The sequence below is a fragment of the Bacillus sp. 005/A4HT-01/001 genome (genome assembly GCF_004634445.1).
Lineage (GTDB): Bacteria > Bacillota > Bacilli > Bacillales > Bacillaceae > Bacillus > Bacillus altitudinis.
Genome location: NZ_SEIZ01000009.1, coordinates 1 through 57,671, shown reverse-complemented (window position 1 = coordinate 57,671; position 57,671 = coordinate 1). Strand labels below are relative to the sequence as shown.

Sequence of the window (57,671 nt, the reverse complement as noted above, 5' to 3'; positions counted from 1 at the left end):
GTAGCACACCACTGGTTTGACAAAGTGATGCTTCTTGGTGGAGATGCTGATGTAACGTACGGAAAAGGAACAATGGTCAAACCTTATCAAGTTGTGTTTGCTGGAAAAGGGGCATACGCATACGGTGATGAGCCGATTCCTCTTAAAAAGATTCTTTTCGATGCAGCCAAAGATGTGTTATCAGAGGTGACGACCGGATTTGATGCTGACGAACATCTCGTCATTGACTGCCGGATTGTTGATCATCAAGGGGCAGGGCGTAAAAATTCTAGATATCGTCCGATGGTTGAAACAGATATGATCGAGATTGGTGATCCAAAGCTTGTTTCAAATGACTGTAATTTACTGCATGCTCATGCCCCGTTAAGCCGTCTTGAGAAGCTAGTTCTCTATACAGAGCGTTATGTGAATGGACCAGAATTTAAAAAGGTGAACCCAGATACCGGCTGGGATGTGAAAATATTTGGAAGCAGACGTCATGAAGATTTCAAACTCATAGTAAACATGCCTTTTCTAGCAAAAGATATTCATAGTCTTGCGGAATATTTTTCCCGTAAAAAAGAATGTCAGGATCAAATTGCACGCTATATTCATGAAACGTTAGGACTTACCCCTGATCTTATGCTGAACGCAACAGATCGCAATGGTCGCCCGTACTTAACAGCACTTGGTTCTGTAGCAGATACAGGCGATGTAGGTGTTGTTGGAAGAGGAAATCGATTAAATGGATTGATCACCCCAATGCGGTCTATGAGTATTGAAGCACCGGCTGGTAAAAACCCGCTTGATCATACAGGGAAATTGTATGGAGTGCTCGCGCAACGATTGGCAGATCAAATTTTTGAGACCATTCAAAAGCCAACAGAAGTGCATATCTTTACTTCAAAAGAAGCACCGCTCCACAACCCTGATGAAATTGCCGTCCGTATTGAACAGTGGGATGGAAATGAAGTGGATAGAAAGAGAATTGAAGACATTGTCATGAATGCGGTTCATTCGATGGGCGATGTGACAAAAGATTTAATTTTTAAAGGCGTGACAATGTGGTAATAAGGATGAAAGAAAAAGTCATTGATGCCGTTCATGCATGTATTCATACAAAAGAACCAATGGCAGTGACCATTCATCCATATGAAATTGAAAAACACAAACAATTGAATCAACATCATCTTCTATTGATACTAAAGCCTGAATTAACCAGTATCCATAAAGGTGTACAGCTTGATCGAATACTAGATGAACTTCTCCTACGCTTAGATAATCATGATGTAGAAATAGGAGCCGTGCGCGTTATATCATCCTTATATTTGAAAGAAAAGAAAATAATAGAAAAACAATATGGGATGCTGAACAAAATCTCTAAAAACGGTCTGAGTGAATTGTCAGATACGGCAAAAAAGATGCTGTTCTTTAAATATCCAGAGTTTAAACAGAAGGAACATTTCATATATGGAGGCCATCAATTTTTACAAAAGTACGAAGAGCTTACGCCATATGGTTTAGAGCTTCTGACACGGAACATGAAGGTGGACAAGCTAGGTGCGGGCACATACGCCATAAAGGCCGAGGTGGATGGAGAACAGATGCTTCTGCTCAATTCATTCCACCCTTGTCAAATTGAGTGGTTCACTGCACCTGCAAAGTCTATTATCGTCATGGAATGTTTTTCAAAGAAGCCTATGAGGATGTTAAGAGAAGATTTTATCGGTGCAACGGACCCTAAAGAGGCAAAAGCAGGTTCTTTTAAACACATGCTGCTGTCGGAGCAAAAACGGTTTGGTTTAACGAACGTGTGTACTCGATTTAATGGCATTCACCTGTCACCAGGACCTGTAGAAGCAATGGCGGGAATGATTCACTATTTTCGTACACCTGACACAAGGCTGACTCCCGCACATACACTTTTTGGCCAGTTGTTAAAGAAAAATGGCTTTTCGGAGGAATCACTAGATCTGTTATGTGAAGATGTGTCCATTCATTCAAGCGAAGTGCCAGTATTTGAATTAACTGAAAACCTCAATTGGGATGAATCATTAGATCTGTTAACAAAGGTGAGAAACGACATTCAAAAGCATGAACGTGTTCTGTAACAGGGGGGAACCACTTGAATAATGAAGGAGCTAGCCAGAGAATATGGATTGTTGGTCCACCTGGATCTGGAAAAACGACCCTTGCCCATCACTTGAAACAGGAATTAATGTTACCTCACTATGAGCTCGATGCCCTATTTTGGCAAGCGAACTGGAAAAAAACAGATAGGAAGTTGTTTATCGATAACGTCCATGAAGTTGTTAAACAAAAGAAATGGGTGATTGATGGTCAATATTCATCTGTTCACCATATCTTGACTGAATATGCTGATACGATCATATGGCTTGATGTGAAGAGAAGGAAGACATTCCCCCGTCTCATGAAAAGGACGTTCAAGCGGCTCATGACAAGGGAGAAACTTTGGAATGGAAATAAGGAGCGAATAGGTAATGCGCTCCAATTTTTCTCATATGCCTTTCATGTGTATCCAGAGGTGCTCCATCAAAACGAGAAGCTTTTTCACAAATTAAAAAAAGAATCACGTGTGAAATGCCTGCGCATAGACAAGCAGGAAGCGGCAGATCTGGTACTTAGGAAAATCAAAAACCTTGAGAAAAAGGGGTGAGGACATGATGAAATCTGATGATGCTGATAATGTCCTGAAATATTGGTTTTCGGAACAGCCAATCCGCTTAACACCTTTAAACGGAAGAAGCCCTAATGAAGGCTGGCTTGTAGAGGATGCTAAAAACCGCTTTGTCTTAAAAAAATGTGCGAGAAATCATGATGCAAAGTGGCTTCAATATTTAGAAGATTTAACAGATGCTTTGCTTGATTATGGTTTCCCGATTCAACCCATGATAGAGGCAGAGAACGGTCGTAAAACCATTTTATTCAAAGAACATTTTTGGCAGTTGCGGCCCTATTTTGAAGGAAGACCATATGAAATGGGAAATCGTTCAGATGAACAAGAAGCCATTCGGGTATTAAGACAACTTCATTCATTAAAGAACTTACCGAAAGGGCCTGTGAACCCAAACTGCGAATTGAAAAACTGGATAACTTCACCGGACGAAACACTGGATAAGACGGCAAGTGTATTAAAGAAAGTCGTTTCTTCTAAAAAGGCTGCTTCTTTGCTCAAAGTGTATGAACAGGAGCTGATGAATGTACTCACGCTGCTAAATCCTAGTCTGTATGAGGCATTACCTCATGCTGTCACACATGGTGATTTTCATTCTGGCAACCTGCTCATCCGTCACAAGAAGCTCGCCATGGTTCTTGATTTCGATACAGCAGGTTATAGACCCCGAATCTATGATGCAGCCATATCTGCTTTTTTGTTAACGAGAATCAAGCGGGGAACATTTCAACTAGATATTGTGAAAACGATTCAATTTTTAAAGGCATATGCCAATGACTTATCTGAAAACGAGTGGCGTTCTATATCTGGTTTTATCAGACTTTTATATATTCCGACAGGGCGGTATTTAACCCTTCTGCATACTTACACACCTCACTTATTGAACTGGTATATTGATTGGTCCTTGGAAGCACTAGAATCTGCATCAAGCCAGCTGAAAGAAGAGTGGTATCTCCAAAAGGAGATGAGGATATGAAGGTTGCTGTTGTCACTGGTGGAAATAGAGGCATTGGAAAAGAAGTGTGCAGACAGCTTGCGCAAGATGGCATGCTTGTCATTTTAACAGCGCGGCAGATTGAAAATGCTGAATTAGCTGCTTCTGATATAAATGAGCAGGTTGTGCCATACCAGCTAGATGTGACAAACGAAGAGTCGGTTGAACGTCTGTCGGCTTTTATAAAGGATTCGTACGGGAGAGTGGATGTGCTGATTAATAATGCGGGAGTCTTTCTTGACAACATAATGGATGACGCCTTTCCATCTTTTTTAGATCTTCCTGTATCGACACTTCAAGAAACGATGAATGTCAATGTATATGGCGCAGCTAGAATGACCAAGGCGGTTTTCCCTTACATGAAAGAGGCTGGATATGGACGAATCGTCAATGTATCTAGCGGCATGGGCAGGCTCTCCGCCATCTCCGCTTCAAACGATGTTAGGCGTGACGGAAAAAGCGGTCCTTACTACAGGATGTCAAAAGCGGCTTTGCACGTTCTGACAAAAGTCACGGCTTTAGAGGGGGCGCCATTTTCTATTCTTGCGAATGCGGTTTGTCCTGGCTGGGTACAAACGGACATGGGGACATCAGAGGCTGTTAAAACTGTACAGGAAGGCGCATCAGGAATCGTATGGGCGGCACAGCTCCCCCGAGATGGACCAACAGGAGAGCTACTAAGAGACGGTAAAAGACTTCAGTGGTAAGAGGAGGCAGCTACATGCGAGGAATGAAAGAAAAGACAGTGATTGTGACAGGCGGGGCGCAGGGGATTGGATATGCGGTCGCAGAACGAGCAGCACAAGAAGGTGCGCAAGTCGTCATTGCTGATCACCATGTAGATTACGGACTAGCAGCAGAAAAACAGCTCAAAGAAAACGGATATGATGTGTTGTTTATAGAAGCTGATATTGCTGATGAGGCAGCCATTGTCTCAATGGTAGAAAGAACAGTCGATCATTTTGGGAAAATTGACATGCTTGTGAATTGTGCAGCCGTTTTTATCATGCGTGGCCTTGAAGCTACTGTTGAAGAATGGCGGCGCATCATGGACTTAAATATTATGGGGCAAGCCCTATGTGTCAAACACACGTCACCTTACATGGAGAAAATAGGAAAAGGATCCATTGTAAATATTGCCTCCATTTCAGGTCATATTGCCCAGCCGAAATATTTAACATACAACGCAACAAAAGCAGCCGTTGTGAATATGACGCGATGCATGGCAATGGATTTGGCGGATGCAGGTATTCGTGTGAATGCAGTGAATCCCGGTACGGTGTGGAACAAAAATAACGAACGATTCCACTTGGAAGAACTTGGGTTGACAAGAGATCAAGCAAATCAGCACCCTGATATTGGAGGGATGCACATGTTAAAACGAACAGCTGATCCAGAAGAGATCGCATCTGCTGTCATCTTTCTTCTCTCTGATGAAGCGAGTTTTATCACAGGAGAAAATTTAATGGTTGACGGCGGCTATACTGCCATGTAGAGGAGTAAACATTTTGATGAAATTTGATCTGCACACACATCATCAGCGCTGTGGTCATGCGGAGGGAAACATCAGAGAATATATCGATGAGGCTGTCAAATTAGGCCTAGAATGTATTGGAATATCGGATCACTCCCCGTTTTTTGGTGAAGAGGCCGATCATTTTAAACCATGGGTAGCGATGGCTAAGAGTGAATTTCAATCATATGTAGAGGAAGTCCTGCAATTGAAAAAGGAATATGAGGGGAAAATTCACGTGCTGTTAGGTGTTGAATCTGACTATTTTCCAGAACACGAAGCCCTCTACCGAGACGTGTATCGACATTATCCATTTGATTATATCATTGGCTCGGTTCATGTCAGTAATGGATACGACCTATTTAACCGGAAACGCTGGGAACGAATCACAGAGAAACAAGCAATCATTGAAAAAGAGACGTATTACCAGTTGATTAAGATGTCTGCTGAGAGTCAAATGTTCGACGTTTTAGGTCATATTGACGCCTTAAAAGGTTTTTATCCAGAAATTGCTCATCTCAAAACAGAAGCTGTCGATGATGCGCTAAAAGTCATTGCGGAGAGTGGTTCTGTGATTGAAGTGAATACCTCTGGCAAAACAAAAGACTGCGGAGGCTGGTATCCATCAATGGATCTATTAGAGCGAGCCAAATTTTATGGTGTGGATGTCACGTTTGGCTCAGATGCTCATCAGCCCGCCCGCGTGGCAGATGATTGGCTGAAAGTGAAACAAACGCTGAAGGAATTAGGTTACCAGGAATGGTGTATTTTTCAATCTCGTCAAAAGCGAAAATTGGCTCTATAAATTCATAAAAAAGGGGTTATGAACATGACAAAAGTTCGTGTAGCAATTGCAGGAGTAGGATCATGTGCGTCAAGTATCGTTCAATTTGTTGAGTTGGCTAAGGAAAAGAAGGATACGCTCTCTGGTGTTATGCATGACGTCATTGGAGGCTATCAGTTATCTGATGTCGAATTTGTTGCAGCTTTTGAAGTAGATCAAAATAAAGTCGGAAAAGACTTATCAGAGGCCATTTTTACTAAACCAACAGCTGCAGTGAAACATATCGATGTTCCGTTTTTCCAAGTAACCGTCGAAGCAGGTCCTTTATGCGATGGACTTGAAGGAGATTTGGCCAACTGCATTCAACCACATGAACATTCACTGAATATGAAAACACATGATGTGACGCAAAGGTTAAAAGATGTTCAGGCAGATGTACTCGTCTGCTTCTTACCAACAGGTTCGTTTGAAGCAGTTCGTGTGTACGCAGAGGCCTGTGCACACGCTCAAACAGCCTTTATTAATGCGACACCTGAACCGGTGGCAAATGATCCTGAGTTTGTCAAAATGTTTGAAGAGTCGGAGACCCCGCTCCTTGGAGACGATTTAAGAAGTCACTTAGGTGCAACCACACTGCATACAGCCTTAATTGAACTATTAAAATCCCGCGGGATTGATATCACCAATACGTACCAACTAAATGTTGGAGGCAATACGGACTTTTTAAACCTAGCCAACCCTATGAGATCAACGAGTAAGCAAAAATCGAAGAGAAAAGCATTGTTCGCTTCAGGTATTGATGCCAGTGAAGTGGCAGCAGGTCCAAATGGTTATGTCAGCTACCTAGGGGATCATAAGGTCTGCTTCCTGCGATTAGAAGGGAATTCGGTTTTAGATTCTGACATTTCACTTGAAATTCGTTTACAAGTAGAAGATAGTCCGAATTCAGCTGGTGTCATTGCGAATGCGATGCGTGTTGCAAAAGCAGCTAAAGATATGAATCATAGCGGTGTCATACATGACGTCTGCCCATTCTTATTTAAGAGTCCACCAGTTGGACAAGTCGATTCAGAATCATTACGTCTGTTCAATGAATATGTGGCAAATGCTGAGCTGAAAAAGGTATAACCAGTGGAAGCGGAACTCAATCTTCGCAAGATCAAATTTGCCGCTTTTGACTTGGATGGAACATTAATTGATGACAGAGGCGAGCTTATTGGTGATGTCCATGGCGCAGTGAACATGCTGCGCCAAAGAGGCATTATACCCATTATTGTGACAGGAAGAACCTATGATTCTTTCTTCTCTCTGGATTTAGATCGATCTCTACTCGCCTTATTTCATCATGATGTTTTGCTGAATGATGGGAATGTCATTTGTCATCATGAAAAGAAAACATTTGAGGTGAAGCAGTATGTAGATGCAGCTTTATGCCAACAGATCATCACATCACTTGATGGAAAAGCTGAATTTGTCATGGAATCTCATGGAAAGCACGTGGCATCAAGTAAAAGCGCTAAGTTGAAATACTGCATGCTATACACCTTTCCACGAGAAAAAATAGAGGTTGGTCACAAGAAAGAATTTAGCTTTGACCATGTAACTAAACTATTTATTTTACCAAAAGAAAAAGTGGATCTTGCTCAACAATTAAAAAATTGTCATTGCGACGTAGCAGATGCCCAGTTTTTAAATGCTCAAGTCATATCTCCAAAAGGGATTTGTAAGGCAGACATGCTTGAGCACCATTTATTCGATTGTTTTGGAGAAAGAGATTTAGATCGTGTGATTGCCTTTGGAAATGGTCATAATGACAGGCTGATGCTGAAGAAGGCCAAGTGGGGGCTAGCCGTTCAAGATAGTCATCCGTCGGCGATTGAGTTAAGTGATGTTCATTTACAGGAGCCTATTTCTGATTATCTATTTAAAGTTTTACAATCATTTGAAACGCCGCACGTTATCAATGAAAAGGGAGGTATTTAGTTGAGGACCCTTCAACTGCCTTTACCAGAAGCATTAGAAGATACAATGATATCGGATTTTATGGAAAGAGTTTCATTTCTATCTGCTCATATTGTGCACGTGGCTCTTAACGAAGAGGAATCTATGATTGAAGTAACCGTAGATAAAATGGGAGACAAAGAGGCAATATCAACTGCGTTTTCGAATCTATCGTCAAATATCGCACAGCTGCGGAGATTTCGTGAAAAAGAAATAAAATCAAATATTTATTTATCTAGTGAGCCTGTTCATTCAAAACTAAGCGAGGAAGATCAGAAAAGAACCTTCTATGATGAAGTTGAATTGGAACTATCAAACTACTTTGATGAATTATTTTTAAATATAGGGATTTCACTTGGAGCGAAAGTAAGGCGATATCCTTCGACGATCAGTAAAGATTTAATGGAAAAATGTAAGTATCATACGAATTTTCCGCAAAATATTTATTCTGTTTTTGAGATCCCTCATGATTATCAAATCATTGATGATATTCGAGAAAAGCATCGTGGTTTTCAGCCTGAACACTTCCAGCAGGCAGGCCGTTTTTTACAGCCGTGTATTTGTTATCACTGCTATGAGGAATGGGAAGGGAAGACGTATACAGACAATCAAATGATGACAGCAACGGGGCAATGTTTTAGACATGAAATCTCTTGGAAAGTGGACCCTCTCAGGAAAATAGAATTTAGTATGCGCGAAATTGTCTTTATTGGTCATCAAGAATTTATCAATGAAACGAGAAAAACACTCCTTGAAAACACATGGGAATGCTTTAATCAACTTGGTCTAAGTGGAAAGGTCACGACCGCAAATGACCCTTTTTTCTTTTATGATGATATGGATAAAGCGAATTATCAATTAATGGCTAATAGCAAATATGAATTAGTCGCTGTGACAGAAAAGAAAGACGTTTCGATCGCTTCTTTTAATGACTGCGGAGAGATGCTTTGCGAAAGGTTCCATATTAGCGGAGAAGATGGTATGCCGCTTTATTCAGGTTGTGCGGCATTTGGGATCGATCGTTGGGTTCAAGTGTTTTTACAAACATACGGTCGAAATCGAAAGGATTGGCCGAAAGACATGCTTCATTTAAAGGAGGAGCGCTATGTTGCAAAGTAATCTGACTCAAGAAGAACATACAGCTCTCACTTTATCCACTCCTTTTTTAAAAGCCAGTCAAATTGAAGAGATGCAGGAGCTTTTGTATAAGCAGCAAGACTGGAATGTCATTCTCGGAATGCTGCATGTTCACCGGACAGCAGGAATTGCGTGGAAGAATATTAAACGTTATGCCATTCATTTAAGAAAAGAGTTTAAAGCGACTTATTTTTTAAAGTCACTAGAGATTATGTATAAGGGTCAATTAGAAACGGCTCGAGACAATATCAAGTTCAATGATCAGTTATTTCAAGCACTTGATCAAAAAGGAATTGAGTATGCCATTGTAAAAGGAAGTGTGATTGGCCAGTGGGCCTACGGTGATGTTGGGCTTCGCTTATTTGGGGACAACGATCTCTTTATCTCACAAGATCAGCTGCAAGAAACTGGACGCGTATTAAACGAATTAGGCTATATTCAAGGTTCTTGGAACTATGAAACGGAGACAGTCACACCTGCCAAACGCAAAGACATCCTTTACCTCATCATGAACTCACATCAAACCTACACCTATATGAAACCTACACCAGATTGCCGCTTTATTGATTGTCATAAAATTGATGTTCAGTTTTCAGTTGATCTCATGACAGGGAACCGAACGGATTCAATCGTCAAAGAAATGCTGTCTAGACGAATTCAAACGTCTGTTGATCAGCACGATGTATGTTCTTTAAAAGAAGAGGATATGCTTCTTTTCCTATGTATTCATTTTTATAAAGAAGCGATTTATTTAAATGAAGTGGAGTCAATGAAAGACTTACTGCTTTATAAACTGCTAGATATATATGGCATGTTTATGAAGGAAGACCTACTCGATGTGGATTTGTTTGTCCGCCAGACGAAAGAGTATGGCTTTGAAAAGATGGTCTATTTTGCTTTTCATTATGTGAATGAGGTCTTTCCTCAAACGATTCCTGAACTTGTCATGAACGCACTTCAGCCTGAATCGCTTACTTATTTATCCGAAGTGCTGGATGCAAATGATGTCGTTCATACTTGGAATCAACCAATTCGCAAACGATTCTTTCATATTAATCGATCTTTAGATATTAACAAGCATTCTGTGCATAAGGAGTAGTGTCATGAAAGATCCGGCATCGCTATTTGATTTTAAGGGAAGAAATGACGTGATTTGGTATGGGAATATGAATCAAGAACAAAGCTGGGATCAAACAAGAGCTTTACCAGTCATGACAGATCATGTTCAAAATGAACTGGTTCTTCAGCAAGAACAACAACTGCTTTTGATTGCATCTAAAGAGCATCATGTCATCTTGCATCATCAGCCTGATAAAGCTTTTTTAGCCTATTTGGAAAATCAAGGTGTCCAGCTTCCGCATATGACTCAACTAGACCAAGCATTTAAATTAAATGGACTGATTGTACCGTATCTTTTAGATGAATCCCTTGAAAAAGAAGCATTGATTGAAAAAAGAACGATATACGGCTCAAATGCTACACTCGTAAAGCGGTTCAATCATAAGATTTCTACTAGAAGATGGGCAGAAGAACATCTGTTTAACGTCACATGCGGCGCTATCTGTCATCATGCTGACGAATTAAAACAGACGTATGAAGAATTAAAGGCGAAGAATTTCTCCAAAATGGTTCTGAAAATACCTTATGGATCATCTGGGAAGGGGCTGCGTATTTTAAAAAGTGACCGAGAATTTATGCAGCTGCTGACCTTTATTGAAAGAAGGAATATCGAAACGGATTTGCTCTTAGAGGGATGGCATCCGATTAAACGGTCCTTAAATGCCCAATTGCTCATTCAAGAGAAGGGGTCACACTTACTCTCCATTACAGAGCAGAAAATTAATGAGGACGGCATTTACTTAGGGACGGATTTTGCGCCTGTGTATGAATTGGACAAAAAACGTGAATACGAAGCAAGCATGCATAGAATCATAGAGCTTCTTTATGATGAAGGGTATCGTGGTGTGGTTGGTGTCGATTCAATTATTGATGAAAATGAACAGCTCATACCGATCATTGAAATAAATGCCCGGTTCACACAGGTCACTTATTTACTCCCACTGATTTGTCGTTTTTTTTCAACCTACGAATATATCGAAAGCCGCTTTAAAAGATTCTCATGCTGCGCTGACCTGCCATTTGAAGATGTCTTAACGGAGGTAACAGAAGCACTTAATCCGGGAGAAGATGGCGGGTTCTTTATTTATACTTTTGGTAAGACGAGATCTGATGATACGTGGCACTATCGATTGTTTATCTTGTTTTACCATATGAAGAAGGACAAGCAGATTCATATGCTGACAATGTTTGATGAGATGGAATTTTCATCAGAAAGGAGGAGGAGATGTGCTGGAAAATGACTTTACGCTCTTAGAGAAAGCGAATCGTTATGGGACGCCGATGTATGTATACGATGGAGATGCATTGAAAGAGCACTATGAGCACATTACATCATGGCTCCATCAAACAGCTGAGGTGTTCTTTTCATTTAAGTCCAATGGAAATGTCTCGATTGCATCATTGTTACGGTCTTTTGGAGCTGGTATAGAAGTGGCTTCTGAAGGAGAGCTTTTCATGGCGATAAAAGCAGGTTATTCACCGCAGCAAATCATTTTTTCTGGACCGGGTAAGCAGAAGGAAGAGATTGATACCGCTGTTCAGCATGAGATCTATTGTATTATCGCCGAATCTAAGGAAGAACTCACCTACATCGCTGAGTCTGCAAAACGTCAAGACAAGCAGGCATCAGTAGGCATTCGGATCAATCCAGAATCAATTGAGTCACGAGCCAAAATAAAAATGGGCGGAGTTCCAAGTCCATTTGGAATAGATGAATCTAAACTGAATGATGTATTTGATCTGTTTCAGAAGTATGATCATTCGCTGCTATTTAAAGGTATCCATATGTATCTGGGAACTCAAGTTCTTGATGAAACATCGCTTTTATCATCGTTTGAATACACACTTAACACAGCTGTTCGAATCAAGAATGAATATGGACGAACATGCCAGATGGTTGATTTAGGTGGCGGTTTTGGCATTCCGTATTTTCAGCATGAAACCCCGCTTCATGCTGAAAGGCTATTTCAACACGTAGCGGATTTGATTAGATCATATGAAACAGAGCTTGAATTTCCGAGATTTATTATAGAAATGGGGAGATTTCTTTTAGCAGAATGTGGTGTTTATTTAACAACCATACAATATGTAAAAGAATCAAAAGGGCAGCCGTTTTTAATAGCAGATGGCGGGATGCATCATCATCAAGCGATGACGTTTAGAGGCAGACTGCTCCGCAATAATTACCCTATGCGGCTCATTAAACATTCCAGCAACACCGCAGACGTAGTGAAACAATCAATTGTTGGTCCGCTTTGTACACCAGAAGACTTAATTGGCAGGCAGGTGGAGCTTCCGCAAGGGGAAGTAGGAGATCTTCTTTGTATTGAGAAATCTGGTGCATATGGACTGAGCTACAGCCCTACCTTATTTTTAGGTCATTCTTCTCCTCTTGAGCTACTGTTGTTTGAGGGGAACGATTATGTTGTGCGAGATAGAGGGACACCGGAAGATCTCTTATTGAAACAAAATAGATCACTCTTTAGACAAAGGAGGGGTGAAGATGAAACTGACAGAGCTTCGACAAGAAACGATTGATCGTCTCATTCACCAATTTTCAGAAAGAGCAGGGCAGCTGGATGCCGAATCTCGGTTCCCGCATCAGAATCTAGACGAGCTGATTGATTGTGGATTACATGTCGCCAATATGCCGAAACAAGACGGAGGTCTTGGATATGGATTTGAAGAAACGATCACCTTGTTGTCACACATATCTAAAGGGTGTGCGTCAACTGGCCTCATTATGGCGATGCATTACTATTCGCTCGGCGCATTTTCTGAAGTGCTGACAAGTGAGCAGCAGGCTTCGGTATTTGACGATATTCGGCATTCAGGAGAGTTCATCGCTTCTGTCAGTGACCCGAATGTGATTTTTATTTATCAGCGAAAGCAAATGGAGGGAATTCCAACCATCACCGCCGAAAAAACAGATGGCGGATATCTTGTGAGTGGAACTAAGTTTACTGTGACAGGTGCACCGCGCATTAAATATTTGCCAATCTATTGTGAGTATGCCCCGTCGTCATGCACATCTCAATATGGAATGACGGCGCTCTTAATGACATTACCGAGTGAAGGTGCTGAGGTGGAGGAATCGTGGAATTATTCGGGAATGAGAGCATCGATGAGTCATCACATTCATTTTGATCAAGTGTTTATACCCGATCATCAGCTCATCGGGCGGGAAGGCTACGCAATAGAAGATACTGAACATTTAATCTATTGGTTTCGTTTAGCTGTTACCGCTGTTTATTACGGGATTGCAAAGGCAGCATATGAACATGCCCTCGGTATGGCATATAAAAGGAATGATCGAATTTCTAAGAAGAAATCAGCCTTTTTACCAGGTCAACAATTTCGTATTGCAGATATGAAAATGAAATTAGATGTTGCACATTCTCAGCTCATGGCCTGTGCCCAGCAAGCAGATCGAGAAAAGCAACAAACTCATTACTCGAGTGAGTTGTATACGAAGACGCTGATTACTAAACACTTTGTGACGCAGGCGGCAGAAGAAATCGTGGAGCTGGCTTCTCAGGTCGAGGGTTTTTCTTCATTACAGCAAGGATCTTTGCTCGAGCGCTTAAGCCGAGATGTGAAAGCGGCAAAATTTCATCCGCCTTCAAAAGATGTATTAAAAGAAGTGATTGCGAAAAAAGAGCTGGGCATTATCCCGTTAAAAAATCGCTGGGTATGATGGCGTAAAAAAGGAGGAGACATATGTGGCTACTGCAGCACCTATTTACCGAAACAATTATTTAAACTGTTCTCAATTAACGATTGCAGCCATGCTTCTTAGAAAAGGAATTCAAATCGACAGGATTTGGAGGCAAGCGGGTCTTGTTTATAGATCTCAAGACCAAGGATTTGTTTTGATCGGTTCCTTTAAACACTTTCGTGAAGATATTCTGCATCATAATGGCATTCATTTAGAAGAAATTTTTTACACCGAAGAGGAATTAGACCTCTATATGAATCGGGTATTTAAACAGCATCCAAAGAGAGGCACTGTGTCTGTTTCTTTAGATATATTTGAATTACCGTACTGTCCATTTTTTGAAAGAGAACACGGATATCATACATTGGAAGTACTTGAGGTGAATGATGATCATGTAGTGATCAGTGACCATGCTTATTCTTATCATGGCACATTGAGTAAAGATCATTTGATGAAAGCCGCACGCTCTGTCTACGAACATACGCCTCGAACCGAAAATCGATATAAATGGATCAAACAGGTTGATCTTGAGAAAGAACCGGATGTAATGAAAGTTTTAAAAGAGCATGTTGCCATATTAGAAGGTGCACCGCCACATTTTGAATTGCCTGGAGCTGTCACAGGTCTTGACGCAATTTCAGTCATTCAAAGAGATTATATTGATAGTATTAAAGGTGATGAAAATGGTAATTTATTAGACAATGTTTATTTTGAAGGACTAAAGGATGTCGCCAACTCCAGAAAACATATGGTGACATTTTTATCATCATATGAAAATGAGCATTTACAACCCCTTATTCAAGCATTTGAAGATGCTTATCAAAGCTGGACAGTGCTTGCTAATTTTACAGCTAGAGTCGGCCTCAGCAAAAATCCTCGCAGTATGATTGAAAGGACGTCGAATCGGTTTCAAAAAACATTAGAAGTGGAGACAAGCCTTCTCACGCAACTAAAAGAGGTGATTCAAAATGAAAACCTATCAACCCCTCACTCTTCATGATTATGTCAATAACAGAGGCATCACATATCAAAATGAATATGAAAAAGGCCAATTAACCATTGGTGGGGCTTCTTTGCCGGCTGAGTTGGTCATGAACGTGAAGGACTCTTTGGTCGAAGGCATTCCTTTTCAGTTCATTTATCAAGATCAAGGAGACAATATTGAATTAGAGGGTCAGTCTATTCAACTTCAGGCAGTTGAAGCAGAAGCGCTCCATGTCGTAGGTTGTTCATCTAATGGTAATCTCTATGAAAAGATGACATTATTACGAGAGGGGACCGTTGTCTTGGAGTCTCGTCTTTCATTAACCGATGTGATTGAACGTGAACCTGCATTTGATGATCGATTGGCTTATGCATTTGATTATATTCATACGGTAGCCGGCATCAATCATCATTTAACATCAAACCTATGGATTGATTCGCTTTCCTTCTCGCAAAAAATCGTTTTTGATGAAATCCGCTTTCAAGATAATCCATTTATGCATATTTTCGCAATGACGATCCAGCAGTCAGATCATTGATGGAAGGGGGCCATGTCTATGTGCGGTATTGCAGGTTATTGTCATTTTAACAAAGCACCAATTGATCCACACATCTTACTGAAGATGAAAAACGCACTTAGTGTGCGTGGACCTGATGATAGTGGTGTATATCAAGACGACTCAGTTGGTTTGGTTCATACGCGGCTTTCCATTATCGATATTCAATCTGGGCCGCAGCCAATAACAAATGAAGATGAGTCTATTTGTGTGATTTTAAATGGCGAGATTTATAATTTCCAAGAACTAAGAGAGGACTTATGGAATAAAGGCCATACGTTTCGTACGCTGACAGATACAGAAGTACTTGTTCATGGCTATGAAGAATACGGGATTTCTTTTATTGAGCAATTAAATGGAATGTTTGCAGCTGCGATTTGGGATCAAAAGAAGAAAGAATTCTTTTTATTTAGAGACCGGTCTGGGATTAAACCGCTTTATGTTTCAGAATGTAGAGGAGGGCTTATTTTCGGATCGGAAATGAAGGCTCTTCTTCAGCATCCAGATATACAAGTTGCCATTCAGCCTGAGGCTGTCCTTAGTTATTTATCCTTCCGTTATGCGATCGGTGAGCAAACTTTCTTTCAAGGAATTCAAACATTACCCCCAGGTGTCATCTTGAAAATAGATGAAACAGGAATGACAAAAGAGGCCTATTGGCAATATCCTTTCCCATCTGATGGAATTGACAGGGGAGAACGTTATTATCAAAAGGGATTGTTTGAATTACTTCAAGATAGTGTGCAAAAACAAATGATGTCTGATGTACCTGTAGGAGCTTTTTTGAGTGGAGGAGTGGATTCGACTTCGATTGTTGCTTTGATGTCCAAATATGCGAACGAGAATATTCACTGTTTTTCGACCAGCTTTGAAGAGGAAGGTTTTTCTGAAGAAAGCTATGCCAAGCTCGCAGCAGAACAATACAACGTCAAGCTTCACTCGCATCGAATGAGTGAAGAAGAATACTTTCAATTATTGCCAGAAGTTGTGAAACGAAGAGATCATCCTCTTTCCATTCCTCATGAGGTCGCTTTTTACCATATGTCACGTGAAGCAAAAAAGCATGTAACGGTTGTTTTGTGTGGTGAAGGAGCGGACGAATTGTTTGCAGGGTATGGTCGTGTATTTAGGAGTCCTTCAGATTGGCGTAAAATTTTATGGCTTCAAAAAAACCGAAAGCTGTCATCCATCCTTTCAAAGGTATTATTTGAACCGTCCTTTCAGCAGCAGGTGCATCAATTTATCCATCTTGATGGGGAAATGGAACATTATAAAAAAAGATATGCTTGGTTTACTGATAGCGAAAAAGAGCAGCTCTTAGGTCAGCACGCGCATTCAATTGATTCTGCTGATTTGCACATGAATCAATTGATCGCCCATTGCTTTAAAGAAATGGAAGGGGCGTCGTATGAAAACAAACTGCTCTATTTATTTCAACAAATCCATTTACCCAACTTGTTAGACCGGCTTGATATGATGACGATGTCACACGGACTAGAAGCACGTGTACCGTTTCTTGATCATCGCATCATCCAATTTGTCAATGATATGCCTTTCAAGTACAAACTTCCTTATAAAGGGCTACCTAGCAAAGTGCAAGCATTTTTCCAATCGAGCCTTAAAACAAGTGAGGTCCAAGATATTCCGAAATATATGTTGAAAAAGACAATGGAGCAAACGGTGGATAAGCGTATATTATATAGAAGAAAAATGGGTTTTCCTGTTCCGGTGTATCATTGGATGAACAAAAGAATGGGAGAAATTGAAGAGAAACTTCTTGATCAACAAAGCTTTGCAACACAATTATTTCAAAAGGAGCCGCTAGAACAATTTTTGCGACATCATTCGAATCAGAAGAAGAAAAATGGAGCGGACCAAAAAGTGTGGATGCTTTACAACTTGGAATTATGGCATGATCACTATATCAAAGGGGCGCGTCTTCCGCTCCAAACTAGTCATTAAGAGGCCCGGTCTATTCACCTTGCCTGCTGCATATATGATATGGAAGGGGAGTGATGCGATTTTGAGGCTGAGTGAGCTGTCAGGAAAAGAGATCGTCGATATTAAAAGAGCGGAGCGGCTTGGCGTGCTTGGACAAACCGACCTTGAAATAAATGAACAGGACGGTCAAATTACAGCACTCATCATACCTTCCGTCAAATGGTTTGGCTTTCGAAAACAAGGAAATGACATCCGCGTTCCGTGGAATCACATTCAAAAAATAGGTTCAGATATGATCATTCTCGATGTGCCTGAAGAACTTCAGCCGCACGGAGAAAAAGAGCACCCATCATAAAAGGGTGCTCTCAGCGTGTAGACAAACCCTCGCATTCTTTATCAGTCCTGCGTGCTGGTGCTCACGAATGTCAAATTCTCTCCGCACCAGTACTCGTCCTTCCTAGGGCTGCAAAAGTTTTCTATCACGCTGAAAAGAAAAAAAGAGCTAAAATAAGGAGCATTTTAGCCCTTTGTCCATGATTTGAAAGAGCACCCACTATAAATGGGTGCTCTTTTTCTTTTCTCTCCCCGATTTGTTCACAGGCTGAATCCTCTCCTCATATGCTGAAAGGGAGATTCGGAAAATATTACAGACTTTTTTAAATAAAGAAGGTGAACGGTCAGTATGTTGAGCGGTTTAACGGTTGCGGTGATCGGGGGAGATGCTAGGCAGCTTGAAATCATTCGCAAGCTGTCACAGCAGCATGCCAAAGTGTTTTTGGTCGGTTTTGATCAGCTGGATCATGGATTTATTGGTGCTGAAAAGCTGAAAATGTCAGAGCTTCCATTTGAGCAGGTAGACAGTATGATCCTTCCGGTATCAGGTGCTACAGACGAAGGGGTCGTTGCCACCGTTTTTTCAAATGAGAAGGTCGTGCTAGAAGCTAAATATTTAGAAAGAACCCCTGCACATTGTACCTTGTACTCAGGTATTTCTAATATGTACTTAGACAATATGGCAAAGCAGGTGAACCGGAAGCTTGTGAAGCTGTTTGAGCGAGATGATATTGCCATATATAACTCTATTCCAACAGTTGAAGGGATTATCATGATGGCCATTCAGCAAACGGATTATACGATTCATGGGTCACATGTCGCTGTTCTCGGGCTTGGTAGAACAGGGCTCACCATTGCCCGCACATTTCGGGCGCTAGGTGCGGAAGTGAAAGTTGGTGCTGCGGATACAGCCCATTTAGCGCGAGCCTTTGAGATGGGACTTGATCCATTTTCAATGGACCGTTTAAAAGATGAAGTAACGGATGTCGACATCATCATCAATACGATTCCAAGCTTAGTATTAGATTCATCTGTCATCGTCAGCATGACACCAAAGACACTCATTTTGGATATCGCCTCCCGCCCAGGTGGAACAGACTTTGACTTTGCACAAAAGCATGGAGTGAAGGCGCTTCTTGCACCAGGACTTCCAGGAATTGTGGCACCAAAGACAGCCGGGCAGATCATTGCAAAAGTGCTTTCTGGGCTCTTATGTGAACTTGCGGAGGAAAAAAGGGGGATGGAATCATGACAACACTAAAAGGGAAAAGAATCGGCTTTGGTTTAACAGGTTCCCACTGCACGTACGAAGCCGTTTTTCCGCAAATCGAATCACTCGTGAAAGAAGGGGCAGAAGTGCGTCCTGTCGTGTCGTATACGGTGCAAAATACAAATACGAGATTCGGAGAAGGAGCGGACTGGATTGAGCGGATTGAGAAGCTGACAGGATTTCAAGCGATTGACTCAATCGTCAAAGCAGAGCCACTCGGGCCTAAACTTCCACTTGATTGTATGGTCATTGCGCCTTTAACAGGCAATTCAATGGCGAAATTTGCAAATGCACTGACAGACAGTCCAGTCTTAATGGCTGCTAAGGCGACCATTCGTAATCACCGCCCTGTCGTTTTAGGCATTTCCACCAATGATGCATTAGGTTTAAATGGTACAAATCTCATGAGACTCATGTCGACAAAGAACATTTTCTTTATTCCATTCGGCCAAGATGATCCATTCAAAAAACCGACTTCCATGGTAGCGCATATGGATCTACTGACGAAAACAGTAGAAGAGGCGCTCGAGCATAGACAAATTCAGCCCATTTTAATTGGATCAAACGAATAATAGATTCACTAGAAAATCATGAAAGATTCAAAAAAGGTACTTCAAGCCTTGCTTTTCTATGGTAAAATAAAATGTAAAAAGTCATAGGATGGCCATCCGAAAGAAAAGAATCATGGATGGGTCGGAAGGAGTTTTACTGATGGGAAGAGGATTGCATGTAGCTGTAGTTGGAGCGACTGGAGCTGTCGGTCAACAAATGTTAAAAACACTAGCTGACAGAGATTTTGAAATGGATACACTTACTCTACTATCCTCAAAACGTTCTGCTGGAACAAAAGTGACATTCAGAGGTCAAGAGTATACCGTTCAAGAAGCAACACCTGAAAGCTTTGAAGGGGTCAATATTGCACTATTCAGTGCGGGAGGAAATGTTTCCAAAGCGCTAGCTCCTGAAGCAGTCAAACGAGGTGCAATTGTTGTCGATAATACAAGTGCTTTTCGTATGGACGAAAATACCCCTCTTGTCGTACCAGAGGTAAACGAAAAAGATTTGCATGACCATCAAGGGATCATTGCAAACCCTAACTGTTCAACGATTCAAATGGTGGCGGCGCTAGAACCGCTTCGTCAAGCGTATGGCATGAAAAAAGTCATTGTGTCTACTTACCAAGCAGTATCAGGTGCAGGACATGAAGCCATTGACGAACTGTACAGCCAGTCGCAAGCCATTTTAAATAAAGAAGATGTGAAACCAGAAGTCATGCCTTATCAAATTGCCTTTAATGCGATTCCGCAAATTGATAAATTCCAAGACAATGGCTATACATTTGAAGAAATGAAAATGATCAATGAAACGAAAAAAATCATGCACTTGCCAGAGCTGGAAGTAGCGGCAACATGTGTGAGACTACCAATTGAAACGGGTCATTCAGAATCAGTTTACGTTGAACTGGAATCAAATGACGCAACGGTTGATGACATCAAGTCCATCCTAAAAGATGCACCAGGCATCACATTACAAGATGATCCGTCTCAGCAAATTTATCCAATGCCTGCAGATGCTGTTGGTAAAAACGACGTATTTGTCGGCCGCATTCGGAAGGATTTGGATCGTCCAAATGGCTTCCATATGTGGATTGTATCTGATAACCTGCTAAAAGGCGCTGCATGGAACTCCGTTCAAATTGCAGAAAGCTTACGAGCATTAAAATTAGTTTAACATTCAATGGATGATGAGGACGAATAGAAGAGAGTTAGGCATCTTTCGCCTACTCTCTTCTGTTACGTCAGAATGAACTTGGAGTGAAAACAGTGAAAATAATTGTCCAAAAATTTGGCGGTACATCTGTCAAAGATGATCAAGGGAGAAAAAGGGCACTTGCACATATCTTATCTGCAAAAGAGAAAGGCTATAAATCGGTCGTTGTCGTGTCTGCGATGGGACGAATAGGCGATCCTTATGCGACAGATACACTTCTTGGTCTGCTTTACGGCAGTGCGCAGCATATGACAAACCGAGAAAAAGATTTACTCGTGTCTTGCGGAGAAAATATTTCAGCTGTTGTTTTTTCAAGTATGCTGAATGAAAACGGGCTAAAGGCTGTTGCGATGACTGGATCACAGGCAGGCTTTGTGACAGATAAAGAACATACAAATGCGAAAATTATTGACATGAAGTGTGAACGTCTTGAGGCGGCACTTTCAGAGCATGATGTGGTTGTCGTTGCTGGATTCCAAGGCGCTGCAAAAAATGGAGACGTGACAACAATCGGACGAGGCGGCAGTGATACGTCAGCTGCTGCGTTAGGCGCTGCATTGCAGGCAGATTTCATCGATATTTTTACAGATGTAGAAGGGGTCATGACAGCAGATCCACGTATCGTAGAAAATGCAAAACCATTGAGAGTCGTGACATACACAGAAATTTGTAACCTCGCATACCAAGGGGCAAAAGTCATTCACCCTAGAGCTGTTGAAATTGCCATGCAAGCAAAAGTACCAATGAGGGTCCGTTCAACATACTCTGATGATGAGGGCACACTCGTGACATCACACTACTCAGATAAAATGAGTCATGATGTGTACGACCGCCTGATTACGGGTATTGCACATGTCAATGATGTCACACAAATCAAAGTCCCAGCTAAAGAGGGACAGTACAGCGTACAAACAGAAGTCTTTAAAGCAATGGCAAATGCCCAAATCAGTGTCGATTTCTTCAACATTACACCGAGCGAAATCGTCTATACGGTGACAGGTGCAATGACTGAAAAAGCAACGGCGATCCTAAAAGATCTAGGCTATACGCCGATTGTCACGACAAACTGTGCAAAGGTATCAGCTGTTGGAGCAGGCATTATGGGTGTACCAGGTGTCACATCTAAAATTGTATCTGCACTATCTGAGCAAAATATTCCGATCTTACAGTCCGCTGACAGTCATACGACGATTTGGGTGTTAGTGAACGAAGAAAACATGAGAGCGGCTGTCAATGCCCTTCATGAAGTGTTTGAACTTTCAAGATAAATGTGATTGAATCATGATGAGGTGAAAAAAATGAATTTCGGAAATATCGCAACAGCTATGATTACACCTTTTGATAAAAAGGGCAACATTGATTTCCAAAAGCTATCAATTCTCATTGATTACTTGTTAAAAAACGGCAGTGACTCTTTAGTCGTTGCAGGGACAACAGGCGAATCGCCAACTTTATCGACTGAAGAAAAAGTCGCTCTTTTTCAGCAATCGGTGAAATTAGCAAATGGTCGTTGTAAAATCATTGCAGGAACAGGCAGTAATAACACAAATGCGTCTATTAAACTAACGAAAAAAGCAGAAGAAGCGGGCGTTGATGCAGTGATGCTTGTCGTACCTTACTACAACAAGCCATCACAGGAAGGCATGTATGCACACTTTAAAGCAATTGCCGAGTCTACATCTCTTCCTGTCATGCTTTACAATGTACCAGGAAGAACGGTTGCTTCATTAGCACCAGAAACAACGATTAAGCTTGCGCAAATACCGAACATTGTCGCAATCAAAGAAGCAAGCGGTGATCTAGATGCCATGACAAAAATCATTGCAGAGACACCAGAAGATTTTGACGTTTACTCTGGTGACGATAGCCTAACGCTTCCTGCGGTTGCGGTTGGTGCAAAAGGAGTCGTCTCAGTTGCTTCTCATATCGTAGGCCTAGATATGCAGCAAATGCTAAAAAGCTACGCTTCAGGACAAACAGCGAATGCGGCATTGATTCATCAAAAGCTGGTGCCGATCATGAACCAGCTATTCTCAGCGCCAAATCCAACGCCTGTCAAAACAGCTCTTCAGCTGAAAGGATTAGATGTCGGATCCGTTCGACTCCCGCTTTTACCTTTATCAGAAGAAGAGAGACTGAATTTAAGCAGCGTATTAAACAGCTGATCAAAACAAAAAAATTCGTAAGCGGTCATTCTCAGATGTCCCTGAGTATGACCGTTTTTTATACATAAACACTTTCTTAAAATGTGACTTCATCTTGTTTTCTAAAATTAGATTCAGTTATAATAGCATTAAGCGATGATGGACGGGCTTGAGACTAGGAGGATAAGAATTTTGAAAAAGAAAAATACAGAGAACGTAAGAATTATTGCACTGGGAGGCGTTGGAGAAATCGGGAAAAACTTATATGTCATTGAGATTGATTCCGACATATATGTTGTAGATGCAGGACTCATGCATCCAGAAAACGAAATGCTAGGCATTGACGTGGTCATTCCTGATATCTCTTATTTAACAGAACGAGCTGATCGGGTGAAAGCAATTTTTCTTACCCACGGACATGATGAAGCAATCGGAGGCGTATTCCATTGCTTAAGTAAATTGTCTGTACCAGTTTACGGCACGAAGCTGACCCTTGCGTTACTTCGAGAAAAGTTAAAGCAATACGGCTTCAATCAAAAAGCTGATTTGCGAGAGGTTCATGCAAAGTCAGTCATTACATTTGAAACAACAAAGGTATCATTCTTTAGAACGAATCACAGTATTCCTGATTCAGTCGGAATCAGCTTCAAAACATCTCTTGGTTCAATCGTATGCACAGGTGATTTTAAATTTGATCAAACCCCAGCGCTTAACCAAGCCTGTGACATCGGAGAGATTGCGAAAATTGGAAACAATGGCGTTTTAGCACTTCTTTCAGACAGTGCAAATGCTGAAAAACCAGGCTATACACCTTCTGAGGCGCTCGTCCAAGACGAAATCTCAAATGCGATGTACAATGCTGAAAATCGTGTGATTGTCGCTGTATCTTCATCAAATATTAACCGTGTACAGCAGATCATTAATGCCACAAACCAAAATGGCCGTAAGCTTGCAGTAGCAGGAAAAAATATGATGACAACTCTTCAGCTTGCGATCAAACTTGGTTATGTGACAGCAGACGAAGAATTATTTGTTCCAGTCCAAGAAGTGAAAAAAATGGCGAAAAACAGTGTGGTCATTCTCACAGCAGGAAGCCACGGTGAGCCTCTCGCTGCTTTAACAAAAATGGCGAAACAAAATCACAAACAGCTTCATATTGAAAAAGATGACACGGTTGTGATTGCGTCTACACCTCTTCCGGGACAAGAACTCATATATTCAAAAACGGTGGATTTCCTTACAAGAAGCGGAGCACAAGTGATTTTTGCTCAAAAACGAGTGCATGTATCTGGACATGGCTGTCAAGAAGAGTTAAAGCTCATGCTGAACTTACTGAAGCCAAAGTATTTAATTCCAGTAAACGGCGAATATCGCATGCAAAAAGCACATTCTCGTATTGCTGAAGAAGTGGGAATGAAACGAAGCGACATTTTCTTAATTGATAAAGGCGATGTTGTAGAATTTAGAGGACAAAACGTAAAGATCGGTGAAAAAGTGCATCAAGGGAACATTTTGATCGACGGTCTTGGCGTTGGTGATATCGGGAATATTGTCTTACGTGATAGACGCCTATTGTCTCAAGATGGCATCTTAATTGTGGTCATTACGCTCGATAAACAAAAGAAACAATTAATTTCTGGACCTGAGATCATCACAAGAGGATTTGTTTATGTAAGAGAATCCGAAGAGCTGATTGTGAAAGCAACAGAAATGGTCAAAGGGATTGTGACAGAGCAAACGGAAAACTCAATTGTTGAATGGTCAACACTGAAACAATCCATGCGCGATGTACTAAATCAATTCCTATATGAAAAAACAAAACGTAAGCCAATGATCATTCCAATTATTATGGAAGTGTGATGAGAAAAGCCCAAAGAGCACAAGCTCTTTGGGCTTTTTTGATGTGACATGATGAATGCGGATGGAATGTGACGATCTTGTTTATAATAGGAGGAGAGTTTTTAGGAAAGGATGGAGACAAATGGACGAACAGAATGAACAGCAGCCTGAGCGAAAACCAGAAGAAAAAGATAGCATTATGAGCAAAATACAACAGCTTGGTGAAACAGCCGTCCCGCAGTTGTCACAAGATACAAACATACATTGCCTGACTATTATTGGACAAATTGAAGGGCACATGCAGCTGCCGCCACAAAATAAAACAACCAAATACGAACATGTCATTCCACAAATCGTAGCAGTTGAACAAAACCCAAAAATTGAAGGGCTTCTGATCATTTTAAATACAGTGGGAGGCGATGTAGAAGCAGGACTAGCTATTGCAGAAATGCTCGCTTCTTTATCCAAACCGACTGTATCCATTGTGCTTGGCGGCGGTCACTCTATTGGGGTCCCAATCGCCGTATCGTGTGATTATTCTTACATTGCCGAAACAGCAACGATGACCATTCACCCTGTACGATTAACCGGTCTAGTCATCGGTGTTCCGCAAACCTTTGAATACTTAGATAAAATGCAGGAAAGAGTCATTAATTTTGTCACGAGTCACTCAAACATTACAGAAGAGAAATTTAAAGAGCTTATGTTCTCTAAAGGCAATCTGACAAGAGACATCGGGACAAATGTCGTTGGCCATGAGGCGGCTGAATACGGACTGATGCATGAAGTTGGAGGCGTTGGACAAGCGATTAAAAAGCTGAACGAGCTTATTGGCGAACGGGCTGCACAAAACGAGGGGCTGATCCAATGATTTTATATACACCTATGCCTTATGAAGCCATTTACGCTGAGGAACAAGGAGAACGCAAACTCCAGCAGGTAAACATTCAGGGCGTGCCAGTGATGGTTGAAATGAAAGAAGATGAAGCGGAAATCGTTCAAGTAATGAGTACAAATCCAATGGACTTTTTGAATCAGGAGCTTGCACCAGGTAAGCGATTGAAGTTACATTTAGGCACCAATCAAACCGACTCATATGAATGATTCTATGCTATAATAAAGGGAAAACTTACAACAAGATGCAGCCAAAACCAGGCTGCTTTCTTTCTGATCTTTTCGTAGGTTATATTTTCTTTTGTAGTAAGGTGATGAGTATGGCGAAAAAGAGAAAACGTAAAACAAGAAAAAAACAAAATAAACAGCTAAAACTGAAATACGAACTAAATGGGTTAGTCTGTATTGCCATAGCGATCATTGCCATTTTACAGCTAGGTGTAGTTGGACAAACCTTTGTACATCTATTCCGATTCTTTGCAGGTGAATGGTTTATTCTCTGCCTTATCGGATTATTTCTTTTTGGTGTGACGATCTTTTGGAAAAAACAAATTCCTGATTTACTGACAAGAAGAAAAGCAGGTTTATACTGCATCATTGCGAGTATCTTGCTTTTGTCCCATGTGAAGCTTTTTCAGCATCTTTCAGCTGCAGGCGTGATAGGTTCTCAAAGTGTAATCAGAAATACGTTTGAGTTATTCTTAATGGATATGAAAGGTGAGACAGGCTCGCCCGATTTAGGAGGCGGTATGATCGGTGCTGTATTATTTGCGGCCTCCTATTTCTTGTTTGCACAAGCAGGGTCGCAAATCATGGCCATTGTGCTAATGCTGATCGGCATTGTGCTGATCACAAACCGCTCACTGCAAGAAATGGTCAAAAAAGTGACGCTGCCTGTATCACAATTTTTGGTGAAGCAGTGGAAAGCATTTATTGAAGATATGAAAGGCATAAGGCAGGCGAAAAAGAATGCACCTGCGCAAAAAACAAGTGAAAAGAAAAAACGTTCACGCTTGCAAGAAGAGGCCGAAGAAGATCATGATCATATCTTGATCGAGGAAGAAGAGCAGGCTTCTGACAATCGTCAGCCGATTATCTCAAGTTTTGCTGATCGAGATGACATGCTCACACCGCCGGTTCAAAAAGATCAGCCGGTCAATGAGCCAAATCCTCTTCAAGAAACTGTACAAGGCACTCCGTCTCATGATACAGGGGACGAACCGAAAGAAGCTCCGCCTATGACGTTTACGGAGCTTGAAAATAAGGATTATGAGCTGCCATCGCTTGATATTTTAGCTGAGCCGCAGCATTCAGGTCAGCAAACAGATAAGAAGAATATTTATGAAAATGCAAGAAAACTTGAAAAGACCTTCCAAAGTTTTGGTGTAAAAGCAAAAGTGACACAAGTTCATTTAGGGCCGGCCGTCACAAAATATGAAGTATACCCTGATGTCGGCGTGAAGGTAAGTAAGATCGTCAACTTGAGTGATGATTTAGCCCTTGCATTAGCAGCAAAAGACATTCGAATTGAAGCGCCGATTCCTGGTAAATCCGCCATCGGAATTGAAGTGCCCAACGCAGAAATTGCGATGGTTTCTTTAAAAGAGGTTTTAGAATCGAAACAAAATGATCGCCCAAATGCCAAGCTACTCATCGGACTGGGCCGAAATATTTCTGGTGAAGCTGTGCTGGCTGAAATGAACAAAATGCCGCATTTACTTGTGGCTGGCTCGACAGGAAGCGGAAAGAGCGTATGTATCAATGGCATTATCACAAGCATTCTCATGAGAGCAAAACCTCATGAAGTAAAGATGATGATGATTGACCCGAAAATGGTTGAATTAAATGTTTATAACGGCATCCCGCATCTGTTGGCTCCAGTTGTGACTGATCCTAAGAAAGCCTCACAGGCACTTAAAAAAGTGGTTAGTGAAATGGAGCGCCGTTATGAATTGTTTTCGCATACGGGCACAAGAAATATTGAAGGGTACAATGATTACATTAAACGAATGAATCAATCAGAAGAAGCGAAGCAGCCAGAACTCCCTTATATTGTCGTCATTGTAGACGAGCTTGCTGATTTAATGATGGTTGCTTCTTCTGATGTAGAAGATTCCATTACAAGGCTTTCTCAAATGGCACGTGCTGCAGGGATTCATTTAATTATCGCCACACAGAGACCTTCGGTTGATGTCATTACTGGTGTCATTAAAGCCAATATTCCATCCCGTATTGCATTTAGCGTATCGTCACAAACCGATTCAAGGACCATTCTTGATATGGGAGGCGCAGAAAAATTGCTGGGCAGAGGGGATATGTTGTTTTTACCGGTCGGTGCGAACAAACCAGTTCGTGTACAAGGCGCCTTTTTATCAGATGAAGAAGTGGAACATGTCGTTGATCATGTCATCACGCAGCAAAAAGCACAATATCAAGAAGAAATGATCCCAAGTGAAGAAACGCAAGATCAGCTTGGGGCTGTGGACGACGACTTATATGATGAAGCAGTTGAACTGATCATTGGCATGCAGACGGCCTCTGTTTCTATGCTGCAAAGGAGGTTCCGCATCGGTTATACCCGTGCTGCACGTCTTATTGACGCAATGGAAGAGCGCGGGGTTGTCGGACCATATGAAGGCAGTAAACCGAGAGAAGTCCTCCTCTCAAAAGAACAACATGACGAGCTCTCTTCATAATTCGAAGAGAGCTTTCCTAACATGAAGTTAACGATATATTGATTATGTTAACTGGAAGTCAGACTATTTATTTATTTGCAAAAACATGATATAGTTATGTTCATCTTATCTCGGAATAGAGATTTCTCATCTTATCATTTGCATTGATTAGACGGAGGGAAAACATGTCGACCAAAACAGACAATCGCCATTTATATTTGAAAGTGATTGACCGTATTAAAGAAGATATTCAAACAGGTGTATATGCCGAAAAGGAAAAGCTCCCTTCTGAGTTTGAGCTCTCAAAGATTTTAGGCGTGAGCAGAGCGACCCTTCGTGAAGCCCTTCGTATATTAGAAGAAGAGAAGTATTTAATTAGAAGGCATGGTGTGGGAACTTTCGTCAACTCAAGACCGCTTTTTTCTACTGGCATTGAACAGCTGACAAGTGTCACAAAAATGATTGAACAGGTCAATATGACGCCAGGTACCATCTTTTTGTCCTCACAAGAAGGGGAGCCGACAGAGAATGATGTCATTCGTTTTCAGTGTGATGAATCCGAGAAGGTTTTTTCAATGGAACGCGTTCGAACAGCAGATGGACAGCCAGTCGTCTATTGTTTAGATAAAATTCCGGTCAAACATCTTCCCGCTTCTTTTACTCATGAGGAAGAATCGCTTTTTGAGCTGTTTGGCAGAGAACCGCACAGCGGAATTAAATATGCAGTGGCAGACATCGAACCGATTGGTTATCACGATCAGGTTTCACCGATACTAGAATGTGACCCAGAAACAGCCTTACTATTACTGAAACAAATGCACTATGATCAAGATGATCAGCCGGTCTTATACTCGCTCAATTATTTTCGAGCGGATAAATTCAGCTTCCATGTCATACGTAAACGATTTTAACAAAGCAGTCGCTTCCATAGGCGGTTGCTTTTTGTTTGCCCATACATAAAACCCGTGAAACATGCCACACTAATATGTAACAGTATATAGAATTGGGTGAATGATGTTGGGCGAGAAAACAGTCAGTAAAAAGAATATTATTGCATTATCATCAGTGCCTCTAATCATGACACTTGGGAACTCGATGCTAATCCCCGTATTACCAGAGATCGAAAAGAAACTCTCAATCACTTCCTTTCAAGTGTCACTCATTATTACGGTATACTCCGTTGTGGCGATTTTGTGTATTCCGATTGCCGGTTATTTATCTGACCGAATTGGGCGAAAAAAGGTGCTTTTGCCGTGCCTTTTAATCGCAGGACTTGGAGGAGCTGTGGCAGCTGTTGCCTCAACCATCATGAAAGAACCCTACATGTGGATTTTATTTGGCAGGGTCCTTCAAGGTGTTGGTTCAGCTGGGGCGGCACCTGTCGTTATGCCATTTATTGGCGATTTGTTTCACGATGATGAAGAGGTAAGTGCGGGACTTGGAGCCATTGAAACTTCTAATACAGCCGGAAAGGTACTAAGTCCTATTATTGGGGCACTGCTCGCTTCTTGGTTTTGGTTTGTACCGTTTTGGTTCATTCCATTCTTTTCAATCATCAGCTTTGTGATGGTACTGTTTATGGTTGAATCCGCAAAGAAAGAGGAAGATCCGCCTACATTTAAAGAGTTTTTAAAATCAACAAAGACGATTTTTAAGCATGAAGGACGCTGGCTTTATGCCATTTTTGCTATTGGCGGTTTTATTATGTTTCTTCTTTTTGGCGTGCTCTTTTATTTGTCAGATAACCTAGAAGCGGCGTATCAAATAACGGGTGTCAAAAAAGGCTTGCTGCTAAGCATCCCGCTCCTTTTCTTATCAATCAGCTCGTACATTGCGGGGAAAACAATCGGAAAAGAAAAGGGGAAAATGAGGATATTTCTCATCGTAGGTATGGCTCTTTTATCACTTTCGTATATATTTTTATGGTGGAATCACAGTTTTTACGTGTTGTTTGTCTGCTTAAGTATTGGAGGCGTAGGGATTGGCATTGTGCTTCCAGCACTTGATGCGTTGATAACAGAAGGTATTGAAAAAGAGCAGTGCGGAACCATTACGTCATTTTATAGCAGCATGCGGTTTATCGGTGTTGCTTTAGGACCTCCAATTTACGCATTTCTGATGGATAAAGGAGACTCCATCGTTTTTATTCTATCGACCATATGTAGTCTCATTTCATTATTTTTGGTCCTCTTTTTCATCCAGCCAGATGAAAAGGATGAAAGTGAACAATTGAAAACGGTTTAAACATAGAAAAAAGACGGTATTTTGCCATCTTTTTTCTTTTTTATAAATTGACATGTAAAATTTTGATAGTTAAACTAATGTATAGTAATATCTTTTAAATTATCCCAAATAGGAGGTGTTCAAAAACATTCATTTTCTGTCTTTGTTTTAAGGCAGAAATTGAGCTCGTGGCTGATGATGGATATGCGTTTCTTCAACACGAAAGGACAATTGAATAGGTCATCCTGCCATTAGCACGTTGAAGGAGACGAAGTCAGCACTTCAGACACGCTCAAAAACAGCAAATTGATTGATGAACTAGAAGGAGCTTGAAGCAGCTATGTTGCAAATAATTAAAGCAAGATGGATTGTATTAATGGTGTGGATGATAACAGCTGTGATTCTGTTTATTACTGCGCCCAATTTAGAGGAATTAACAAGAGAAAAAGGGCAGTTAAAGGTTCCAGAGGGGACACCAACAGCTGAGGCACTTCACTTATTGGATAAGCTTTCAGATCATAATGGGAAAAAAGATACTGGTGTGATTGTATTCTCCGAACAACATTTGTTCCCTGCCAAAGAGCAGGAATTAAAAAAGGCTTTAGCTGCACTCATGACACATGCCCCAGAACTCCACATTGACGGAATTACTTCGTATTTTCATGTAGATCGTGACATTCAAAAACAACTTTTATCAAAGGATAAAAGTACACTTCTTGTTCCATTCAAATTCGACCACTACGAAACAAAAGCTGTGAAGGTTAAAGAACGAATTGAGGAAGTTTTAAAGCCCTACAACGTTTCATATGAAATGACAGGTCAAAAATTTGTGGACTCAGATGTCATTAAAAGCTCTCAACAAGGTCTGAAGAAAACTGAACTTATCACGATGATTTTTATTTTCTTTATTTTAATAATTGTATTCAGATCGATACTGGCACCTGTTGTCCCGCTTATTACGATTGGCATTTCTTATGCTGTCAGCCGGTGTATTGTGGCTTTTCTCGTAGAATATACACCATTTCCTCTGTCTAATTTCACTCAGATTTTTATGGTAGCTATTATGTTCGGTATAGGAACGGATTATTGTATATTACTTTTAAGCCGTTTTAAAGAGGAGATTGGTCAGGGGCGTGATGTCAAAGAATCGATTATCATCACGTATCAATGTGCAGGGAAAACAGTCTTTTTCAGCGGCTTAGCTGTGTTAGTCGGCTTCTCAAGTATTGGTTTCGCAAAATTCCAATTGTACCAATCAGCCGTCAGCGTTGCCGTAGGCGTTGGCATTCTGCTCATTGCACTTGTCACAATCGTTCCCTTTTTTATGTCGGTTTTCGGAAAATCCCTTTTTTGGCCGTCTAAAAGAGAAAACATTCGTCATCCACAAAGTAAGATTTGGGAATGGGCTGGGCGCTTTTCATTTAAAAGACCGCTCATCAGCTTAGGGGTAGTTGCACTCATCACTGTTCCTCCAATTCTGATGTATGACGGCACTCTTTCTTATAATAGTTTAAATGAGATTGGGACAAAGTATGAGTCAGTGTCTGCATTTAATACGATATCTGAGCAATTTGGCTTTGGTGAAGCGCTGCCGCTGAATGTGCTTGTCGAAAGTGACAATGAGCTCGATAATCAAGAAAAGATCGTCATGATTGAAAAACTGACCCGTAAGTTAAGTGACATTGAGGAAGTAAAAGCGGTTCGCAGTGTCACTCGCCCAGTTGGAGACGGGTTAAGTCAGCTCTACGTTACCTCTCAAGCGAAAGAGCTGGGAGGAGAGCTTGGGAAAGGTCATGAGGGCATCGGGAAAATTACAGATGGCTTGACCGAAACAAACTTAGCACTTCTCAAACAAAAACCAAAAATTGAAGAATCCGCTAAAGGGATTGATCAATTGATTGATGGGACAAAAGCCATCAAAGGCGGGATCGGAGAAGTGAGGAAATCACTCATTTCTTTAGAGGATGGTGTGAGGCGCAGTAAAGAGGGCGTAGGAACCATTCGCACTGAAATCAAACAAGCGAAAAAAGAATTAGAGCAAGAATACCGCAGAAGTGAAACCATGATTCAAGACCTTGAACGAGTCGTAAGCACACTGGAAGGTCACGCAACATCAAATGAGCAACTGATGACAACGATTAAGAAAGTGAAACAATCCTATGAAAACGTATCATTTGAAGGACTTGAAAACCGGCTTCCAGAAATCAAAGATATGAATGAATATAAAGAAATCAAAAAAGTATTCAAAGACACAAAAGGAATGCTCGATCAAGCTGGAGAGCAAATGAGCGTCTATGAAGAGGAAGCATCTGCCTTTAAACAAAAGATCAAGAAAGCAGATCAAGTCATTCAAACGTTCTCAAGCAAGCAAAAAGAAATCAAACAACAAGTAAAGGCGCTGATGACAGGTCTAGATCAAATTTATGATGGTCTTGATGAAACGAATAAAGGACAAAAACAGCTCATCAAAGAAATGCCTAAAATTGAAAATGGTGCAGATCAACTGACTGATGGCCAAAAAGCCGTGAAAAAAGGGTTTAACCAGCTATCATCTAAACTCTCACTATTAACAGATGGATTAGATGAAAGTATTTCCGGACTTGAGCAAGTAAAAAGCGGCTTTACCGAGGCGGACAGCTATTTAAAACAACTTCAGGAAGCACCAGATGAAGAAGTAACGGGCTGGTTTATACCAGAAGAAGTATTGAAACGCCATGAGTTTAAGAAAATATTTAATACGTATATGTCCCCAGATCGTAAATTAACAACCTTTGAAGTGATTTTAAATGTAAATCCATACAGCAATGAAGCAATGAAAGGTGTAGCAAAAATTGAAGAAACCCTTGATCAATATTTACCTGTAAGTGGTTTGAAAAACGCCAACTACGGTGTATCTGGTATCTCCAGTTTAAATGTTGACTTAAAAGAAACGTCAGACGGTGACTTTATCAGAACGGTTATTTTCATGTTAATTGGTATCTTTATTATTTTAGTTATACTATTAAGATCAATCGTCATGCCGATATACTTAACACTGTCACTCATATTAACGTATTTTACATCCATTGGCTTAACAGAATGGATTTTCAAAACATTCTTTGGCTACGATGGTGTCAGCTGGGCTGTTCCATTTTTCAGCTTTGTGATCCTTGTGACCCTCGGCATTGATTATTCGATCTTCCTCATGGATCGTTTTAATGAATGGAAGGGAGAGCATGTTCAAGCATCCATGATATCAGCGATGAGAAATATGGGGTCGGTCATTATTTCAGCAGTTGCTATTTTAGCGGGTACTTTTGCTGCGATGCTGCCCTCGGGTGTATTATCATTAGTTGAAATTGCAACGGTCGTACTCATTGGACTTTTATTATATGCTTTTGTTGTACTACCACTCTTTATCCCGGTCATGGTTCGCATCTTTGGAAAATGGAATTGGTGGCCGTTTAGAATGAAATAACAACTTGCGTCTCTGCTTTTAGCAGAGGCGTTTTTATTTCCTATCCTTTCCTCTGATTGATATAATGACTATTAAATGGCTGTTTCACGTATATATCAGCTATGTTCTAATACATAATAAATAGGATGAACAAAGGAGGTTTCTCATGACGTACTTACAAGAGAAGACATTTGATACACCTGGTCTTCATACTCATATTGTCAAAACAGAAAAATTTAAAACCGTGACGATCCTTTTTAAAATGCTTGCGCCTTTATCCAAAGATGACGTCACCATGCGTTCTCTTTTCCCGCATGTGCTATTAAGAGGAACAGAAAAAATGCCGAAAACGGGAGAGCTTCGTGCTTATTTCGACGAGCTCTATGGGGCGACCGTTTCCGCAGACATGGCGAAAAAAGGTGAAAATCACATCATTACCTTCCGTCTAGAAATGGCGAATGAAAAATATTTAAAGGATCAAACCCCTTTACTAGAAAAAGGGATTGCCTTACTTTCTGAACTATTATTCCACCCGTACGTGGAAAACGGGGTATTTCATGAATTGTACGTTGAGCAAGAAAAACGAACATTGAAACAGCGCATTCAAGCCGTTTATGATGACAAAATGCGCTATTCAAACTTAAGACTTGTGCAGGAAATGTGTAAAGGTGAGCCATATGCACTGCACGTCAATGGTGAAATGGAAGACGTCGAAGCGATTACGTCAGAAGCGCTCTTTAAAGCATACGAGCATGCACTTCAGTCCAACCAGCTGGATCTCTATGTTGTGGGAGACGTTGATGAACAAGACATCAATCGAATGGTCTCGCAATACTTTAAAACAAGTGAAAGAGAGCCGGTCAAACAAAATACCGAATCATCAAGATCACAAATAGAGCCAAAAGAAGTCATTGATGAAGAGGATGTAAAACAAGGAAAGCTGAACATTGGCTTTCGCACACATACAACGATAGCGGATAAAGATTATCCGGCGCTGCATTTGTTTAATGGCATATTCGGCGGCTTCTCGCATTCAAAGCTATTTATCAATGTGCGCGAAAAAGCAAGTCTTGCGTACTATGCTGTTTCTAGACTTGAGAGCTTTAAAGGTTTGATGATGGTCATGTCAGGAATTGAAGTCGGCAACTATCAGCAGGCAGTAGACATCATCAAAGAACAATTTGATGCCATGCAAAAAGGCGATTTTTCTGATGAAGCAATTGAACAGACAAAGGCTGTCGTCAAAAACCAGTTGCTCGAAACAATTGATACGTCTTATGGAACAGCGGAATACTTATATCAGCATGCCGTCGTGCCAACAGAGGAGAGCCTCGATTCCTTTTTAGATGCGTTAGACAGAGTGACAAAAGAGGACATCATCAAAGTGGGTCAAAAAATCGAATGGGATACGACCTATTTTCTTAAAGGAACGGAGGGTGCTTCATGACAGTGAAAACAATTCAATTCGATCAGCTGCAAGAGACGGTGTATCATGAAAAAATGGACAGCGGACTAGACGTCTATGTGCTGCCAAAGCAAGGGTTTAACAAAACATATGCAACCTTCACAACAAAATATGGCTCTGTCGACAATGAATTTGTTCCGCTTGGCAAAGAAGACATGATCCGAGTGCCTGATGGAATTGCCCATTTCTTAGAGCATAAGCTGTTTGAAAAAGAAGATGGTGATGTGTTTCATACATTTAGTAAACAGGGAGCAGCCGCAAACGCATTTACGACGTTTACGAGAACGGCATACTTATTTTCAAGCACGGCCAATGTCGAACAGAATCTTGAAACACTCATTGATTTTGTGCAAGAGCCTTATTTTACTGAAAAAACGGTCGAAAAAGAAAAAGGCATCATTGGTCAAGAAATCAACATGTATGATGACAATCCAGATTGGCGTTTATTCTTTGGTCTGATCGAAAACCTCTATCAAGAGCACCCAGTGAGAATTGATATTGCTGGAACCGTTGAAAGCATTGCGCCAATTACGAAAGACCATTTATATGAATGCTACGAAACGTTCTATCACCCAAGCAATATGCTTCTTTTTGTAGTGGGTCCTGTTGATCCGGCGCAAATTTTAGACCAAGTAAGAGCGAATCAGGCAAAAAAACCATTTACCGATCAGCCGGATATTCAGCGGAAAGAGATCAATGAGCCTGATCGTGTATACCGAAAAGAATACGAACTGAAAATGAATGTACAAGGCTCTAAATGTATGTTTGGTTTGAAAACGAAAAACCCGCATAAAAAAGGAAAACAGCTCCTCAAACATGAACTTGGCATGAATCTTATTTTAGAGACATTGTTTGGTAAAAGTTCTCTGCAATACGAGCGTATGTATGAAAAAGGCTTGATTGATGAGACATTCAGTTACGATTATACGGAAGAAGGCGGTTTTGGCTTCACTTCAGTTGGCGGAGACACAAATGACCCTGATCAACTCGCAGATGAATTAAAAGAAACGCTTCTTCAAGCAAAAAGCCTGATCACAGAAGAAAAGATTGAACTTGCTCGCAAGAAAAAAATTGGCAGCTTTTTAAAAGCGATGAACTCCCCGGAGTACATCGCCAATCAATTCACTCGATACGCATTCTTAGAAATGAGCTTATTTGATGTCGTGCCAGTACTGGAGCAAATCCAATTAACAGATATTCAGCAAATCTTAGACGAAGAAATTGATGAAGAAAGAATGTCAGTTTTTAAAGTCGTACCGAAAGCAAAATAAAAGAAAAAAAGACAAACTCAACGTATAAGAGTTTGTCTTTTTTGTGTCCAGCTAAAGAAAGCGCTTTATATGCGAAGATATTGATTGACAATTGTTTTGGGTATTAGTTAAACTCTTTAATAGTTAAACAATCAAACTAAAGGAGCAGCATATGGTACAAAATAAAATTGCCCAGCTCATCCAGAGATATGCGGACGTCTATCTCATGATGGAGAAAAAAGTATCGAGTATGATCACGGAAAAGCTCGATAAAGAACTGACACTTGATCAATATTACTCGCTTCGATACATCAATTTACACCCAGGATGTACATCAACAGACCTTGCCATCGAATGTAATGTCAACAAAAGTGCTGTGACATCCATGACCAATCGTCTTTTTAATAAAGATTATATCTATCGAGAGCATGATCAAGCTGATCGAAGAAATGTTCATCTCTATGTGACGCCCGAAGGAAAAGACGTGGTCAGCCGAATGGAAAAGCAGCTTCAGGATCTTGTTCGGTCATATTTAGAAAAATTTGATGAAAAAGAAATCGAATCATTTATTCAAACATATGAAAAGATTTATCAGATTATCATCGAAGAGGAGGCACAACATAGTAATGAGAGCAATCATAAAGGGTAGATGGCTGATCACGATCCTTTGGGTCGTACTAGCGGCTGTATTATTAATCACCGCTCCTAATATGGCGCAATTAACAAAAGAAAAAGGGCAGATTTCCGTTCCAGATGGTTATCCTTCTTCCTACGCCGATCAATTATTAAAGAACATGTCTGAAAATGGGGATACGGAAAAATCGATCGTCATTGTCTTTCAAGGTAAGGATATCGTCAAAGAAAGAGAAGCCTCTTTAAAGAAAGCGATGGAGATTTTAGAAAAGGATCAAGATCTCCATGTTGAAGACATCACTTCTTATTTTGATGCAAACAAAGATATTAAAAAACAGATGCTCTCTAAAGATCAAACAACACTTCTTGTTCCAGTTACATACGACTCGAACAAAATCAAAGCATCCGATTTTAAAGAAAGAGTCAATGAAAAGCTTAAGAGCCTGAACCTGACATTTGAAATGACAGGGCAGCCGCTAATCGACGATGATGTCATCACAAGCTCACAAGAAGGTCTGAAAAAAACAGAATTCATTACAATTGGGTTTATTTTAATTGTTCTTGTGCTTGTCTTTAGATCCGCAGTGGCACCGTTCGTTCCTTTAGTGGCCGTGGCGCTTTCCTATTTGGTCAGTCAATCCATTGTGGCTTACCTAGTAAAGTATGTTGATTTTCCGCTCTCGACCTTTACCCAAATTTTTATGGTCGCCATCATGTTTGGGATTGGAACCGACTACTGCATCCTGTTGCTAAGCCGGTTTAAAGAAGAACTATCTCACGGAAAAGATAAGATTGAGGCGATTATTACAACATATAAGACGGCAGGTAAAACCGTTTTATTCAGCGGAATTGCTGTCCTCATTGGTTTTACATGTATCGGTTTAGCTGAATTCCAACTGTATAAATCAGCTGTCGCCGTGGCGGTTGGTGTTGCCGTGTTAATTGTGGCACTGCTCACTGTCGTTCCATTCTTTATGGCGGTTTTAGGAAAAGTGTTATTTTGGCCGATCAAAGGCGATATTGCCCACCCACAATCGAAAATGTGGGAAACAGCCGGTCGTTTTTCATTTAAGAAACCACTTCTCAGCTTGCTAATCGTTGCAATTATTACCCTTCCAGCGATTCTTATGTATAAAGGAACACTTTCATATAACAACCTAGACGAAATCGGCAATAAATACGAATCCGTCAATGCATTTAATACGATCTCTGACAAATTTGGACCAGGTGAAGCTCTTCCAGCAACCGTTGTCGTGAAATCATCCGATCTTTTAGACAATAACGAAGGTCTGATTGCTGTTGAAAAACTAAGCCGCGCCATTGAACAAACAGATGGCGTGAGTAAAGTGAGAAGTGCCACTCGTCCTGTTGGTAAAGGGCTGAATGATCTGTACGTGAAATCTCAAGCCAAAGAGCTAAATAGCGGGCTTGATAAAAGTAACGAAGGGTTGAAAAAGATCCAAGATGCTCTTACAACCATGAGTAAATCCATCGAGGATCAAACACCACAAATTAAAGCATCAGGAAAAGGCATTAACAAATTGATTTCTGGAACCGAATCCGTAAAATCAGGTATTCAAAACGTCGAAAAAACGATGAGAGAACTGCAAACCTATATCGATCAAAACAAAAAAGGCGTTTCTGAAATTAAAGAAAGAATAAAGGGTGCGAAAAAGGAATTAACAGATCAAGTCGCACAAGTGAATCAGCAAGTGGCACTGTATAAAAGCATTTCCAAAGAATTAAAAGCCGCATTGGCACAAGTCGATACGTCATCCTCTGCCGCAGCGGATGTGAAAGCTTTGATCAGTCAAGCGAATAAACAATTCAGTACACTTGAGCAGCAAATTCCGCAAGTGAAAGAAAATCAATCATATCAAGCCATCAAAGCTTCATATAAGGAACTTTCTACTACCTTGCAAGAAGGAGCCAAACAGGCTGACAGCTATGCAAAACAAGCAAAAGAAGCAAAAAAACAGCTTGAAGCAGCAGATGCTTTTATCGCAAAAGCTTCAGAGCAGCAAAAAGTGTTTACAAATCAAATTGATGAGCTGATTGCTGGCTTAGAAGCCATTGAAAACGGGCTAGATCAAACGTCTAAAGGCCAAGGGCAGTTAGCTGATGGTATGCCTAAACTTGCAAATGGAGCCGGCGACATCATTAATGGTCAAAAACAAATGAAAGAAAAAATTGGCGGCTTTGGTGACAATCTGACCAAGCTGACAGATGGTCTAAACAAAAGTGTCGACGGCCTTGAGAAAATTTCAAACGGCTTAATGGGTGCAGGAGACTACTTAGATGAACTGAAAAACGCGCCAGATCAAGACATGGCCGGTTGGTTTATTCCAAAAGATGTCCTAAAAAATAAAGCATTCAAGCAAGTGTTCGATTCCTATATGTCGGATGACCGCAAAATGACAAAGATTGACGTCATTTTAGAAGACAATCCATATGGAAACGACGCCATGAAAACAATTAAACAAGTAGAAGCTTCGGTCAAACGTGCACTTCCTGAAACAAACCTAAAAGATGTTTCATTTGGCGTATCTGGTGTTTCAAGTATGAACGCTGATTTAAAACAGCTGTCAGACCAAGACTTCAATAAGACGGTTCTTTACATGCTGATCGGTATTTTCCTGATACTAGTGATTCTGTTCCGTTCTCTCGTGATGCCGCTTTACTTAGTAGGCTCGCTGATTTTAACGTACTTTACCGCCATTGGTGTAACAGAATTTATTTTTACCCATTTCTTTGGATATCCAGGCATCAACTGGGCTGTTCCATTCTTTGGCTTTGTCATCTTAATGGCGCTTGGAGTCGATTATTCGATTTTCTTAATGGAACGGTTCAATGAATACAAAACAAAAGACATCCAGTTTGCCATGACTGAATCAATGAAAAATATGGGATCTGTTATTATGTCTGCTGCCGTCATTTTGGCAGGAACATTTGCAGCGATGCTACCTTCAGGTGTATTGTCACTCTTACAAATTGCAACACTTGTTCTAACTGGACTTTTATTGTATGCACTCGTTGTGCTACCATTGTTCGTACCTGTGATGGTCAAATTGTTCGGATCAGCGAATTGGTTCCCATTTAAACGAAAAGAATAAGGATTCCATAAAGAAAGTAGGAACAAAGTATGAGTCGTTGGGCACTGATTACTGGTGCCAGTGGCGGAATTGGGCAGGCGACAGCCAAAAAGCTTGCCCAAGAAGGCTGCCATCTGATGCTCCATTATCATCAAAATGAACAAGCGGCTAATCGTCTTTCCGCCGATCTCAAAGAAACATATCAAGTAGAAACGTACGTCGTTCAAGCTGATTTAGCGAAAACAGGCGGAGCAGCAGAGCTTGTCAGCCGCCTGCCGCTTGATCCAGATATTCTTGTTTTAAATAGCGGAAAGAGTCATGTTGGTTTAGTGACAGATACTGAAAAAGAAGTTCTAGCCAGCATGGTGCAGCTTCATGTGACAAGTCCATATGAGCTTACCCAATCCATTTTGCCTGCCATGATTCAAAAAAAGTCAGGACATATTATTGCGGTTAGCTCAATATGGGGGGAAACGGGTGCCTCGTGTGAAGTACTGTACAGTATGGTCAAGGGTGCTCAAAATGCCTTCATTAAGGGGCTTGCCAAAGAGCTTGCCCCAAGTGGAATTAGAGCAAATGCAGTCTCACCAGGTGCGGTTCAGACTGATATGATGAAAAGCTTCACACAAGAAGACCTTGCGATGATGGAAGAGGAGATTCCACTAGGCCGTCTTGCCGCACCTGAAGAGATAGCCGATGCCATTTGGTTTCTTGCCTCCAAGCAGTCAAGTTATATCACAGGTCAAATTTTATCTGTCAATGGCGGCTGGTACTGTTAAAAAACGTGTATAATTCGTCTCTCCATGACAAAAGCTATGGCTGTAATTCATCTTTTCGAATGGAGGAATCGACATGTCTGTACTTGAGAGCTGGGACCATTGGAAAAACTTTTTAGGTGACCGTTTAAATCATGCACAGGATAAAGGTTTATCAGATGATACCATCAATAACCTTGCGTATGAAATTGGCGGATACCTGGCTAATGAAGTTGAAGCAAAGAATGAGCAAGAAAGAGTACTTTCTGACCTTTGGAGCGTTGCATCAGAAGATGAGCAGCGTGCCATTGCAAACATGATGGTCAAGCTAGTTGAAAATAATAGCTCGCACTAAACAAAAAGAGAGGTCGTTTGTGCCTCTCTTTTTATTTTAACCGTTTAGCAACATTGTGCTTTCTAAAAATGTGAAAATGCTTTATGATAAAGGAAGGTAAAAATTTGCCACAATGAAGGGGGTAATATCATTTGGCAAAGCTCGAATGGTATTTTGAATATGAGATACAGGTGAACCGTCCCGGACTTTTAGGAGACATTTCTTCTTTAATGGGGATGCTTTCAATTAATATTGTGACAATTAATGGTGTTGATGTATCAAGACGCGGCATGCTTCTTCGATGTGACCACACAGATCAAATTAAGCGGCTTGAATCAATTTTAAATACAATGGAAACGATAAAAGTAACGAAACTAAGACAGCCAAAACTTCGTGACCGTTTAGCTGTTCGTCATGGAAGATACATTCAGCGTGATGCGGATGACAAAAAGACGTTCCGTTTTGAAAGGGACGAGCTTGGTCTACTTGTCGATTTTATGGCTGAATTATTTAAAAAAGAAGGACATAAATTGATTGGAATTCGCGGAATGCCGCGGGTTGGAAAAACAGAATCAATTGTTGCTTCAAGTGTATGTGCAAGTAAGAGATGGCTGTTTGTATCGTCGACTCTTTTGAAACAGACCATTCGCAGTCAGCTGATTGCAGATGAATACAGCCCAGATAACGTCTTTATTATTGATGGGATTGTGTCGACAAGAAGAGGTTCTGAAAAGCACTTGCAGCTTTTAAGAGAAATTATGAGACTGCCTGCTACAAAGGTGGTAGAGCATCCAGATATCTTTATTCAAAATTCAGAATATACAATGGATGATTTCGACTACATCATTGAATTGCGTAATAGTGCAGACGAAGAAATTACATACGAGCACGCTGAAGAACCACAAGTGTTTGATCATTCTGGTTTTTCTGGCTTCGATTTTTAATATGGTAATGGTAGGTGTTTGTTTTGACTGAATTGGGAAAACGGCTCGTTGAGGCCAGAGAGGAAAAAGGGATGTCGCTGGAGGATTTGATGGCGGCTACCAAAATCCAAAAGCGCTATTTGCTAGCAATAGAACAAGGAAACTATGATATCATTCCAGGTAAATTTTACGTCAGAGCGTTTATTAAACAATATGCCGAGGCCGTTGGACTGAATCCTGAACAATTGTTCGAAGAGTTTCGTAAAGATGTACCAAGCACGTATAACGATGAAGTGTCTGATAAATTATCAAATATTAAACCGCAACGAGAGCTGCCAAAGCCTGCCTCAAAGTTACTGGAGCTGCTTCCGACGATTTTAATCATTGGAGGGATCCTTGTGGTGATCGCTATCATTTATGTGATCGTTCAAGCGGTTAATCATGATAGCGGACAGAAAAATAATCAGGCGGCTCCTCAGCAATCAGAATCAAAATACGAAGTGTCTAAGGATTCATCGCTGGCAAAGGATCAAAAGAAAAAGGAAAAAGCTTCGTCAGATGATCAAGAAAAATCATCTGAAAAAGACGATTCCTCAAAGGATTCATCTAAAGACGATGAAGATGTTTCTTTGAAGGCGACGAATACAGAGGGTTCTACGACAACGTATGAAGTATCAGGTGCAGAAGAGATGGAGCTAACCATTTCTGCCTCACAAGCTTCATGGCTTCGTGTGAGAGACGAATCTGGAAAAGTGCTGAAGATGGGTGAATTGAAAGATGGCGAATCGTTTAAAACAGACTTGACTGATCTTTCCCAAGTCGATATCCGCTTAGGAAATGCATCGGGAATCGATATTAAAGTCAATGACGAAACGCTGAAGTACGAATTAGACCCTAAAAACACCATGACACAAAACATTGTGATTGTGAATAAAGGAAAGGAAAAGTCATCTTAAGCAAGTAGATGACTTTTCTTTTGTTCCTACTATTATATACATAAAAAAATGCTTTATTGGAGGATTGGAATTCATGTTTAACTTACCGAATAAAATTACTCTTTCTAGGATCGCCTTGATTCCTGTGTTTATGTTGATTATGCTTGCTCCATTAGATTGGGGTGTTGCGCGCTTTGGTGACGTCAGCATCGAAGTCACTCACCTTGTTGGAGCGATCTTGTTTATTGTCGCTTCGACAACCGACTGGATTGATGGTTACTATGCACGTAAGCTCAATTTAGTCACAAACTTTGGTAAGTTTTTAGATCCGCTTGCAGATAAATTGCTTGTTTCAGCGGCTTTAATTATACTTGTTCAATACAACCTCACACCGGCATGGATGGCAATTGTGATCATTAGCCGCGAATTTGCTGTAACAGGCCTAAGGCTTGTCTTAGCTGGAGGCGGTGAAGTGGTCGCAGCCAATATGCTTGGAAAAGTGAAGACGTGGGCGCAAATCATTGCGATTTCGGCACTTCTTTTGCATAACCTGCCGTTTGAACTTGTATCATTCCCATTTGGTGATCTTGCCATGTGGGTAGCGGTGTTCTTCACTGTTGTCTCAGGCTGGGATTACTTTGCGAAAAACTGGGAAGCCTTAAAGAATTCTAACTAAAAAGGACGTGTACGCTTTGAAGTCAGAGATAAAAGCAGAAATTATTGCAGTCGGTTCCGAACTTTTGCTAGGGCAAATTACGAATACGAATGCACAATTCATCAGCAAACAACTAGCTGAAATTGGTGTGAATGTTTATTACCACACAGCAGTTGGTGACAATCCAGAGCGTTTAAAAAGGGCCATTCAAGTGGCACAGGAAAGATCGAATTTTATTATCTTCTCAGGGGGTCTTGGACCAACGAAAGATGATTTAACAAAAGAAACCATTGCAAATACGCTCGATAAAGAGCTTGTGCTAAATGAAGAAGCATTTGAGTCTATTCAAGAGTACTTCCGTAAAACCGGACGTGATATGTCGCCGAACAACCGTAAACAGGCGCTCGTTCTAGAGGGATCTGATGTGCTCGTAAACCGTTTCGGAATGGCACCTGGTATGTTTATACAAGAGGGAGATACGTTTTACATTCTGCTCCCTGGACCGCCAAGTGAATTGCACCCGATGTTTGAAAACGAAGCGAAGCCGCTTATTTCTGAAAAACTCGGCCTAAAGGAAAAAATCGTGTCTGTTGTCTTGCGTTTCTTTGGCATCGGTGAATCTCAACTCGAAACAGATCTTGAAGATTTAATTGATGCACAGACCAATCCAACGATTGCACCGCTTGCAGCTGACGGGGAAGTGACGCTAAGGCTGACAGCCAAGCATGAGGATGAAAAAGAAACAGAGCGTCTGTTAAAAGAAACAGAAGCACAAATTTTAGAACGGGTCGGCGAGTACTTCTACGGATATGGTGATACATCTCTTGCCTTTGAAGCTTCAAAGGCCTTGCATGAACACGGGAAAACAGTAGCAGCGGCTGAAAGCCTGACTGGTGGTATGTTTTCAGAGTGGCTGACAGATCTTGAAGGGGCATCATCCATTTTAAACGGCAGTGTGGTTTGTTACACAAATCAAGTCAAGCAGCAAGTGCTGGGCTGCCGTGAAGAAACATTGTCTTCTCATGGTGCTGTCAGCAAAGAGTGTGCTTTAGAGCTCGCAGAAGGCGTTAGAAAACTGACGGGAAGCGATATCGGTATTAGCTTTACAGGTGTGGCAGGTCCTGAACCACACGAAGGACAGCCGGTTGGAAAAGTATTTATCGGGCTATCGACAAAAGATCAGACAGACGTGTTTGAATGGATGTTTACTGGCAGTCGATCAGGCATTCGCAAGCGTGCTGTGAAATATGGTTTGCACCACCTTCTCAAATTATTAAAAGAAAGTTAATTTTGTTTTTTATGAGGTTTACTCCTTTATAAAAGAGCGTTTTTTCTAATAGAAACAGTTCTTTTCTTAAATAATCTGCCAAGAAAAAATCGAATATGTGTTCGTTTTTTTCTTGGCAAATGACGTAAAACAAGGTATAGTATAGATAGTGGAATTGATAAAGGAGGAAACAATAGAATGAGTGATCGTCAAGCAGCCTTAGATATGGCTCTTAAACAAATAGAAAAACAGTTTGGTAAAGGCTCTATTATGAAACTAGGAGAGCAAACAGATACACGTATTTCAACAGTACCTAGTGGTTCGTTAGCACTTGATACTGCGCTTGGAATAGGTGGATACCCTCGCGGCCGTATTATTGAAGTATATGGTCCAGAGAGTTCTGGTAAAACGACAGTAGCACTTCATGCGATTGCTGAGGTTCAGCAGCAGGGAGGACAAGCTGCATTTATCGATGCGGAGCATGCGCTAGATCCAGTTTACGCTCAAAAATTAGGTGTCAACATTGATGAGTTGTTACTTTCTCAGCCGGATACAGGAGAACAAGCACTTGAAATTGCAGAAGCACTTGTTCGTAGTGGTGCAGTTGATATTGTTGTCATTGACTCAGTAGCTGCTCTTGTACCAAAAGCAGAGATCGAAGGAGACATGGGAGATTCACACGTTGGTCTTCAAGCACGTTTGATGTCTCAAGCACTTCGTAAACTATCTGGTGCTATCAACAAATCAAAAACAATTGCGATCTTTATTAACCAAATTCGTGAAAAAGTAGGGGTTATGTTTGGTAATCCTGAAACAACGCCTGGTGGACGTGCACTTAAGTTCTATTCATCTGTTCGTTTAGAAGTACGCCGTGCTGAACAGTTGAAACAAGGGAACGACATCATGGGGAACAAAACGAGAATTAAAGTTGTGAAAAACAAAGTGGCACCGCCATTCCGTATTGCCGAAGTAGACATTATGTACGGTGAAGGTATCTCGAAAGAGGGAGAAATCATCGACCTTGGAAGCGAACTAGATATCGTACAAAAGAGCGGGGCTTGGTATTCTTATCAAGAGGAACGTCTTGGACAAGGACGTGAAAATGCGAAGCAATTCCTAAAAGAGAATAAAGACATTCTTCTTATGATTCAAGAGCAGATCAGGGAGCACTACGGTTTGGATACAAACGGAGTGAAATCAACTGACGAAGAAGGACAAGAAGAATTGGAATTGAATGACTAAAAAGACGCTGAAAAGCGTCTTTTTTTTACAATTACATAACAGCTAGCGGGTCAAAAGTTCTGTCTTTGCTTGAAATAACGACTTACGCCTCAGTCTGACTAGCTTGACAAGTATTTCCGACACAATTACAATGGGAATGTATCACTTGTTTTTCTTAACATGATTGATAACTAATTTAAACTTGACAAGGGCAGTGAGGATCTCATTCCCTGTGAAGGCCCTGTATGTTGAGACACAAAACAATGTACATGCCGACACTTTATTTGTAAAACCAAGTTCATAGCAAGAGGAGGTGAAAATATGTCGCCTACGATGTTTACGATCATCTCCATTTTGCTGAGCCTAATCTGTTTAGTTGTTGGCTACTTTGTTCGTAAAACCATTGCAGAAGCAAAAATATCCGGCGCAAGAAACATGGCCGAACAAATTGTTGAGGATGCAAAGCGTGATGCGGAAGCATTGAAGAAAGAAGCGCTCTTAGAAGCGAAAGATGAAATTCATTCGTTTCGTGTAGAGGCGGAGCAAGAAGTTCGTGAAAGACGTAATGAGCTTCAAAGACAAGAAAACCGTTTACTTCAAAAAGAGGAAAATCTTGATCGCAAGGACGAATCTTTAGATAAACGGGAGTCCCTGTTGGAGAAGAGAGATCATTCTCTGAATGAACGACAACAACATATTGAAGAGATGGAAAGCAAAGTGGATGATATGATTCGTTTGCAGAAAGCTGAGTTGGAGCGTATTTCTAGTCTAACTCGAGATGAAGCGAAACAAATCATTCTGGATCAAGTTGAAAATGAGCTTTCCCACGACATTGCAGTCATGACGAAAGAATCTGAAAACCGGGCGAAAGAAGAGGCTGATAAAAAAGCGAAAAACATTCTTTCACTTGCGTTACAGCGTTGTGCAGCTGATCATGTAGCTGAAACAACGGTATCTGTAGTCAATCTTCCAAATGATGAGATGAAAGGTCGTATTATCGGACGTGAAGGACGAAATATCCGTACGTTAGAAACGTTAACAGGTATTGACCTGATCATTGATGATACACCTGAAGCTGTCATCTTATCGGGCTTTGATCCGATAAGACGTGAAACAGCGAGGATAGCTCTGGACAAGCTAGTCCAGGATGGACGTATTCATCCTGCACGAATTGAAGAAATGGTGGAAAAATCACGCCGTGAAGTCGATGATTATATCCGCGAGATGGGTGAGCAAACGACATTTGAAGTCGGAGTTCACGGTTTGCATCCGGATCTCATCAAAATTCTCGGTCGCTTAAAATTCCGTACAAGTTATGGACAAAATGTCCTGAAGCATTCAATTGAGGTTGCACATCTTGCAGGTCTCATGGCTTCAGAGCTTGGAGAAGATGCAAAGCTTGCAAAACGAGCAGGTCTTCTGCATGACATTGGAAAAGCCATTGATCATGAAGTAGAAGGAAGCCACGTGGAAATTGGCGTTGAGCTTGCGACGAAATATAAAGAGCATCCTGTTGTCATCAACAGTATTGCATCTCACCATGGTGACCAAGAACCGACATCTATTATCGCTGTTCTTGTTGCGGCAGCCGATGCATTATCTGCAGCACGCCCTGGTGCAAGAAGTGAGACGCTTGAAAATTACATTCGGAGACTTGAGAAATTAGAAGACATCTCTGAATCTTATGAAGGTGTTGAAAAATCGTTTGCGATACAAGCTGGACGTGAAGTGCGTATTATGGTGAAGCCAGATTCAATTAATGATCTTGAAGCTCACCGTCTAGCAAGGGATATTCGTAAGCGGATTGAGGACGAGCTCGATTACCCTGGTCACATTAAAGTGACAGTTATTCGAGAAACTCGCGCAGTAGAGTATGCAAAATAGAGCGGTGCGCTTAGCGCCGCTTTATTTTTTTGTGTAAATATGCAACACTGATAAGAAGATCATTTTATAAGAGAAAGGGTTCAAAACGTATGAAAATATTATTTGTTGGAGATATCGTTGGTTCACCTGGCAGAGATACACTGAAAGATTACTTGCCAAAGCTAAAGAAAAAATATCAGCCGCACTTTACGATTGTCAATGGAGAAAATGCGGCTCATGGGAAAGGCCTTACTGAAAAAATCTATCACGAGCTGCTTCAAGCTGGGGCTGATGTGCTCACGATGGGGAACCATACATGGGATAAAAGAGACATTTTCGATTTCATCGATGATGCACCCCATATTGTTCGTCCGGCAAACTTCCCGCAAGGTACACCAGGGAAAGGGCTTACTTTTATTAAAAAACAAGGTAAAGAACTAGCTGTCATCAACTTGCAAGGCCGCACATTTTTACCTCCGATTGACTGCCCATTTCAAAAAGTAGATGAGCTTATAGCAGAAGCTTCAAAACGTACACCGTTTATTTTTATTGATTTTCATGGTGAAGCCACAAGTGAAAAGCAAGCAATGGGTTGGTATACAGATGGCCGTGCATCATGTGTCGTTGGAACACATACACATGTTCAAACAGCAGATAACCGCGTCTTGCCAAAAGGAACTGCTTATATTTCGGATGTTGGCATGACTGGTCCTTATGACGGCATTTTAGGTGTTGATCGGGAAACGATTATTAAACGATTTAAAACGAGCCTTCCTGTCCGTTTTGAAATTGCAGAAGGCCGCACGACATTAAGTGCAGTGATCGTAGAAATTGACGAACCGTCGAAAAAAGCTGTCAAAATTGATCGAATTTTGATAAATGATGACCATATTTTCTTTGAATAAATATTCACATATTTATTTCAGAAAAATATTAATCAGAAAGAAGGAATATGCGCCCTCTATCGTGAATATAGTAAAAATGGTAGGTAGCCTGCTATTTTTGAAAAACATTTTGGGGATGGATTTTCAAAAAAATAGCAACATCTAACAAAGATTGTTCTAATGAACACTCACTTATCCATTGTAAATTTAAGGGGGAGCAAAAATGGAAATTTTAAAAGTTTCAGCAAAGTCAAATCCAAATTCAGTAGCAGGAGCATTAGCCGGCGTTTTACGTGAACGCGGTGCAGCAGAAATACAGGCTATCGGCGCTGGAGCACTGAATCAGGCGGTCAAGGCTGTCGCCATTGCAAGGGGATTTGTTGCGCCTAGCGGAGTGGATTTGATATGCATTCCAGCCTTTACTGACATTCTTATCGATGGAGAAGAAAGAACAGCAATCAAACTGATTGTTGAACCACGATAATTCTAATTTTATTATTTTCAACCTGCTTACATCATGTAAGCAGGTTGTTTTTGTTTACCGCTATACATTTCTCATATAACATATTTCTTTCACAAAATAGATAGAAAATGACATATTAGAGCTTGCATTTTTTCACCATGATGATAAATTAAGATTAAGTTGAAAATACTTCATCAAAAATAAATATTTAAGTAGGTGAAATAATGGTTGAAGCTTTTTTAAAAAGAGGAAAGCTTGTTTTTATTTTATTTTTTATCGTTCTCATTGCTGGAGGTTATTTGTTTACACAGCTTCCTAAACGAGAACTGCCAGAGTTTCAAGCGAATATTGTAACCATTTCGACTGTTTTCCCTGGTGCAGATGCAAAACAGGTAGAAAGTGATGTCACCAATAAGCTTGAGTCGGCCATTTCTGATATCAATGGTGTAGAGAAGACAAGCTCTGTTTCTGCTATTGGTTTCTCAAATATTGTGCTTGAAATTGATGATCAAGCCGATTTTCAAAAGGTGGCAAGTCAAATCAAGAGTGAAACCACAAATGCCGCCTCTTCTTTTCCAGATGGTGTGATGGAGCCAGATGTAAAGGATGAGTTTGGCAACGTGCCAGTTGGTTCTTATATGATTGTAGCAAGTAACTCATCTGATTTAGCAAAAAGTCAGGAATCGCTGCGTGCGTTAAAAGAAAAAGTGGAGGACATCAAAGGTGTTGATGGAGTCGTCATCAAAGGGTTCAATGACAAACAAGCAATATTGAACTTGGATTCAAGTAAACTGGAGGATAACGGGTTAAACGTGACTGATGTCACAAATGCCATCAATCAAGAATTTGACACATCCCCTCTAGGTGACGTCCAGGCAGCTGGAGAAAAGGTCAAGCTGTCCATTGATGCCTATGATCGTTTAGATCAAATCAAAAAGATTGAGATCTTCTCAAAAATGAGCCGAGAGCCTGTTACAATCGGTCAGCTTGGTCGTTTAAAAGAAGTAGAAAAAGAGAAAAGTGATATCGTTTCATATAACGGAAAGCCAGCCTATTCATTTACAGTCAATATCAAGCCAGGACTGGATATTCCTAAAATGTATGACAAAGTCAGTGCGGTCATTGAAAAAGAGAAAGAGCTGCCAAATGGTGTGGATTGGATAGACTACTATTCACAAAAAAGTGAAGTAGATGCCATTTTTAACGATTTAATCAAAGAAGCGATCGTGGCCGTCATCGCCGTCATTGTCGTCACCACACTTGGTCTAACCATTGGTGGTGCGTTTATCGTTTCACTTGCGATTCCGCTATCCATAACGATCGGAACCATCCCGCTGCCGTTTTTACAAGTGGACCTTAATCAAATTTCAATTATTGGCTTTATCATTGCGCTAGGGATACTTGTAGATGACGCCATTGTCGTCAACGATAATATTTTAAGGCAGATGAAAAAATACGAAAGTCCGCTTAAAGGAACAATTGCAGGTGTAAAAGAAGTGGCTGGATCCATTTTGACGTCAACACTGGCTGTTGTCTTTGCCTTCTTGCCGCTTGTTTTCCTTTCTGGTGCGAACGGTTCATTTATTCGAGCGTTACCGTCTGTTCTAGTCACAACTGTACTTGCGTCAATGGTCATTTCATTGACACTTGTGCCCGTGTATCAATATACAGCAAACCGAAAAAGAAAGAACAAGAAGATTCAAAAAGAACCGGGCTTTTTAGGCAAACCATTAAAAAGATTAGCCGATTTTTATGCAGATCGAATACTGACAAACATCGTGAAGCGACCACTTCTCATTGGATTAAGTGGTTTGCTCGTTGCCACACTTGCCTTTTTGCTTATTTTCGCCACACCATTTGAGTTTTTCCCTGCGGCGAATAAGAAAGAGGTGGTTGTCACTGTGACACTGCCAAGTGAAATAACCTTAGATAAAACGAATGAAACATTAGAGAAAATTGAACAAGAGATCAAACAGCAAAAAGGCATTGAAGAGACGGCCATTTTTGCAGGCGGCGGAGTGCCGAACTTGTTTAATGAAAGTATCTCAAACGCAAGTGATCATACGGGTCAGGTTGTTGTCAGAGTAGACAATGAGCAGATGACAAGCAAGGCATTGATCGATCGTATGACAGAGCCATTGCGAAAGAAATTTAAAGATGCTGATATCTTTATGAAAACCATTGTTCAAGGACCACCAACGGGAGCGCCTGTGACCGTCACTGTTGCAGGAGAACAATTTTCAAAACTCGTTGATGTGAAAGAGAAGCTCACAAAAGAAATGAAAGAAAGCGGAGCGAGCCTGATCACAGACGATGTCAATCAGCCGGTGAAAACCATCTCATTTGAATTAAATCGTGACCGAATGGCAGAGGATGGGCTCACTGCTCAGTTTGTCAGCAGACAGCTCGGCCTTGTTACAGAAGGAATTCCATTAGGCACCTTTAAACAAGGAACAGATGACATCGACCTCGTAGTGAAACAAGACATGAGCACACATCAAAACGGACTGAAGCTAAAAGACATCAAGGTGCCTGTGAGTGCAAATGAGGAGGGCATGCCTCAGCTTGAGCCGCTTAGCCGATACGTAAAAGAAAAAGAAACAGAGCAATTTGAAAGCATTCCGCATGAAAACGGGATGCCGACGATCACGTTAAAGGCATATCCTGGTGCATCAGATACGTTTAAAGACGATATGACGGAAGTCGTAAATGAAGTTGGGAAAAGCGATGCGGCGAAGAATTTGACCATTTCTCAGGGCGGAGAAAATGAAGATCAAACTCAATTCTTTATTGAAATTAGTCTCTTATTTGGGGTAGTCCTTCTGCTCATTTATGTGACCATCGCTTTCCAGTTCAATTCACTCCTGCTTCCGCTTTTAGTTCTTGGAACGGTTTACTTAGCGATATCCGGCGCCATTATTGGACTATTTGTCACTCAAACGCCGTTTAGCTTTATGGCCACAATGGGGATTGTATCATTGGCAGGTATTGTTGTCCGAAATGCAGTCGTTTTGTTTGAATTTATTGAACAGCGGCGCAAGCAAGGTCTCGATCAACAGGCAGCTGTGATTGAAGCGGGGAGAGCAAGGATTAGACCTATTTTGCTGACAGCATTTACAGCACTTGTCGCTCTTATGCCCGTTGCTTTAAGTAATGACCCACTCTTTAAGCCGCTAGCGATCTGCATCGTATCAGGTGTCTTTTTCTCAACGATTCTGACACTACTGATTGTGCCGGCTTTATATGTAGCCGTTTCAAAAAAACGCTGACAACTTAAAAGCAAATCTCCGAATAAAAGGAGATTTGCTTTTTTTTTAGAAAAATACCTAAAAAAATATGTGGAGTGTTCATTTGTCTTCTCCTGAAAGACAGTGGTATTTACGCCTAAAATAAGACATGATAAGATCGGATTGGGAGAAGTTTTTTAACAAAGGGGTTGTACGTCATGTGTGGAACGATGAAATCGATTGTTAAAAAAGAAAGCGCTTACGGAGCGGCGATGATGGAAATGCCGATTCCAGAAATAAGGGATCATGAAGTGCTCATCCAGGTAAAGGCTACATCAATATGCGGAACGGATGTGCATATTTATAATTGGGATGATTGGGCGAAGGGGAGAGTCAAAGCACCGTACATTTTTGGTCATGAATTCACAGGGGAAGTTGTCAAAACGGGGAACCAAGTCTCACGAGCAAAAGTAGGGGACTTTGTATCGGCTGAGACGCATATTGTCTGTAATCAGTGTTATATGTGTTTAACGGGTCAGCAGCATTTGTGCAGCGAAACGAAAATTTTAGGGGTCGACATTGATGGCTGTTTTGCTGAATATGTCAAAGTACCAGAACAAAATGTGTGGCATAATCCAGCTCAAATGCCAGTGGAACTTGCATCTATTCAAGAACCGCTTGGAAATGCTGTTCATACAGTTCTGCATACACCTGTTTCAGGAAAGTCAGTGGCGGTTTTTGGCTGCGGGCCCATTGGTTTAATGGCGATTGCGGTTGCAAAAGCCTCCGGGGCTGTCCAAGTGTTCGCTGTTGATAAAAATGAATACAGACTGGATCTTGCCCGTAAAATGGGTGCAGATCATATCGTGGATATCGGAAAAGATGATCCTGTTGCCATGATCAAGCAGCTCACGCGGATGGAAGGGGCAGACGTGATGTGTGAGATGTCAGGACATCCCGTTGCGATTAATCAAGCACTCGAAGCTTGTGCAAATGGAGGGAAAGTGAATATACTAAGTTTGCCAGAGCGGCCGGTAACCATTGACATTACGAATCAAATTGTTTTTAGGGGATTAACCGTGCAAGGGATCACGGGGAGAAAAATGTTTGAGACGTGGCGTCAAGTATCTGAACTTTTAAGAACGAATACCATTGATGTACAGCCGGTTATCACTCATACGCTGCCGTTTGAAGATTTTGAAAAGGGATTTGAACTCATGAGAAATGGTATGTGCGGGAAGGTCGTACTGATCATGCCATCATATCAAAGGGGGACGAAATGATGAAAGAATTTACGTATTTACAAGATGAATTAGACACAATGAAGCAGCAAGGCACCCATCAAACACTGAAAGAAATCGATTCCAAACAATCATCCACGGTGACACTAAATGAACAATCCGTCATACAACTCTCTTCAAATAACTACTTAGGTCTCACCTCACATCCAAGGCTGATGAAAGCGGCAAAAGAGGCGATTGATGAATTCGGTGCTGGAACAGGATCTGTACGAACCATTGCTGGAACGATGACAATGCATGAACGGCTTGAAAAAAAGCTCGCAGCTTTTAAAAAGACAGAGGCAGCCCTTGTATTCCAATCAGGCTTTACGACCAACCAAGGGGTCTTATCCAGTATTCTCACAAAAGATGATATTGTCATTTCAGATGAGCTGAACCATGCATCAATCATCGATGGGATTCGCTTAACAAAGGCAGATAAAAAAGTATATGCTCATTCTAATATGGAAGAGCTTGAGAAAATTTTAAAGAAATCGATGAATTACCGCGTCCGTCTTATCGTGACAGATGGTGTGTTCTCAATGGATGGAGATATTGCACCGCTTCCTGAGATTGTAAGACTTGCAGAAACATATGATGCCTTTGTGATGGTAGACGATGCCCATGCGTCTGGAGTACTTGGTGAAAATGGGCGCGGAACAGTGAATCATTTTCAACTTGACGGCAGAGTGCATATTCAGGTTGGCACACTTAGTAAGGCAGTTGGTGTGCTAGGCGGTTACGTCGCTGGTTCTGCCGTTTTAATCGACTACTTAAAACATAAAGCAAGACCATTTTTATTCAGCACCTCACATCCGCCGGCTGTCACAAGAGCCTGTGAAGAAGCCATTGAAGTGCTGTTAGACGAACCGGAACGCATTGAAACACTTTGGGAGAACGCGGCCTATTTTAAAGAAAAAGTCATCGGTCTTGGATTTGAGGTGGCACCAACAGAAACGCCTATTATTCCAATGATGATTGGAGACGAGGCACTCACTTTCCGGTTTTCAAAAGCATTAATCGAGCGCGGCGTTTTCGCTCAAGGCATTGCTTTTCCAACTGTAGCGAAAGGAAAAGCGAGAATTAGAGCCATCATCACAGCAGAGCACACAAAAGAAGAGCTTGACCGTGCACTGACAATCATCGAAGAAGAAGCAAAAAAACTGAATATACTTGATTGAGAGAGCTGAGGCTCTCTTTTCTTTTGATCAAGAGTATTGATGACTGTCCAGATGATAGACATTTTTCATAGAAAAAACACATATGAATTTATTTTCATTTCACGACAAAATAGTCTATACTGTAGGGTGGAGCTTGGTTTGAAAGGAGTACAAATTCATGAATGAAGAGCAGAGAAAAGCGAGCGGACAAGTAAGTTCATCGGACAAAAAATCCGAGAAGGACTACAGCCAGTATTTTGAAGCTGTGTACATTCCGCCTTCCTTAAAAGATGCAAAAAAACGGGGTAAAGAAGAAGTCGAATACAATCAATTTCAAATTGACGAGCGGTTTCAAGGGTTAGGGAACGGCCGCAAGTTTTATATTCGCACATATGGCTGTCAAATGAATGAGCATGACACAGAAGTGATGGCTGGTATTTTTATGGCGCTTGGTTATGAACCAACAAATTCGACTGAAGATGCGAATGTCATCTTATTAAACACTTGTGCCATTCGTGAGAATGCAGAAAACAAAGTGTTTGGAGAGCTTGGTCATTTAAAAGCATTAAAGCGTGAAAAGCCAGATTTAATCTTAGGCGTCTGCGGATGCATGTCGCAAGAAGAATCGGTCGTTAACCGTATTTTAAAGAAACACCCATTTGTTGACTTGATTTTCGGTACCCACAACATTCACCGCCTGCCAGAGCTATTATCTGAATGCTACCTTTCAAAAGAAATGGTCATTGAGGTTTGGTCTAAAGAAGGCGATGTGATTGAAAATCTTCCGAGAGCCCGCCAAGGAAAAATTAAGGGCTGGGTGAATATTATGTACGGCTGTGATAAATTCTGTACATACTGTATTGTCCCTTACACGCGCGGTAAGGAAAGAAGCCGCCGTCCGGATGAAATTATTCAAGAGGTCAGACGCTTAGCAGCAGAAGGATATAAAGAAATTACCCTTCTTGGTCAAAACGTGAATGCGTATGGAAAAGATTTTGAAGACATGGAATATGGTCTTGGTCACCTAATGGATGAGCTGCGTAAAATCGATATTCCACGTATCCGTTTTACAACAAGCCACCCGCGTGACTTTGATGATCACTTAATTGAAGTGCTTGCCAAAGGCGGAAACCTTCTCGATCATATTCATTTGCCGGTTCAATCAGGAAGTTCTTCTGTGCTGAAACTCATGGCAAGAAAATACGACCGTGAACGTTACCTTGACCTAGTGCGCAAAATCAAAGAGGCAATGCCAAATGCTTCATTAACAACGGACATTATCGTTGGTTTCCCTAATGAAACAGATGAGCAGTTTGAAGAGACGCTTTCCCTCTATCGTGAGGTTGAGTTTGATGCGGCTTATACGTTCATTTACTCTCCAAGAGAAGGAACACCAGCAGCCAATATGAAAGACAACGTGCCAATGCGTGTCAAAAAAGAACGTCTGCAGCGCCTGAATGCACTCGTAAATGAAATTTCTGCGAAAAAAATGAAGGAATATGAAGGGCAGACTGTCGAAGTATTAGTAGAGGGTGAAAGTAAAAACAACCCTGAGATCCTAGCCGGATATACAAGTAAAAGCAAGCTTGTGAATTTTAAAGCACCAAAAGAAGCGATTGGCAACATCGTCAAAGTGAAAATCACACAAGCCAAAACTTGGTCTCTTGACGGAGAAATGGTTGGAGAAGCTATCGAGGTGAATTAAAATGACGCTTTATTCAAAGAAAGAGATTGTCGAGCGCGCAAGAGAGCTCGCGAAAATGATTTCTGAAACAGAAGAAGTTGATTTCTTCAAAAAAGCAGAAGCGCAAATCAATGAAAATACAAAAATTGCAGCGATCATTAATCAAATTAAGGCGCTTCAAAAGCAAGCTGTGAATTTAAAGCATTATGGCAAACATGAAGCCTTAAAACAAGTGGAAGAAAAAATTGATGCCCTGCAAGAAGAACTGGATGAGATCCCAGTGATTCAAGAATTCAAAGAATCACAAACAGAGGTTAATTCCCTGCTTCAGCTTGTAGCGCACACAATTTCTAATCAAGTAACGGATGAAATCATTCTTTCAACCGGCGGTGACCTCTTATTAGGAGAAACCGGTTCAAAAGTGAAAAACTCATCCCCAAGTTGCTCCATTAAATGAGAAAACCCCGCAGATGCGGGGTTTTCAGACCGTAGACAACCCCCACCTTTACTTCAAGTAAAAGTGGGGTTTTCACATTTTTTATAAAAACTTTATGTATTTTACGCTGGACATGGC

The 57,671-nt window shown here is 41.0% G+C and carries 49 protein-coding genes (1 of these 49 running past the window's edge); all 49 read left to right on the top strand.

Features of this window, described 5'->3' with window-relative positions; genetic code table 11:
- Positions 1–1,050: the 3' portion of a methionine adenosyltransferase gene (locus ES896_RS18695; RefSeq protein WP_135227169.1), read on the top strand. The gene continues 180 nt to the left of window position 1, outside the view; the window shows 1,050 of its 1,230 coding nt (coding positions 181–1,230); its start codon lies off the left edge, out of view; its stop codon occupies positions 1,048–1,050.
- 5 nt (positions 1,051–1,055) lie between these two features.
- Complete coding sequence (locus ES896_RS18690) at positions 1,056–2,090, top strand: hypothetical protein (protein ID WP_135227168.1); 1,035 nt, start codon at positions 1,056–1,058, stop codon at positions 2,088–2,090.
- Positions 2,091–2,104: 14 nt separating this feature from the next.
- Positions 2,105–2,656 (top strand): AAA family ATPase, encoded by a 552-nt coding sequence (locus tag ES896_RS18685; RefSeq protein WP_135227167.1) that lies wholly within the window; start codon positions 2,105–2,107, stop codon positions 2,654–2,656.
- A gap of 4 nt (positions 2,657–2,660) precedes the next feature.
- Entirely contained in the window at positions 2,661–3,650 is a 990-nt protein-coding gene (locus ES896_RS18680; protein WP_135227166.1) for a phosphotransferase enzyme family protein, read from the top strand.
- Positions 3,647–4,375: an SDR family NAD(P)-dependent oxidoreductase gene (locus ES896_RS18675; RefSeq protein ID WP_041507281.1), complete on the top strand. Its 729-nt coding sequence runs from the start codon at positions 3,647–3,649 to the stop codon at positions 4,373–4,375. The genes ES896_RS18680 and ES896_RS18675 overlap by 4 nt, the downstream gene beginning before the upstream one ends.
- A gap of 14 nt (positions 4,376–4,389) precedes the next feature.
- Entirely contained in the window at positions 4,390–5,163 is a 774-nt protein-coding gene (locus tag ES896_RS18670; protein WP_048001546.1) for an SDR family NAD(P)-dependent oxidoreductase, read from the top strand.
- A gap of 16 nt (positions 5,164–5,179) precedes the next feature.
- Positions 5,180–5,986, top strand: coding sequence for a histidinol-phosphatase (locus ES896_RS18665; RefSeq protein WP_096881418.1), 807 nt, complete (start codon positions 5,180–5,182; stop codon positions 5,984–5,986).
- Positions 5,987–6,010: 24 nt separating this feature from the next.
- Positions 6,011–7,093: an inositol-3-phosphate synthase gene (locus ES896_RS18660; RefSeq protein ID WP_240688399.1), complete on the top strand. Its 1,083-nt coding sequence runs from the start codon at positions 6,011–6,013 to the stop codon at positions 7,091–7,093.
- Positions 7,094–7,096: 3 nt separating this feature from the next.
- Positions 7,097–7,948, top strand: a complete 852-nt coding sequence (locus ES896_RS18655; protein ID WP_135227164.1) for an HAD hydrolase family protein — start codon at positions 7,097–7,099, stop codon at positions 7,946–7,948.
- Positions 7,949–9,085, top strand: a complete 1,137-nt coding sequence (locus tag ES896_RS18650; protein ID WP_135227163.1) for an aminoacyl--tRNA ligase-related protein — start codon at positions 7,949–7,951, stop codon at positions 9,083–9,085. It abuts the gene before it with no gap.
- Positions 9,072–10,202, top strand: a complete 1,131-nt coding sequence (locus tag ES896_RS18645) for a nucleotidyltransferase family protein (protein ID WP_135227162.1) — start codon at positions 9,072–9,074, stop codon at positions 10,200–10,202. The genes ES896_RS18650 and ES896_RS18645 overlap by 14 nt, the downstream gene beginning before the upstream one ends.
- A gap of 4 nt (positions 10,203–10,206) precedes the next feature.
- The gene (locus ES896_RS18640) at positions 10,207–11,463 is read left to right on the top strand and encodes an ATP-grasp domain-containing protein (protein ID WP_135227161.1); all 1,257 of its coding nucleotides are present in this window, start codon (positions 10,207–10,209) and stop codon (positions 11,461–11,463) included.
- Complete coding sequence (locus ES896_RS18635; protein WP_053069925.1) at positions 11,450–12,760, top strand: type III PLP-dependent enzyme domain-containing protein; 1,311 nt, start codon at positions 11,450–11,452, stop codon at positions 12,758–12,760. The genes ES896_RS18640 and ES896_RS18635 overlap by 14 nt, the downstream gene beginning before the upstream one ends.
- A complete protein-coding gene (locus tag ES896_RS18630) occupies positions 12,726–13,919 on the top strand; it encodes an acyl-CoA dehydrogenase family protein (protein ID WP_048001540.1) in 1,194 nt (397 codons plus the stop codon). Before ES896_RS18635 ends, ES896_RS18630 begins: the two co-directional genes overlap by 35 nt.
- Positions 13,920–13,944: 25 nt before the next feature.
- Positions 13,945–14,940: a hypothetical protein gene (locus tag ES896_RS18625; RefSeq protein ID WP_135227160.1), complete on the top strand. Its 996-nt coding sequence runs from the start codon at positions 13,945–13,947 to the stop codon at positions 14,938–14,940.
- A complete protein-coding gene (locus ES896_RS18620; RefSeq protein WP_041507274.1) occupies positions 14,909–15,463 on the top strand; it encodes a hypothetical protein in 555 nt (184 codons plus the stop codon). Before ES896_RS18625 ends, ES896_RS18620 begins: the two co-directional genes overlap by 32 nt.
- 18 nt (positions 15,464–15,481) lie before the next feature.
- Positions 15,482–17,443, top strand: coding sequence for an asparagine synthase (glutamine-hydrolyzing) (gene asnB, locus ES896_RS18615; RefSeq protein WP_167764462.1), 1,962 nt, complete (start codon positions 15,482–15,484; stop codon positions 17,441–17,443).
- 61 nt (positions 17,444–17,504) lie between these two features.
- Complete coding sequence (locus ES896_RS18610) at positions 17,505–17,777, top strand: YlmC/YmxH family sporulation protein (RefSeq protein ID WP_008344726.1); 273 nt, start codon at positions 17,505–17,507, stop codon at positions 17,775–17,777.
- 327 nt (positions 17,778–18,104) lie between these two features.
- Entirely contained in the window at positions 18,105–19,007 is a 903-nt protein-coding gene (dpaA, locus tag ES896_RS18605) for a dipicolinic acid synthetase subunit A (RefSeq protein WP_017359065.1), read from the top strand.
- Entirely contained in the window at positions 19,004–19,597 is a 594-nt protein-coding gene (gene dpaB / locus ES896_RS18600; protein ID WP_017367267.1) for a dipicolinate synthase subunit B, read from the top strand. Before dpaA ends, dpaB begins: the two co-directional genes overlap by 4 nt.
- A gap of 139 nt (positions 19,598–19,736) precedes the next feature.
- Positions 19,737–20,756: an aspartate-semialdehyde dehydrogenase gene (asd, locus tag ES896_RS18595; RefSeq protein WP_041090413.1), complete on the top strand. Its 1,020-nt coding sequence runs from the start codon at positions 19,737–19,739 to the stop codon at positions 20,754–20,756.
- Positions 20,757–20,848: 92 nt separating this feature from the next.
- Positions 20,849–22,063, top strand: coding sequence for an aspartate kinase (dapG, locus tag ES896_RS18590; protein ID WP_135227158.1), 1,215 nt, complete (start codon positions 20,849–20,851; stop codon positions 22,061–22,063).
- Between the two features lie 30 nt (positions 22,064–22,093).
- Positions 22,094–22,960 (top strand): 4-hydroxy-tetrahydrodipicolinate synthase, encoded by an 867-nt coding sequence (gene dapA, locus ES896_RS18585; RefSeq protein WP_008344717.1) that lies wholly within the window; start codon positions 22,094–22,096, stop codon positions 22,958–22,960.
- A gap of 171 nt (positions 22,961–23,131) precedes the next feature.
- Positions 23,132–24,799, top strand: a complete 1,668-nt coding sequence (rnjB, locus tag ES896_RS18580; protein ID WP_074042026.1) for a ribonuclease J2 — start codon at positions 23,132–23,134, stop codon at positions 24,797–24,799.
- 121 nt (positions 24,800–24,920) lie between these two features.
- Positions 24,921–25,649: a ClpP family protease gene (locus ES896_RS18575; RefSeq protein WP_008344713.1), complete on the top strand. Its 729-nt coding sequence runs from the start codon at positions 24,921–24,923 to the stop codon at positions 25,647–25,649.
- Positions 25,646–25,882 carry a YlzJ-like family protein gene (locus ES896_RS18570; protein ID WP_008344712.1) on the top strand — a complete coding sequence of 79 codons (237 nt, stop codon included), beginning with the start codon at positions 25,646–25,648 and terminating at the stop codon, positions 25,880–25,882. The genes ES896_RS18575 and ES896_RS18570 overlap by 4 nt, the downstream gene beginning before the upstream one ends.
- 110 nt (positions 25,883–25,992) lie before the next feature.
- Complete coding sequence (locus ES896_RS18565; RefSeq protein WP_035392030.1) at positions 25,993–28,368, top strand: FtsK/SpoIIIE family DNA translocase; 2,376 nt, start codon at positions 25,993–25,995, stop codon at positions 28,366–28,368.
- 164 nt (positions 28,369–28,532) lie between these two features.
- On the top strand, positions 28,533–29,258 hold the full coding sequence (locus tag ES896_RS18560) for a GntR family transcriptional regulator (protein ID WP_057079526.1): 726 nt from the start codon (positions 28,533–28,535) through the stop codon (positions 29,256–29,258).
- 103 nt (positions 29,259–29,361) lie between these two features.
- Positions 29,362–30,591 (top strand): bacillibactin exporter BcbE, encoded by a 1,230-nt coding sequence (gene bcbE / locus ES896_RS18555; protein WP_172793306.1) that lies wholly within the window; start codon positions 29,362–29,364, stop codon positions 30,589–30,591.
- A gap of 319 nt (positions 30,592–30,910) precedes the next feature.
- Complete coding sequence (locus ES896_RS18550) at positions 30,911–34,027, top strand: MMPL family transporter (protein ID WP_135227157.1); 3,117 nt, start codon at positions 30,911–30,913, stop codon at positions 34,025–34,027.
- A gap of 145 nt (positions 34,028–34,172) precedes the next feature.
- Positions 34,173–35,453 carry an EF-P 5-aminopentanol modification-associated protein YfmF gene (yfmF, locus tag ES896_RS18545; protein WP_046526663.1) on the top strand — a complete coding sequence of 427 codons (1,281 nt, stop codon included), beginning with the start codon at positions 34,173–34,175 and terminating at the stop codon, positions 35,451–35,453.
- Positions 35,450–36,742, top strand: coding sequence for an EF-P 5-aminopentanol modification-associated protein YfmH (gene yfmH, locus ES896_RS18540; protein WP_008344700.1), 1,293 nt, complete (start codon positions 35,450–35,452; stop codon positions 36,740–36,742). The genes yfmF and yfmH overlap by 4 nt, the downstream gene beginning before the upstream one ends.
- 151 nt (positions 36,743–36,893) lie before the next feature.
- The gene (locus ES896_RS18535; protein ID WP_007499493.1) at positions 36,894–37,370 is read left to right on the top strand and encodes a MarR family winged helix-turn-helix transcriptional regulator; all 477 of its coding nucleotides are present in this window, start codon (positions 36,894–36,896) and stop codon (positions 37,368–37,370) included.
- Positions 37,348–40,467, top strand: a complete 3,120-nt coding sequence (locus ES896_RS18530) for an MMPL family transporter (protein WP_135227156.1) — start codon at positions 37,348–37,350, stop codon at positions 40,465–40,467. Before ES896_RS18535 ends, ES896_RS18530 begins: the two co-directional genes overlap by 23 nt.
- 29 nt (positions 40,468–40,496) lie before the next feature.
- Positions 40,497–41,225, top strand: coding sequence for an elongation factor P 5-aminopentanone reductase (ymfI, locus tag ES896_RS18525; protein WP_046526665.1), 729 nt, complete (start codon positions 40,497–40,499; stop codon positions 41,223–41,225).
- 73 nt (positions 41,226–41,298) lie between these two features.
- Complete coding sequence (locus ES896_RS18520) at positions 41,299–41,556, top strand: DUF3243 domain-containing protein (protein ID WP_008344693.1); 258 nt, start codon at positions 41,299–41,301, stop codon at positions 41,554–41,556.
- A 131-nt stretch (positions 41,557–41,687) separates the two neighbouring features.
- Positions 41,688–42,479: a DUF3388 domain-containing protein gene (locus ES896_RS18515; RefSeq protein WP_003211480.1), complete on the top strand. Its 792-nt coding sequence runs from the start codon at positions 41,688–41,690 to the stop codon at positions 42,477–42,479.
- A 23-nt stretch (positions 42,480–42,502) separates the two neighbouring features.
- Positions 42,503–43,414 (top strand): helix-turn-helix domain-containing protein, encoded by a 912-nt coding sequence (locus ES896_RS18510; protein ID WP_135227155.1) that lies wholly within the window; start codon positions 42,503–42,505, stop codon positions 43,412–43,414.
- Between the two features lie 73 nt (positions 43,415–43,487).
- A complete protein-coding gene (gene pgsA, locus ES896_RS18505) occupies positions 43,488–44,069 on the top strand; it encodes a CDP-diacylglycerol--glycerol-3-phosphate 3-phosphatidyltransferase (protein WP_008344688.1) in 582 nt (193 codons plus the stop codon).
- Positions 44,070–44,085: 16 nt separating this feature from the next.
- Complete coding sequence (locus ES896_RS18500; RefSeq protein WP_135227154.1) at positions 44,086–45,336, top strand: competence/damage-inducible protein A; 1,251 nt, start codon at positions 44,086–44,088, stop codon at positions 45,334–45,336.
- Positions 45,337–45,513: 177 nt separating this feature from the next.
- On the top strand, positions 45,514–46,557 hold the full coding sequence (recA, locus tag ES896_RS18495) for a recombinase RecA (RefSeq protein ID WP_007499478.1): 1,044 nt from the start codon (positions 45,514–45,516) through the stop codon (positions 46,555–46,557).
- Positions 46,558–46,857: 300 nt separating this feature from the next.
- Complete coding sequence (gene rny / locus ES896_RS18490) at positions 46,858–48,420, top strand: ribonuclease Y (protein ID WP_003211958.1); 1,563 nt, start codon at positions 46,858–46,860, stop codon at positions 48,418–48,420.
- 89 nt (positions 48,421–48,509) lie between these two features.
- Entirely contained in the window at positions 48,510–49,304 is a 795-nt protein-coding gene (locus ES896_RS18485) for a TIGR00282 family metallophosphoesterase (RefSeq protein WP_135227153.1), read from the top strand.
- Positions 49,305–49,506: 202 nt separating this feature from the next.
- Complete coding sequence (gene spoVS, locus ES896_RS18480; RefSeq protein WP_003211281.1) at positions 49,507–49,767, top strand: stage V sporulation protein SpoVS; 261 nt, start codon at positions 49,507–49,509, stop codon at positions 49,765–49,767.
- Positions 49,768–49,970: 203 nt separating this feature from the next.
- Entirely contained in the window at positions 49,971–53,015 is a 3,045-nt protein-coding gene (locus ES896_RS18475) for an efflux RND transporter permease subunit (protein WP_135227152.1), read from the top strand.
- Between the two features lie 176 nt (positions 53,016–53,191).
- Entirely contained in the window at positions 53,192–54,256 is a 1,065-nt protein-coding gene (tdh, locus tag ES896_RS18470) for an L-threonine 3-dehydrogenase (RefSeq protein ID WP_135227151.1), read from the top strand.
- On the top strand, positions 54,253–55,434 hold the full coding sequence (locus ES896_RS18465) for a glycine C-acetyltransferase (protein WP_123766738.1): 1,182 nt from the start codon (positions 54,253–54,255) through the stop codon (positions 55,432–55,434). Before tdh ends, ES896_RS18465 begins: the two co-directional genes overlap by 4 nt.
- A 157-nt stretch (positions 55,435–55,591) precedes the next feature.
- Positions 55,592–57,118, top strand: coding sequence for a tRNA (N6-isopentenyl adenosine(37)-C2)-methylthiotransferase MiaB (gene miaB / locus ES896_RS18460; protein ID WP_007499471.1), 1,527 nt, complete (start codon positions 55,592–55,594; stop codon positions 57,116–57,118).
- 1 nt (position 57,119) lies between these two features.
- Entirely contained in the window at positions 57,120–57,554 is a 435-nt protein-coding gene (gene ricA / locus ES896_RS18455; RefSeq protein ID WP_008344661.1) for a regulatory iron-sulfur-containing complex subunit RicA, read from the top strand.
- Positions 57,555–57,671 lie beyond the last annotated feature (117 nt).

Coding starts and splice junctions, on each gene's coding strand:
- tdh (WP_135227151.1), top strand. CDS start 53,192: ATGTGTGGAACGATGAAATCGATTGTTAAAAAAGAAAGCGCTTACGGA.
- asnB (WP_167764462.1), top strand. CDS start 15,482: ATGTGCGGTATTGCAGGTTATTGTCATTTTAACAAAGCACCAATTGAT.
- ES896_RS18665 (WP_096881418.1), top strand. CDS start 5,180: ATGAAATTTGATCTGCACACACATCATCAGCGCTGTGGTCATGCGGAG.
- ES896_RS18640 (WP_135227161.1), top strand. CDS start 10,207: ATGAAAGATCCGGCATCGCTATTTGATTTTAAGGGAAGAAATGACGTG.
- ES896_RS18535 (WP_007499493.1), top strand. CDS start 36,894: ATGGTACAAAATAAAATTGCCCAGCTCATCCAGAGATATGCGGACGTC.
- pgsA (WP_008344688.1), top strand. CDS start 43,488: ATGTTTAACTTACCGAATAAAATTACTCTTTCTAGGATCGCCTTGATT.
- dpaA (WP_017359065.1), top strand. CDS start 18,105: ATGTTGAGCGGTTTAACGGTTGCGGTGATCGGGGGAGATGCTAGGCAG.
- ES896_RS18675 (WP_041507281.1), top strand. CDS start 3,647: ATGAAGGTTGCTGTTGTCACTGGTGGAAATAGAGGCATTGGAAAAGAA.
- ES896_RS18660 (WP_240688399.1), top strand. CDS start 6,011: ATGACAAAAGTTCGTGTAGCAATTGCAGGAGTAGGATCATGTGCGTCA.
- ES896_RS18565 (WP_035392030.1), top strand. CDS start 25,993: ATGGCGAAAAAGAGAAAACGTAAAACAAGAAAAAAACAAAATAAACAG.
- ES896_RS18465 (WP_123766738.1), top strand. CDS start 54,253: ATGATGAAAGAATTTACGTATTTACAAGATGAATTAGACACAATGAAG.
- ES896_RS18560 (WP_057079526.1), top strand. CDS start 28,533: ATGTCGACCAAAACAGACAATCGCCATTTATATTTGAAAGTGATTGAC.
- ES896_RS18550 (WP_135227157.1), top strand. CDS start 30,911: ATGTTGCAAATAATTAAAGCAAGATGGATTGTATTAATGGTGTGGATG.
- ES896_RS18680 (WP_135227166.1), top strand. CDS start 2,661: ATGATGAAATCTGATGATGCTGATAATGTCCTGAAATATTGGTTTTCG.
- ES896_RS18530 (WP_135227156.1), top strand. CDS start 37,348: ATGAGAGCAATCATAAAGGGTAGATGGCTGATCACGATCCTTTGGGTC.
- rny (WP_003211958.1), top strand. CDS start 46,858: ATGTCGCCTACGATGTTTACGATCATCTCCATTTTGCTGAGCCTAATC.
- ES896_RS18620 (WP_041507274.1), top strand. CDS start 14,909: ATGAAAACCTATCAACCCCTCACTCTTCATGATTATGTCAATAACAGA.
- ES896_RS18690 (WP_135227168.1), top strand. CDS start 1,056: ATGAAAGAAAAAGTCATTGATGCCGTTCATGCATGTATTCATACAAAA.
- spoVS (WP_003211281.1), top strand. CDS start 49,507: ATGGAAATTTTAAAAGTTTCAGCAAAGTCAAATCCAAATTCAGTAGCA.
- asd (WP_041090413.1), top strand. CDS start 19,737: ATGGGAAGAGGATTGCATGTAGCTGTAGTTGGAGCGACTGGAGCTGTC.
- ES896_RS18645 (WP_135227162.1), top strand. CDS start 9,072: ATGTTGCAAAGTAATCTGACTCAAGAAGAACATACAGCTCTCACTTTA.
- recA (WP_007499478.1), top strand. CDS start 45,514: ATGAGTGATCGTCAAGCAGCCTTAGATATGGCTCTTAAACAAATAGAA.
- yfmF (WP_046526663.1), top strand. CDS start 34,173: ATGACGTACTTACAAGAGAAGACATTTGATACACCTGGTCTTCATACT.
- ES896_RS18475 (WP_135227152.1), top strand. CDS start 49,971: ATGGTTGAAGCTTTTTTAAAAAGAGGAAAGCTTGTTTTTATTTTATTT.
- dpaB (WP_017367267.1), top strand. CDS start 19,004: ATGACAACACTAAAAGGGAAAAGAATCGGCTTTGGTTTAACAGGTTCC.
- ES896_RS18520 (WP_008344693.1), top strand. CDS start 41,299: ATGTCTGTACTTGAGAGCTGGGACCATTGGAAAAACTTTTTAGGTGAC.
- dapA (WP_008344717.1), top strand. CDS start 22,094: ATGAATTTCGGAAATATCGCAACAGCTATGATTACACCTTTTGATAAA.
- miaB (WP_007499471.1), top strand. CDS start 55,592: ATGAATGAAGAGCAGAGAAAAGCGAGCGGACAAGTAAGTTCATCGGAC.
- ES896_RS18575 (WP_008344713.1), top strand. CDS start 24,921: ATGGACGAACAGAATGAACAGCAGCCTGAGCGAAAACCAGAAGAAAAA.
- yfmH (WP_008344700.1), top strand. CDS start 35,450: ATGACAGTGAAAACAATTCAATTCGATCAGCTGCAAGAGACGGTGTAT.
- ymfI (WP_046526665.1), top strand. CDS start 40,497: ATGAGTCGTTGGGCACTGATTACTGGTGCCAGTGGCGGAATTGGGCAG.
- ES896_RS18570 (WP_008344712.1), top strand. CDS start 25,646: ATGATTTTATATACACCTATGCCTTATGAAGCCATTTACGCTGAGGAA.
- ES896_RS18670 (WP_048001546.1), top strand. CDS start 4,390: ATGCGAGGAATGAAAGAAAAGACAGTGATTGTGACAGGCGGGGCGCAG.
- bcbE (WP_172793306.1), top strand. CDS start 29,362: ATGTTGGGCGAGAAAACAGTCAGTAAAAAGAATATTATTGCATTATCA.
- ricA (WP_008344661.1), top strand. CDS start 57,120: ATGACGCTTTATTCAAAGAAAGAGATTGTCGAGCGCGCAAGAGAGCTC.
- ES896_RS18630 (WP_048001540.1), top strand. CDS start 12,726: ATGAAACTGACAGAGCTTCGACAAGAAACGATTGATCGTCTCATTCAC.
- ES896_RS18485 (WP_135227153.1), top strand. CDS start 48,510: ATGAAAATATTATTTGTTGGAGATATCGTTGGTTCACCTGGCAGAGAT.